Annotated in this window: 38 protein-coding genes and 1 pseudogene; 12 read left to right on the top strand and 27 right to left on the bottom strand. The window is 64.3% G+C overall.

The genetic code is table 11. From position 1 onward, the window contains the following. Positions 1-681 (bottom strand): annotated as a pseudogene (locus C9F12_RS21385) (hypothetical protein); the annotation flags it as partial. 274 nt (positions 682-955) lie between these two features. Between C9F12_RS21385 and C9F12_RS21390 the strand changes: the two are divergent. The 5 genes from C9F12_RS21390 (at position 956) to C9F12_RS21410 (ending at position 5994) form a co-directional block, all read left to right on the top strand. Further along, entirely contained in the window at positions 956-2419 is a 1464-nt protein-coding gene (locus C9F12_RS21390) for an aminotransferase (protein WP_108450148.1), read from the top strand. 124 nt (positions 2420-2543) lie between these two features. Next, positions 2544-3893 carry a Na+/H+ antiporter NhaC family protein gene (locus C9F12_RS21395; RefSeq protein WP_108450149.1) on the top strand — a complete coding sequence of 450 codons (1350 nt, stop codon included), beginning with the start codon at positions 2544-2546 and terminating at the stop codon, positions 3891-3893. A gap of 8 nt (positions 3894-3901) precedes the next feature. Beyond that, positions 3902-5074 (top strand): agmatine deiminase, encoded by a 1173-nt coding sequence (gene aguA / locus C9F12_RS21400; RefSeq protein WP_108450150.1) that lies wholly within the window; start codon positions 3902-3904, stop codon positions 5072-5074. 142 nt (positions 5075-5216) lie between these two features. After that, positions 5217-5465 carry a hypothetical protein gene (locus tag C9F12_RS21405; RefSeq protein WP_045991247.1) on the top strand — a complete coding sequence of 83 codons (249 nt, stop codon included), beginning with the start codon at positions 5217-5219 and terminating at the stop codon, positions 5463-5465. Positions 5466-5751: 286 nt separating this feature from the next. After that, positions 5752-5994: a hypothetical protein gene (locus C9F12_RS21410; RefSeq protein ID WP_045991248.1), complete on the top strand. Its 243-nt coding sequence runs from the start codon at positions 5752-5754 to the stop codon at positions 5992-5994. 63 nt (positions 5995-6057) lie between these two features. On the opposite strand, the gene C9F12_RS21415 is transcribed toward C9F12_RS21410, so the two are convergent. From C9F12_RS21415 to C9F12_RS21430, 4 genes are all read right to left on the bottom strand, one after another. Then, the gene (locus C9F12_RS21415; RefSeq protein ID WP_108450151.1) at positions 6058-6735 is read right to left on the bottom strand and encodes an extensin family protein; all 678 of its coding nucleotides are present in this window, start codon (positions 6733-6735) and stop codon (positions 6058-6060) included. Between the two features lie 96 nt (positions 6736-6831). After that, positions 6832-7011, bottom strand: coding sequence for a hypothetical protein (locus C9F12_RS21420; protein WP_045991250.1), 180 nt, complete (start codon positions 7009-7011; stop codon positions 6832-6834). 147 nt (positions 7012-7158) lie between these two features. Beyond that, positions 7159-8808, bottom strand: coding sequence for a BCCT family transporter (locus C9F12_RS21425; protein ID WP_045991251.1), 1650 nt, complete (start codon positions 8806-8808; stop codon positions 7159-7161). A gap of 297 nt (positions 8809-9105) precedes the next feature. Further along, positions 9106-10773 carry a BCCT family transporter gene (locus tag C9F12_RS21430; protein WP_083970190.1) on the bottom strand — a complete coding sequence of 556 codons (1668 nt, stop codon included), beginning with the start codon at positions 10771-10773 and terminating at the stop codon, positions 9106-9108. Between the two features lie 456 nt (positions 10774-11229). Between C9F12_RS21430 and C9F12_RS21435 the strand changes: the two genes are divergently transcribed. Further along, positions 11230-12225, top strand: a complete 996-nt coding sequence (locus C9F12_RS21435) for an LLM class flavin-dependent oxidoreductase (RefSeq protein ID WP_108450152.1) — start codon at positions 11230-11232, stop codon at positions 12223-12225. A 31-nt stretch (positions 12226-12256) separates the two neighbouring features. Here C9F12_RS21435 and C9F12_RS21440 read toward each other — a convergent pair whose 3' ends face one another. The 10 genes from C9F12_RS21440 to C9F12_RS21485 form a co-directional block, all read right to left on the bottom strand. Continuing rightward, on the bottom strand, positions 12257-13828 hold the full coding sequence (locus C9F12_RS21440) for an amidase (RefSeq protein ID WP_108450153.1): 1572 nt from the start codon (positions 13826-13828) through the stop codon (positions 12257-12259). 77 nt (positions 13829-13905) lie between these two features. Continuing rightward, complete coding sequence (gene xylB / locus C9F12_RS21445; protein ID WP_108450154.1) at positions 13906-15378, bottom strand: xylulokinase; 1473 nt, start codon at positions 15376-15378, stop codon at positions 13906-13908. 61 nt (positions 15379-15439) lie between these two features. Then, positions 15440-16912 carry a mannitol dehydrogenase family protein gene (locus tag C9F12_RS21450; RefSeq protein ID WP_108450155.1) on the bottom strand — a complete coding sequence of 491 codons (1473 nt, stop codon included), beginning with the start codon at positions 16910-16912 and terminating at the stop codon, positions 15440-15442. A 60-nt stretch (positions 16913-16972) separates the two neighbouring features. Continuing rightward, the gene (locus C9F12_RS21455) at positions 16973-17596 is read right to left on the bottom strand and encodes a nucleoside triphosphate hydrolase (RefSeq protein WP_108450156.1); all 624 of its coding nucleotides are present in this window, start codon (positions 17594-17596) and stop codon (positions 16973-16975) included. A gap of 25 nt (positions 17597-17621) precedes the next feature. Continuing rightward, positions 17622-18425 carry an L-iditol 2-dehydrogenase gene (locus tag C9F12_RS21460; RefSeq protein ID WP_108450157.1) on the bottom strand — a complete coding sequence of 268 codons (804 nt, stop codon included), beginning with the start codon at positions 18423-18425 and terminating at the stop codon, positions 17622-17624. Further along, on the bottom strand, positions 18422-19102 hold the full coding sequence (locus C9F12_RS21465; protein ID WP_045991258.1) for an HAD-IA family hydrolase: 681 nt from the start codon (positions 19100-19102) through the stop codon (positions 18422-18424). Before C9F12_RS21465 ends, C9F12_RS21460 begins: the two co-directional genes overlap by 4 nt. Before the next feature lie 9 nt (positions 19103-19111). Beyond that, positions 19112-20254 carry a sn-glycerol-3-phosphate ABC transporter ATP-binding protein UgpC gene (ugpC, locus tag C9F12_RS21470; RefSeq protein ID WP_045991259.1) on the bottom strand — a complete coding sequence of 381 codons (1143 nt, stop codon included), beginning with the start codon at positions 20252-20254 and terminating at the stop codon, positions 19112-19114. 155 nt (positions 20255-20409) lie between these two features. Next, positions 20410-21300 carry a carbohydrate ABC transporter permease gene (locus tag C9F12_RS21475; RefSeq protein WP_045991260.1) on the bottom strand — a complete coding sequence of 297 codons (891 nt, stop codon included), beginning with the start codon at positions 21298-21300 and terminating at the stop codon, positions 20410-20412. 56 nt (positions 21301-21356) lie between these two features. Next, positions 21357-22247 carry a sugar ABC transporter permease gene (locus C9F12_RS21480; protein ID WP_045991261.1) on the bottom strand — a complete coding sequence of 297 codons (891 nt, stop codon included), beginning with the start codon at positions 22245-22247 and terminating at the stop codon, positions 21357-21359. Positions 22248-22336: 89 nt separating this feature from the next. Further along, complete coding sequence (locus C9F12_RS21485; RefSeq protein WP_108450158.1) at positions 22337-23686, bottom strand: sugar ABC transporter substrate-binding protein; 1350 nt, start codon at positions 23684-23686, stop codon at positions 22337-22339. A gap of 752 nt (positions 23687-24438) precedes the next feature. On the opposite strand from C9F12_RS21485, the gene C9F12_RS21490 reads away from it, so the two are divergent. Next, positions 24439-25746 (top strand): MFS transporter, encoded by a 1308-nt coding sequence (locus tag C9F12_RS21490; RefSeq protein WP_108450159.1) that lies wholly within the window; start codon positions 24439-24441, stop codon positions 25744-25746. Between the two features lie 167 nt (positions 25747-25913). Here C9F12_RS21490 and C9F12_RS21495 read toward each other — a convergent pair whose 3' ends face one another. The 4 genes from C9F12_RS21495 to C9F12_RS21510 all read right to left on the bottom strand — a co-directional run bounded on the left by C9F12_RS21495 (position 25914) and on the right by C9F12_RS21510 (position 29409). After that, complete coding sequence (locus tag C9F12_RS21495; RefSeq protein WP_045994626.1) at positions 25914-26873, bottom strand: sugar-binding transcriptional regulator; 960 nt, start codon at positions 26871-26873, stop codon at positions 25914-25916. Positions 26874-26941: 68 nt separating this feature from the next. Further along, complete coding sequence (locus C9F12_RS21500) at positions 26942-28297, bottom strand: HAMP domain-containing sensor histidine kinase (protein ID WP_108450160.1); 1356 nt, start codon at positions 28295-28297, stop codon at positions 26942-26944. After that, a complete protein-coding gene (locus C9F12_RS21505) occupies positions 28294-28971 on the bottom strand; it encodes a response regulator transcription factor (RefSeq protein WP_045994628.1) in 678 nt (225 codons plus the stop codon). Before C9F12_RS21505 ends, C9F12_RS21500 begins: the two co-directional genes overlap by 4 nt. Positions 28972-29019: 48 nt before the next feature. Beyond that, a complete protein-coding gene (locus C9F12_RS21510) occupies positions 29020-29409 on the bottom strand; it encodes a PepSY domain-containing protein (RefSeq protein ID WP_240184325.1) in 390 nt (129 codons plus the stop codon). 167 nt (positions 29410-29576) lie between these two features. Here C9F12_RS21510 and C9F12_RS21515 point away from each other — a divergent pair, with 167 nt between their 5' ends. Both C9F12_RS21515 and C9F12_RS21520 read left to right on the top strand, forming a co-directional pair. After that, complete coding sequence (locus C9F12_RS21515; RefSeq protein WP_162816547.1) at positions 29577-30056, top strand: PepSY domain-containing protein; 480 nt, start codon at positions 29577-29579, stop codon at positions 30054-30056. Beyond that, entirely contained in the window at positions 30046-30399 is a 354-nt protein-coding gene (locus C9F12_RS21520) for a hypothetical protein (RefSeq protein ID WP_108450163.1), read from the top strand. The genes C9F12_RS21515 and C9F12_RS21520 overlap by 11 nt, the downstream gene beginning before the upstream one ends. A gap of 34 nt (positions 30400-30433) precedes the next feature. Here C9F12_RS21520 and C9F12_RS21525 read toward each other — a convergent pair whose 3' ends face one another. Together C9F12_RS21525 and pobA are read right to left on the bottom strand one after the other, a co-directional pair. Further along, a complete protein-coding gene (locus C9F12_RS21525; RefSeq protein WP_240184326.1) occupies positions 30434-31279 on the bottom strand; it encodes an ion transporter in 846 nt (281 codons plus the stop codon). Positions 31280-31500: 221 nt separating this feature from the next. Then, positions 31501-32724, bottom strand: a complete 1224-nt coding sequence (gene pobA, locus C9F12_RS21530; RefSeq protein ID WP_108450165.1) for a 4-hydroxybenzoate 3-monooxygenase — start codon at positions 32722-32724, stop codon at positions 31501-31503. Between the two features lie 172 nt (positions 32725-32896). Between pobA and C9F12_RS21535 the strand changes: the two genes are divergently transcribed. Further along, positions 32897-33829 (top strand): helix-turn-helix domain-containing protein, encoded by a 933-nt coding sequence (locus C9F12_RS21535; RefSeq protein ID WP_108450166.1) that lies wholly within the window; start codon positions 32897-32899, stop codon positions 33827-33829. Positions 33830-33984: 155 nt separating this feature from the next. On the opposite strand, the gene C9F12_RS21540 is transcribed toward C9F12_RS21535, so the two are convergent. From C9F12_RS21540 to C9F12_RS21560, 5 genes are all read right to left on the bottom strand, one after another. Beyond that, on the bottom strand, positions 33985-36024 hold the full coding sequence (locus tag C9F12_RS21540; protein WP_045995305.1) for a CocE/NonD family hydrolase: 2040 nt from the start codon (positions 36022-36024) through the stop codon (positions 33985-33987). A 138-nt stretch (positions 36025-36162) separates the two neighbouring features. Beyond that, positions 36163-37464, bottom strand: a complete 1302-nt coding sequence (locus C9F12_RS21545; protein WP_108450167.1) for an ATP-grasp domain-containing protein — start codon at positions 37462-37464, stop codon at positions 36163-36165. Between the two features lie 193 nt (positions 37465-37657). Further along, a complete protein-coding gene (locus C9F12_RS21550; protein WP_108450168.1) occupies positions 37658-38947 on the bottom strand; it encodes a TRAP transporter large permease in 1290 nt (429 codons plus the stop codon). Next, on the bottom strand, positions 38937-39464 hold the full coding sequence (locus C9F12_RS21555) for a TRAP transporter small permease subunit (protein ID WP_108450169.1): 528 nt from the start codon (positions 39462-39464) through the stop codon (positions 38937-38939). Before C9F12_RS21555 ends, C9F12_RS21550 begins: the two co-directional genes overlap by 11 nt. Before the next feature lie 4 nt (positions 39465-39468). Then, entirely contained in the window at positions 39469-40494 is a 1026-nt protein-coding gene (locus tag C9F12_RS21560) for a TRAP transporter substrate-binding protein (RefSeq protein WP_108450170.1), read from the bottom strand. A 320-nt stretch (positions 40495-40814) separates the two neighbouring features. Here C9F12_RS21560 and C9F12_RS21565 point away from each other — a divergent pair, with 320 nt between their 5' ends. Beyond that, positions 40815-42884: a TonB-dependent receptor gene (locus C9F12_RS21565; protein WP_108450171.1), complete on the top strand. Its 2070-nt coding sequence runs from the start codon at positions 40815-40817 to the stop codon at positions 42882-42884. 169 nt (positions 42885-43053) lie between these two features. Beyond that, positions 43054-43611 (top strand): HutD family protein, encoded by a 558-nt coding sequence (locus C9F12_RS21570; protein ID WP_162816548.1) that lies wholly within the window; start codon positions 43054-43056, stop codon positions 43609-43611. Positions 43612-44059: 448 nt separating this feature from the next. Here the strand turns inward: C9F12_RS21570 and C9F12_RS21575 are convergent. Then, positions 44060-44183: transposase (locus tag C9F12_RS21575; protein WP_146188265.1), on the bottom strand; the 124-nt coding region annotated here is incomplete at its 5' end.

The following is a 44183-nucleotide window of genomic DNA, read 5'->3' on the forward strand; positions in this document are numbered from 1 at the left end:
CGTCCCTATCGGCGGCGTCACCCCGGTGGGTGGCCGGAAGCCTGGCGGCACCGTCCCTATCGGCGGCGTCACCCCGGTGGGTGGCCGGAAGCCTGGCGGCACCGTCCCTATCGGCGGCGTCACCCCGGTGGGTGGCCGGAAGCCTGGCGGCACCGTCCCTATCGGCGGCGTCACCCCGCCAGGGCGGGAAAAATCCGGAAAGATCTTGCCGATGGGAGGGGTAATGCCCGGACGCTCCGGCATCGGGATCTGCCCGGCCGGCGGCAATGTGAAGCCACCCTTCTGGTTCTGGGTATCCAGCAGACAATCCTTGTTGCCCCCCAGATCCAGAAGCTTGTGCACACCACCGTTGCCGTTGGATACCACTGGCGACAGGGTCAGGTGCAGGCCGCCGGCATTGCGCGTCCACTCATCGACGCTCTGCTTTCCCTGCGCCGCCTCCAACCCGAAGTCACCCGGCGAGGTCCCCGACAACCACACCGAGCGCGAACCATCGTTGGTGACACCGACAAAAGCCAGCCCTCCCGAGGCACCACAGTTGGCGGCGATAGCGGGTAACGGGGCCGACATCAGAAAGGCGACAAGGGTGCCCAGGGCACGACGAGTAAAGGGTGGTGCTGGCAACATGGCAAAGTATCCGGACTGACCATTCAGCATCCGCCGCGCCAGAATCTGGGCCACCTCTTCCGGCACCTGCGGATCATTACGGCACAGCCTACACCAACGTCGGAGGATCGCTACGTCTGCCTCAAGTCTCGGTAGTGCCGTTTCGCGCACCCCTCTCTCAATCATGAGGTAGATCAAGGTCATGGCAACCTGAGTCGATCATAGGCTACCCCATCGGTGATACCGGCACTGCCGCCGCCTGACGGCCCGAGGAGACCTACCCTCATAAGGATATGTCATCGACAGGGGCAGTCTGGCGAGACTGGAGACCTTCCCAAGGAGGTTTCCAATGACAACACCCGACACTCGCCTCTCGTCCCGCCCCTCGACTCCCGTCGCCGACACGGCTCCGGTTCCGGCCCCAGTCCCAACAACAGTGGATGCCGAGACCCTGTGGCGCCAGGATCGGGACCACTTCGTCCATCCCTTCACCGACTTCAGCGTCTTCCACGACAAGGGCTGCGAGCTGATCACCGATGCCGAGGGCATCCACGTTCAGGACATTCACGGCAACCGCTTTATCGACGGCATCGCCGGGCTGTGGTGCGTCAACGTTGGCCACGGTCGTGCCGAGATCGGCCAGGCCATGGCCGAACAGGCCACCCGCATGGCCTACTTCTCGACCTTCAACAATCTGTCCAACGCACCGGCTACGCGGCTGGCCGCCAAGCTCGCCGAACTGGCCCCGGCCCACCTCAACCATGTCTTCTACAGCTGCGGAGGCTCCACCGCCAACGACGCCACCATCCGCCTGGTGCACTACTACTTCAACCGCCTGGGCAAGCCGAACAAGAAGCGTATCCTGTCGCGCCGCAACGCCTACCACGGCACCACCTACCTGGCCGCGAGCCTGACCGGCATCGAGAGCAACAACTGGGAATTCGACACCCTCGATGGTCTGGTCACCCATCTAAGCGAGGCCAACCTCTATCGTCGCCCCGAAGGCATGGATGAAGCACAGTACTGTGATCATCTGGTCGCGGAACTCGAGACCACCATCGCCGAGATCGGCGCCGACAATATCGCCGCCTTCATCGCCGAGCCGATCATGGGAGCCGGCGGCGTACTGGTGGCCCCCCGGGGCTATCACGCCCGCATGCAGGAGGTGCTGCGCGCCCACGACATCCTGTATATCGCCGACGAGGTGGTCACCGGCTTCGGTCGCCTCGGCCACATCTTCGCCTCGGAAGCGGTATTCGACACCCAGCCCGACGTCATCAACCTGGCCAAGGGCCTGTCCTCGGGCTATGCCCCGCTCGGCGCGACCCTGATCTCCGACCGCCTCTACGAGGTGCTGGGCACGCCCCAGGGCAAGGGCGGAGTACTCAGCACCGGCTTCACCTACTCCGGACATCCGGTCAGTTGCGCCGCGGCGCTCAAGAATATCGAGATCCTCGAGCGAGAAGAGCTTTGCGCCAACGTCCGCGAGGTCGGCCCCTATCTGGAGCAGGCACTGGCGACGCTGTCACGACATCCCACCGTCGGCGACGTGCGCGGCAGCCACTTCATGATGTGCATCGAGAACGTGGCCGACAAGGACACCAAGGCGCTGTTCCCGGTGGACGCGCGTGTCGGCGATCGGGTGGCCTTCGAGGCCCAGCAGCGCGGACTGATCATTCGTCCGGTGGGGCATCTCAACGTGATCTCGCCACCCCTGATCTGGACCCGCGACACCGTCGACGAGGCCGTCGCCATCCTCGACGAGGCGCTTGCCGCCACCGCCGAGTCCCTGCGTCGCGACGGCTATCTCTAGCCACGAATGCCCCTGCAACACGAGGCCGCACGCTTTCTTGCCGCGCGGCCAGCGCAGGACTCGCCCCTGCGCGATAGCTTCCGTCCAATAACAACCGTCGCCACAGGCGATACAAGGAGCTTGCATGGAAACCTACGGCGTCTGGAGCCTGGTTCCCACCCTGGTGGTGCTGGTCACCGCCATCATCACTCGTCGCACCATCGAATCACTGCTTGCCGGCTGCCTGGTCGGGCTCTTGATGATCGCCCCCAGCGAGGTCGTCACCCGCGGGTCGGACATCCTGCTCACGGTCCTCGGCAATGACACCGTCACCTGGATCATCCTGGTCTGCGGCCTGTTCGGCAGCTTGATCGCCCTGCTGGTCAAGACCGGCGGCGTGCTGAGCTTCGGTGACGCCATGACTCGGCGACTGCACAGTCGTCGCCAGAGCCTGCTGACCACCTGGGTGCTGGGGCTGGTGATCTTCGTCGACGATTACCTCAACGCCCTGACCATCAGCGCCTCGATGAAGAAGATCACCGATCGCTTCGGCGTCTCCCGCGAAAAGCTGGCCTATCTGGTGGATTCCACCGCCGCCCCGGTGTGCATCCTGGTGCCCTTCTCGACCTGGGCGGTGTTCTTCGCCGGCCTGCTCGAGGACAACAACGTCGCCGACAACGGCATGTCGCTGTACATCTCGGCGATCCCGTACATGGCCTACGCCTGGGTGGCGGCGGCCCTGGTGCCCCTGGTCGCGCTGGGCTGGCTGCCTGACATCGGCCCGATGAAGACCGCCGAGGCCCGTGCCAAGGCCGGCCAGCCGGTGCCCGATGGCGGCGAGGAGCACGCGCTGCAGATCGACACCAACTACGATGGCCAGAGCCCGCATCTGCTCAACTTCCTGCTGCCCATCGCCAGCCTGATCGTCGCCACCTGGTACTTCGATATCGACATCCTGCGCGGGGTCATCGTTGCCCTGGCCGTCACCCTGGTGCTGATCGCCGTCCAGCGTCTGCTGAGCTTCAATGACACCTTCGATACCGCCCTGGAAGGCTTCAAGGCGATGATCATGCCGCTGGGCACCCTGGTCGCCGGCTTCTCGCTCAAGGAGGTCAACGACGTCCTGGGCCTCACCGAGGTGGTGATCCAGGCGGTACAGCCGCTGATGACCGCCGGCCTGCTGCCCGCCGTGGTATTCGTCACCATGGCCTTCCTGGCCTTTGCCACCGGCTCCTTCTGGGGGCTGTTCGCGGTGGCCATGCCTATCGTGCTGCCGTTGGCGATCAGCATGGACGCCAATATGCCGCTGGTGGTCGGCGCCTTGATCTCGGCCAGCGCTTTCGGCAGCCACGCCTGCTTCTACGGGGACTCCACGGTGCTGTCGGCCCAGGGTAGCGGCTGCAGCCCCATGGCCCACGCCCTGACCCAGATCCCCTACGTGTTGATCGCCGCGGCCCTGGCCACCGGCGTGTTCCTGCTGATCGGATTCTTGTGAGAGCCTACATGAACCAGACACACCATTCGTCTTCACCGACCCCGGCCCCTATCGCGTCCCCTATCGCGTCGCGTTCCGCTGGCAGCGACGCGCACAGTCCCGCCCGACTTGGCTGGTCCATGCCGGCGGAATTCGCCCCTCACGACGCCTGCTGGATGCTGTGGCCCCAGCGCCCGGATACCTGGCGCCTGGGAGCCAAGCCCGCCCAACAGGCCTTCGTCGCGGTGGCCAGCGCCATCGCCGAGAGCGAGACCGTCTACGTGGGCGTCAACGACGATCAGTACGAAAACGCCCGTTATCAGCTTCCGGAATCGATTCGCGTGGTCGAACTATCCAGCAACGACGCCTGGATGCGGGACGTGGGCCCGACCTTTCTGACCCACCCCGAACATGGCCTGGCGGTGGTGGACTGGGAATTCAACGCCTGGGGCGGACTCAAGGGCGGACTTTACTTTCCCTGGGACAAGGACCGCCGGATCCGCCCCAAGATCGCCGAAATGCTGGGCATCCCCCGCTTCGATGCCGGTATCGTGCTGGAAGGCGGCGCCATTCACGTCGACGGCGAGGGCACCCTGATCACCACCGAGGAGTGCCTGCTCAACCCCAACCGCAACCCGGGTCTGGATCGCGCCGCCATGGAGGCGCGCCTGGGTGAGCAGTTGGGCATCAGCAAGGTCATCTGGCTTCCCCGGGGCTGCTACCTCGATGAAACCGACGGCCACGTCGACAATCTCTGCTGCTTTGTGGGCCCCGCCGAAGTTGCCTTGACCTGGTGCGACGACGCCGCGGACCCGGAGTACCAGATCTGTCGCGACGCCCTGGCGGTGCTGGAAGCCAGTACCGATGCCTGCGGTCGACCGTTTACCGTGCACCGCCTGCCCCAGCCCGGCCCGCTGTTTATCGGCGAAGACGAGGCCAGCGGCATCGACCGGCTCTCGAGCTCGCACCCACGCCAGCCCGGGGACCGCATGGCGGCCTCCTACGTCAACTTCTACATCGGCAATCGAGTGGTGGTCATGCCCCTGCTGGATGAACGCCGCGACAATGAGGCTCGCGACATTCTGGCGAGGCTTTTTCCCGAGCGTCGGGTGATCGGCGTGCCCGCCCGAGAGATCCTGCTCGGCGGCGGCAACGTCCACTGCATTACCCAACAACAGCCGAGGGATCCAAGACGTACCTGACAGGCGGGAGTCGTCGCCGGTGACGACACGGCACCAGAAAATGTCTGCTGAAAGCGACACCACATCGGAAAATCAAGGGGTTGTGCTCGGCTCTCTTGGTCAATAGGCTCGATATGGCACATAACAGCATAGGAGAAACATCATGAGGAAGGGTTCCATCAAGACACTCTCCAGCCTGCTGCTGGCCACTTTCATGACCTTGGGCCTCGCCGCCTGCGGCACCGGCACCGGTGAACGCGCCGCCAGTGGCGCTGGCGTGGGTGCCGCCGTAGGTGCCGGCGCCGCCGCCGCCACCGGGGGTGACGTCGCCGAAGGCGCCGTGATCGGCGGTGGCGTAGGCGCGGCCACCGGCGCCGCCACCGATGAGGACGACGTCGACCTGGACAACTAAGGTCCTGGGCCTGGGGCGAGGCGAGGGTGCCTCGTTCCAAACCTGCTCGACGCACAAGAACACCGCCGGCTTGCCGGCGGTGTTTCTGTATCTGGCCGGTCGGGTATCTCGCCCGGGTCTGTCCGGCCGGGTATCTGACCTGTCGTGTGTCTGACCTGGTTCGGCCAAGCGAGCACAGCTCCCACAATTGGCGCCAATTGGCGACAATTGCTGCATATTTGCTTCACTTGCTCCTTTCTGTGCCGTTGTTACTGTTAGAGTCATCCCCCAGCATGAGGACGACGACATGAAACTTCTGAAGATGACCGGGCTGAGCGCCACTGCCCTGACCATGGCCCTGGCACTGTCGGCCTGCGGTACCGGTACCGGAGAACGGGCGCTGAGTGGCGCGGGGGTCGGTGCAGCGGTAGGTGCCGGCGCGGCGGCCATCACCGGCGGCGACGTGGGCAAGGGCGCGGTCATCGGCGGCGGCGTGGGTGCGGCGACCGGTGCTGCCACCGATTCCCGGGACATCGACCTCAGTCGCTAGGGCCAGGCCCGAGGCGTCCGGGCAGCTTTCGACCCCGCCCCGATCCGAGCCAGGATGCCGCCCTCAGCGGCAGACCCGACCGCCCACGCCGAGATGAAAGTGATCGGCGTGGGCGGCATTGTAGTCAGGCCCCAGCACGGTGCCGAAGACCTTGCAGGCGCGCTGCCCCACTTCCTTCAGGAAACGTCCTTCGGCTCCCTTGCCCCAGTGGCCCGACAAGCTGACGCGACGACCGTCCTCGAGTTCGAAGGCGGCCACATCCAGGGCCTCGGCACTGGCATGCTGGCTGCGACGTCCCTCGGCTCGACCATAGATGTTGCGGCAGGCGAAGCTGCCGAAGTGTTCGATCTGGGCCACGTCCACGCCAAGGTGGGCACGCGCAGCGGCGCTGAGCTCATGACGCTCGAACACCGCCCAGGCCACCGCCAGCGGGCAGCGTGTCATCACGCTCGGCTGCATGCGCGACTGGCCTCCGGCGTAGCGCACCAGATTGGAAAGCTCGCACTGGCCCCGGGTGACGTCATCCAGTGGGGTAAATCGCTGGGGCGGGTCCGCCGCCAGCACCGCACGGCAGGCCTCGGGGTCATCCGCCAGCCGCGCAAGCTTCCAGCCGAGGAAAGGACCAGGCGGCGTCTCGATCGATATCGGAGTCCAGGGCAACCAGCGATCCGGAATTGCGATCATCCCCTTGTCCAGGGCAACGCCCAACACCAGCAGCATGATCAACAGCCACTGCCCCATATAGTTCCTTCCTGTGCCCGACCCTTTCTGTGCCCAACCCTTCCTGCGCCCGACCCTTGGCCACGGTTCATCCCACGACCGGGGCGTCGAGTACGATCAAGGGTCCACCAACAAGGATAGCGCCAGAGCGACGATACCGACCGTCACGGCGGTTACCACCGCCAGGATGACGATACGGTCCAGCCAGCGATCGAAGGTGACCCAGTTGAATGTCAGCCGCCTGCGACGAGACGGAGGCCCGCGGCGGGTCGCGCCGCGGGCAGGGGGTGAAGACATGGCCGAGATCCTTCCGACGATACCCTGAGCTTACGTCCTGGCACTCTTCCTGACTACCAATGCATCGTAGATACTGCATTTTGCGCCAAGTTTCGTTTGACGGTGCTCGCCCGGGGTCACAGATCGCCGGTGCCGGTCGACGTCACCTCAGTGGTTGATGCGCCGGTTGACCACGTTGGGGGCGCGCCGCAGACGCTCCTCCTCGGCCAGATTGCCGGCCTCGAACGGATCCGCGCCCACCGGGGTCTCGCCATGCTGACGGTACAGCTGTGACAGCATGTTGCGGCGATCCGCCTGCAGTTCCTTGACCAGCACGAACATCATCCCGAACAGGATGAACGAGAACGGCAGGGCCGCCAGCACGGCGGCAGACTGCAGTCCCTTGAGCCCACCTGCAACGATCAGCGTCAGACAGATGGCGGCAATCAACAGCCCCCAGCAGATCCGCTTGTACAGCGGCGGCGCGATGGAGCCATGGTCGGTCATCTGGGCGACGATAAAGGAGGCGGAGTCTGCCGAGGTGACCAGAAAGATGAAGATCAGGATCATGGCGAGCACCGACAGCACCGTGGAAAACGGCATCAGGTCGAACATCTCGAACAGTGCCACGGTGATATTGTCCTGGGTGGCGGCGGCCAGGCCGGCATCACCGCCCAGCTCCATATGCAGGGCCGCCCCGCCGAACACCCCGATCCACAGACACGCCAGCAGCGGCGGCACCACCAGCACACCGAGTACGTATTCGCGGATGGTCCGCCCCCGCGAGACCCGAGCCACGAAGGTGCCGACAAAGGGCGACCAGGCGATCACCCACGCCCAGTAGAAGATGGTCCAGCTGGAAGCCCAGGGGTCATCGTTGTAGGGCGACATCTTGAGGCTCATGCCGATGAAGTTCTGCAGGTAGTCGCCGATGCCCAGGGTGATGGTCTCGAGGATCTTGACCGTGGGGCCGGTGAACAGCACGTACAGCATCATCGCGATGCACAGCGCCATATTGAGGTTGGACAATCGCTTGATGCCCTTGTCGAGCCCCGACCAGGTCGAGGCCATGTACGCCACGAACATCACCCCGAGGATGCCTGCCTGCCAAAGGCCGCTTTCCGGCAGTCCGAAGACCGCATTGAGGCCACCATTGACCTGCAGTACCCCGAGTCCCAGCGAGGTCGCCACCCCCATCACCGTGGCGACCACGGCGAAGATGTCGAGCCAGTCGGTGTAGGGGCGCAGCGCCGGGCGCTTGGCGGTCATCGACGACAGCACCGAGGAAACCAGCCCGGCCTGGTCCTTGCGAAACTGGAAGTAGGCGATGATCAGCCCGACCAGCGAGAATGCCGCCCACTGGTGCACCCCCCAGTTGAAGTAGCTCATCTGGATGGCGTAGCGCGCCGCTTCCACGCTTTCGGCGGGGACCGCGCCATAGGGAGGCTCGGCGAAGTGGGTCATGGGCTCGGCCATGCCGTAGAACACCAGACCGACGCCGAAGCCGGCCGCCAGCAACATGCTGATCCAGGAAAAGGTGCCGTAGGTGGGGGTGCTATCCTGGGGCCCCAGGCGCACCTTGCCGTACTTGCTCATCGCCAGCGCCACCAGAAAGATGACGAAGGCGAACACCGCCATCAGGTAGAACCAGCCAAAGTAGTGGGTCACCTGGCTCAGCGCGGTGTTGGCGGCGTCACCGAAGGCGTCGGGGAAACTGGCGCCCACGGCGACCAGGGCGATGATGATAAGGGCAGATAGACGAAAGACGCGATCCTTGCCAGACAGCGGCAGGCGCTCCTGCAGCGCTCGACCGTTCATGGACACTCCTTGCCAGACGGCGGTCATGATGTGAGGGGCGTAGCACCCTAACAAAAGTCGGACTCTCCATCACGGTAGGCGAATATTCGATTCGGCACAAAAAATTGCCAGCACCCTGGGGTACCGGCAATAGCGCCGGAAATAGTGCCGGCAATAGTGTTGTCAGATAACGACATAGCAGAAGGCCCGCCATGGGGCGGGCCTTCTGGTTTCCTGCGGTCAGGTCTGGCTCCGCCTGTCCCTTACCAGCCGGGGCCATCACAGACGGGTGATCGAGGCCCGGCCGCCGCCACGTGGTTACTGCGGTTTCGGTGTGGCCATCGCCTCGCTGGAGCCACCCTCCTCACTGTCATCCATTTTCAGCGCTTCCTCGGGGGGCTCCATGCCTTCGGTCTTGGCCTGGTCACGCGCCTCGAAGGCGTCTGCACCGACCGGCATCTCGCGGTAGTGCTGATAGAGACCGTCGAGCATCAGCTTGCGATCCTTGCGCAGCTCTCTCACCAGTACGATCACCATCATGTAGAGGATGAAGGTGAACGGCAGCGCCGACAGTACCGATGCCGACTGCAGTCCCTTGAGGCCGCCAGCGGCGATCAGCGTCAGGCAGATGGCGGCGATCAGCACACCCCACAGCACCCGCTTGTAGAGGGGAGGATTGATCGAGCCGTTGTCGGTCATCTGGGCAACGATATAGGACGCCGAGTCTGCCGAGGTCACCAGGAAGATGAAGATCAGCATCATCGCCATCACCGACAAGAGTCCCGAGAAGGGCATCAGATCGAACATCTCGAACAGCGCCACGGTGATGTTGTCCTGGGTCGCCTGGGCCAGGCCGAGGCCCTCGTTGGCCAGTTCCATATGGATGGCGGTGCCACCGAACACGCCCAGCCACAGGCAGGCCAGCAGTGGCGGCACGAACAGCACGCCGAACACGTACTCCTTGATGGTGCGCCCCTTGGAGATGCGCGCCACGAAGGTACCGACAAAGGGCGACCAGGCGATGACCCAGGCCCAGTAGAAGATGGTCCAGTTCTGGGCCCAGGGATTATCGTTGTAGGGCGACATGCGCAGGCTCATCACGAAGAAGTTCTGCAGGTAGTCGCCCAGTCCCAGGGTGATGGTCTCCAGCAGCTTGATGGTGGGGCCGGTGGCCAGCACGTAGACCATCATGGCGATACACATGATCATGTTGAGGTTGGACAGTCGCTTGATCCCCTTGTCCAGGCCCGACCAGGTGGATGCCATGTAGGCCAGGAACATGCAGAACAGGATGATGAACTGCCACAGGCCGTTCTCCGGAATGCCGAACACCGCGTGCAGACCGCCGTTGGTCTGCAGCACGCCCAGCCCCAGCGAGGTCGCCACCCCCATCACCGTGGCCACCACGGCAAAGACGTCCAGGGCGCCGTTGAACTTGCGCAGCCCCGGTCGCTTGGCGGTCAGCGGACGCAGCACCACGGACACCAGGCCCGCCTGCTCCTTGCGAAACTGGTAGTAGGCGATGATCAAGCCCACCAGGGCGAAGGCCGCCCACTGATGAATCCCCCAGTTGAAGAAGCTGTACTGAATCGCGTAGCGGGCCGACTCCGCGCTTTCCGGCGTCATGTCGGCGTAGGGTGGTGCAATATAGTGGGTCATGGGCTCGGCCATGCCGTAGAACACCAGGCCAACCCCGAAGCCGGCGGCCAGCAGCATGCTGACCCAGGAAAAGAAGCCGTATTCTGGCTTGCCGTCCTGCGGCCCCAGGCGCACCTTGCCGTACTTGCTCACGGCAAGGCCGAGCAGAAATACCACGATGCCGGTGACCGACAGCAGATAGAACCAGCCAAAATAGTGGGATACGCCTCCCAGGGCGCGACTGGCGACTTCGCCGAAACCTTCAGGGAACATGGCCCCCAGGGCCACCAGGATCAGGATGATGATCGCGGAGACGTAAAAGACCCGCTGTCCTTCATTGCGTTGCATATCGCCTTCCTTTTGTTCGACTGCTTGTTGGAAGGCCTGTGCAGCGCCGCTCCGGCGAAGACCACGCTCGGACGCTCCTTATCGAACGCTTCTGCCCGGGCATTCGCCGAGCAGCCTTTGCAGACCCGTACTTTGATAACAGTTAGGTTGTTATCTATCATCCCCGGGCAGCCCACCGATCCGGCTTGGCACTAAGCTGACACTGGACTGCCACTGGAGAGTCGAAGCACCGATGAGGCACCTCGGTGACATCATAGTGAAGTTCGCCACCAAGACAGCGGAATCCACCGCCCGCCAGTCGGCGCAGCAAAACATCCGCCAAATTCGTCGCCTCAGGTACGAATTTTCCCGGCCAAAAGCCCGGCTACAGGCCCGGCCAGAAACCTGACCAAGAACCCGGCCAGAAACTCGGCCCAAAACTCGGCCCAAAACTCGGCCCAAGAAAAGGAGAGCCCCATGGCCCGTCTCGACACTATGCCCCTTTCGGTCCTGGACCTGGCGCCGATCCGGGATGGAGGCACCGTCGCCGACAGCTTCCACGACAGCGTTGCCCTGGCCCGCCTGAGCGAATCGCTTGGCTTCACCCGCTACTGGCTGGCCGAACATCATGGGCTGGAGGGGATCGCCAGCGCGGCGACCTCGGTACTGATCGGACACCTGGCGGAGAAGACCTCACGCATCCGCGTGGGCAGCGGCGGCATCATGCTGCCGAACCATCCACCGCTGGTGATCGCCGAACAGTTCGGCACCCTGGAGACGCTCTATCCGGGCCGCATTGACCTGGGACTGGGCCGGGCTCCGGGCTCGGACGCGGCCACCATGGCGGCGATGCGCCGCGATCCACACGCTGGCGTCGAGGACTTCCCCCAGCGTCTGGCCGAACTGGAAGGCTTTCTTGGGGAGGCCCGACCGGAGCAGCGGGTCCGGGCGGTGCCCGGCCAGGGCACCCGAGTACCGATCTGGCTGTTGGGCTCGAGCCTGTACAGCGCCCAGCTGGCCGCCCACAAGGGGCTGCCCTTTGCCTTCGCCGCCCAGTTCGCCCCGGCCCAGCTCGACGAAGCGCTGGCCATCTATCGCCGCGACTTCCGCCCCTCCGAGGTGCTCGCGGCGCCCTACGCCATGGTCGGTCTGCCGGTGCTGGCCGCCGCCACGGACGAGCGCGCCGACTACCTCGCCAGCACCGCAAGACAGAAGTTTCTGGGCCTGATTCGCGGCCAGCGCGGACGCGCCCGGCCACCGGTGGCGACGCTGGACTGGACCCCCATGGAGCGCGCCCAGGTGGAAGGGTTTCTTGGCGCCGCGGTGATCGGCAGCCCGGCGACGGTGCGCGACGGTCTGGAGCGCCTGCTCGAACGCACCCAGGCCGATGAGCTGATGATCAACACCGACACCTATGCCCTGGAGGATCGCCTCGAGAGCTACCGCCTGGTCGCTGAGGTATGGCAAGGCTGAGCCCCGCCAGGCAACGTGGCGCGACGGGGCCTCAACGCGGAGGCTGAGCCTTGGGCGTACGCCATTCGGGCTCGCGCTCGAGCCAGTCGGGTGCGGCCTGCTCGAAGGCATGAGCCCAGCGCAGCAGGTCGCGATCACGGCGATGGGGAGCGATGAGCTGGACGCCCATGGCCTGGCCGTGCGGGTTGAAGCCTGCGGGCAGATTGATCACCGGGCACCCCGACAGGGAGCCGGCGATCACCACCTCCATCCAGCGATGGTAGGTGTCCATCGTTCGCCCGGCGATCTGCCCGGGCCAGGGTGTGTCGACGTCGAAGGCAAATACCTGGGCGCTGGGCAGGGCCAGCGCATCGAAGCGCTCGAACAGTCCGAGCAGACAGGCGTACCAGGCACTGCGCTCGACGTTGGCGCGGTGCACATCCAGCGCCGTTCGGCCCATGCCCTGCTCGACCTCCCAGCAGGCCTCGGGCTTGAGCTGGCAACGACGGCTATCGTCGGCCCAGACCTCTGACAGACTGCCCGCCACCGCCCACTGGCGCAGCACCAGCCAGCTTTGCCACAGCCGCTCGGGTGACATCTCCGGCACCACCGGCTCGACCCGGGCACCGAGGCGCTCGAACACCGACAGCGCCCCCTGGCAGACGTCCAGCACACCCTCTTCCATCGCCAGGTAGCCCTGCCAGTCGCCGAGCCAGCCGATACGCAGGCCCGACGCCGCGTCAGCGTCATCGAACGGATCGGCGAGACGCTCGGGATCATCGGCGAGTGACAGGGGAGCGCGGGGGTGGGCCCCGGCCTGGGTCGCCAGCAGCCTGGCAAGGTCGCCGACGCTGCGCGCCATGGGACCTTCGGTGGCCAGCTGATGGCCGAAGATATCAGGGCCTGGACCATGGGGAACGCGACCGAAGGAAGGCCTCATCCCGAACAGGTTGTGGTAGGCGGCGGGGTTTCGCAAAGACCCCATCATGTCGCTGCCATCGGCCACCGGCAGCATGCGCATGGCCAGGGCGGCAGCGGCCCCGCCGCTGGAGCCACCGGCGCACAGGGCGGGATCGAAGGCGTTGCGGGTCGCGCCGAAGACGCGGTTGTAGGTCTGGGAACCGAGGCCAAACTCCGGCGTGTTGGTCTTGCCGACAAAGATGGCGCCGGCCTCGCGCATCCGCCTGACCATGATGCCGTCCTGCTGTGGCACCTGACCCTTGAACAAGGGCGAGCCCATCGAGGTCGGCAGGTCACGCGTGGCCGAAAGGTCCTTGATCGCCTGGGGAATGCCGTGGAGCCAGCCGCGAGAGCGCCCCGCCGCCAGTTCGCGGTCGCACTCCCCGGCCTCTTCCATCAGCACCTCGTGGTCTCGGTGAGAGACGATGGCGTTGACCACCGGGTTGGCCGCGTCGATCTGCGCCAGGTAAGCGTCCATCACCTCGCGGCAACTGAGCTCCCGTGCATGGATCGCCCGAGACAGCGAAAGCGCCCCCAGGGCCAGGATTTCACGCTGGGCAGGGCTGGTGGCGCCCTCGCCCACGGACAGAGCAGAGGATGAAGCGCCGGGCGGTGAGGTGGGCGAATCAGACGGTGAAGGTGACGATGGCGGTGGAATAGGCATGGCGTCCTCGCTGCACGGCATTGAGACGAGCGGGCTGGCCCGACATGTTCCAACGCTAGCGGGCGGAGCCTCAGCTGTCATCCATGCAAACGGTCGAGGGCGACCAGCCAGCCCAGGTAGACCTCACCATAGCGCTTGACTCGGCCTGCGTCGGGCTCGGCCCGGGAACCTTCATCCAGCTGCACCAGCGTCTGACACAGCTCGTCCAGCTCGCCCTCCCTGGCACACCAGGCCGCCTGGATGGCGCCGCCAAGCGCGGCGGCATCGGTCACCCGGGGGCACACCACCTCGGTGGCGGTAATGTCCGCCACCATCTGGCGCCAGGCGGCGCTGTGGGCGCCGCCGCCGATCAGCCGAATCTGGCGTGCCTGGTCAGCCAGCGGCCCCATCAGGTCAAGGCCGTAGCGCAGACAGAAGGTGGCGCCCTCCACCACCGCGCGACACAGATGGGCGGGGCTGGTGTTGCGGCTGGTCAGGCCGAGAAAGGAGGCGCTGGCCTCGGGCAGGCTCGGTACCCGTTCGCCGTTGAAGAACGGCAAGACCGTCACGCCATCGGCGCCGACAGGCGCCTGGGCCAGGGCCTGGTTGAAGCCCGCCAGGTCGAGACCGAACAGCTCACGCACGCGATTGGTGGCCGAGGTGGTATTCATGGTGCAGACCAGCGGCAGCCAGCCCGCGTGGCTGGCGCAGAAGTTGGCGACCATGGCCGAATCGGCCAGCACCGGGTGATCGGAGTGGGCGCAGACGGTGCCCGAGGTGCCAAGGCTCATGGTTACCTTGCCCGGCACGATGTTGCCGGTGCCGATGGCGCCGAGCATATTGTCTCCGCCGCCGCTGGCGACCGCGACGCCAGGGGAAAGCCCCAGCTCCCGGGCCAGCACCGGCCGGACCTGCCCTGCCGTGTCGCGGGAATCGATCAGTCTTGGCAGCACCCGGGCCGGGTCCAGCTCAGGGGCGATCCACTGCCACACCTCAGGACTCCAGCGCCGTGAGCGACTATCGAAATAGCCGGTACCCGAGGCGTCTCCCGCCTCGCTGACACGCTCGCCGGTCAACCACAGATTGAGGTAGTCGTGGGGTAACAGCACGCCATCCACGCGATCATAGATGTCGCGATGGTGCTCGCGCAGCCAGGCCACCTTGGAGGCGGTGTAGCCGGTCTGAGGCACCAGGCCGAGCCGCGCCAGGCAGCCCTCTTCCCCGCCCAGAGCGCCGATCAGGGCCTGGTTGTGGGCATGGGTCTCGGTATCGCACCACAGCTTGGCCGGGTACAGCACCTGGTCCCTGGCATCCAGCGCCACCATGCCATGCTGCTGGCCGGAGACACCGATGCCGCGGATATCACCGGCGCTGACACCGGCCGACGCGATCGCCGCGTGGAAGGCGCCGATAAAGGCCTCGATCCACTGTGCCGGGTCCTGCTCGCGCCGTCCTCTGGCGCCCTCGATCATGCGGTGGGGTCGACTGGCCTCGCCGATGGTGGCGCCACGCGCCAGATCCACCACCACCACCTTGGTGCTCTGGGTGCCACAATCCACACCGAGATACATGAAAAGATTCCTCGTTGGCGCATCGACACGGTGCGTCGAAGCCGACGCGCTCAGCGGTGGGTCAGGACGCCAGCGCCTCCAGGGTCGCCCTGGCGCCCTTGTCCTGCAACAGCTTCAGCGCCTCGACGTAGGCCACCACGAAGCGCGGCGAGTCGGCGAGATCCCCGAACAGCTCACGGTTCTCGATAAAGGCGGTGGGGTGCTCGCGCTGGGAACCGGCGAGCTCGGTCAGCCGATCCTTCCAGCGATCGACGATCACGATGGGCTGGCCCTGCTCGTCCACGCCTTCGGCGTAGCGCGCCCAGCTTGCCACCACCGCGGCAGAACGCTTGAGTTCGCCGCCGTGTTCGAGCTGGTGACGAATGACCGGCAACAGCCACTTCGGGATTCGGTCCGAGCTTTCAGCACAAAGCCGCGATAGCGTGTCTCTCACCTCGGGATTGGCGAAGCGCTCGATCAGGGTGTGCCGGTACTGATCGAGATCGACGCCAGGGACCGGAGGCAGTGTCGGGCTGCCCTCCTCGGCCATGTAGCCAAGCAGGAAGTCGATGAACAGCGGGTCCTGACAGACCTCATGGGCGTAACGATAGCCGGCCAGATAGCCGACATAGCAAAGCGCCTGGTGGCCTGCGTTGAGCAACCTGAGCTTCATCAGCTCGTAGGGCTCGACGTCCTCGACCAGCTGCACGCCGACCTCATCAAACGCCGGTCGGTCACTGGCAAAATGATCCTCCAGCACCCATTGGGTGAAGGGTTCGCAGATCACCGGCCAGGCGTCTTCCAGTCCGAAGCGCTCGGAAAGCTCCTCGATGTCGCCCGGCGTGGTCATCGGCGTGATGCGATCGACCATTGAACTGGGGAAAGGCACTTCCGCCTCGACGTACTGCCCGAGCGCGCGATCACGAGCGTAGGCAAAGGCCGTGAACATGCGCCTCGCTACCTCGCCGTTGCCCGGGATGTTGTCGCAGGACATCACCGTGAAGGGCGGGATGCCGCGCTCGCGCCGGCGCTCGATCGCCGCGACGATCAGGCCAAAACTGGTACGCGGACGCTCGGGGTTGCACAGGTCATACACCACCTCGGCGGCATCGAGATCGAACTCGCCGGTGACCGGGTGGACGTTGTAGCCACCCTCGGTCACCGTCAACGAGACGATCCGGATGGTCGGGTCCGACAGTGTCTCTATCACCGCCTCGGGGTCGTCCGGCGCGAAGCGGTAATCGATGATCGAACCGATGACGCGGGGTTCCAGCGCGCCATCGGGATGCTTGACCACCAGGGTATAGAGGTGGTCCTGGCTGGCCAGCGCCTCCTGCATGCGCTTGTCGCCTGGCATCACGCCGATGCCGACGATACCCCAGTCATGGGCCTGCCCGGCTTCCATCAGACGATCCAGGTACATGGCCTGATGGGCCCGATGAAAACCGCCGACGCCGAAATGGGCGATGCCCGGTGTCAGCGCCCGACGATCGTAGCTGGGCACCGAGATATGCGGAGCGAGGCCAGCCAGTTCCGCGTTGCAAAGTCGTGTCATGAAGGCTCTCCGCCAGATGAACAATGAGAAAGCAGAGCCGCTTTCCAAAAATGGGATTGGCTAGTGCCAGTGGAGATCGGCGGTGATCGAGCGGGTCTTGATCAGGCGCGCGTTGAGCATGTCCTTGTCCCGGGTCTTGGCGATGGCCCCGGCCTGGTCCTGGCCCATGCCGAGCCAGCGCTCGATCAATCGCTGCTCGAGCACCGTATCGGCGACCTCGAGAAACAGGCTGAAGTCGAAGTAGTCCGCCAGCGCCGGCCAGGGCCCGTGATCCAGCAGCAGGTAGTTGCCCTCGACGATCAGCACCCGATGACCGGGCGTGATCACCCGGGCGCCCGCACGCGCCAGGTCCAGCGGTCGGTCGAATACCGGTACGGCCACGTCCCGGTCGGCTCGCTTCAGCCGCGCCAGGTCATGGCGCAGGCCATCCACATCGAAGGTTTCCGGCGCGCCCTTGATGGGCAGCAGCCCCTGCGATTCCAGCACGCCGTTGTCGAAGTGATAGCCATCCATGGGCACCACCTCGGCGACGCCGGGTTGCCGCTCGTTGAGCTGACGCGCCAGCCAGGCGGAGCGAAAGGACTTGCCGGCCCCCGGCGGGCCGGCCATAGCAACGATATAGCGCGCCCTGCCCTCGCTGCGCGTCAGCAGTTCGTCAGCGATCGCTTCCATGGTGGGGGTCATCTGTCACCTCGCTCGTGCCCGTGGCTCAACTCATCCAATTGCCGCCATCGACGTTCAGGGTCTGGGCGATGACATAGTCGCTGTCGGCGCTGGCCAGAAACACCGCAGCGCCGGCGTAATCGTCCGGTCGCCCCATGCGGCCAAAGGGCACCGCCTCGCCGACCAGTCGCTTCTTCTCGCCCAAGGGGCGTCCCTCGTAGCGGGCGAACAGGGCGTCGACCTCGTCCCACATGGGGGTATCGACCACCCCCGGGGCGATAGCGTTGACACGGATACCGTGGCGAATCAGGTCCAGCGCGCAGGACTGGGTCAGACTGATCACCGCTGCCTTGGTGGCGCAGTAGGTGCTGACCAGAGGCTCGCCACGCCGCCCGGCCTGGGAGGCCATGTTGATGACGACACCGCCACGTTTCGCCTCGACCATGGCCCTGGCCACCGCCTGCAGGGTGAAGAACAGTCCCTTGACGTTGACCGCGAACTGGCGCTCGAAGTCGGCCTCATCCACCTCGAGCACCGGCGCCATGCCAAATACCGCCGCATTATTGACCAGCACGTCGATAGCGCCAAAACGTTTCTCTACCTTTCGAACCATAGCAGTGATGGCGGCGTTGTCGCGGACATCCAGCGCAGTACCCATCGCACGCTCGCGGTCGAAACCTTCCAGCGCCTCGTCGATGGCCTCGCTGTCGAGATCGGCGATCACCACGCGCGCGCCCTCCTCGGCGTAACGCCGGGCGATGGCGAGCCCGATCCCGCGTGCACCACCGGTGATCACGGCGGTCTTGTCCTGGAGCTTGCCCGCCACCGGGCCAACAGAGCCGTCTTTCATGCGCTGGCCTGCTGACGCTGCTGCCAGTTGGACACCAGGGCGGGCAATTGCGCCATATGGGTCATCACCTGCCACACACCGAGTTGGCTCAGCCGTTCGGCGTGATCGGCGGGCAGATGGCTTGCCCCGACGAAGCCGATGACCGTCATGCCGGCGGCCAGCGCGGCGCTGGCACCGGCGATGGAGTCCTCGACCACCAGGCAGGCACCAGGGCTGACCCCCAGGGTCTCGGCGGCCAGCAGGTAGACGCCGGGATCGGGCTTGGGCTTGTCGACCTGCTCGGCACAGAAGATCGGCGCCGTGCCCAGCACCTGATCCAGACCAGTGCGCGACAACGAGGCGACGACCCGCTGACGACGACTGTTGGAGACCACCGCCTTGGCACCGGGAATCGCCGACAGCGCCTGCGCCACGCCATCGATGGCGGTGAGTTCGCGAGCGAGGCGGGCTTCGATCTCGTCGTCGAGCAGGGCCAGCGCGTCCTTGGGCAGCGCGTGGGCGCTCTGGCCGTCGAGAAGTTCGAGAATCGCCGCGGTGGTGCGGCCCAGGGCTTCATTCAGGGCCGCCTCGACGTCGAGGTCGGGTAGCCACTCGGCCAGCCGCTCGGCCAGGGTCGCCTCGGCGATCACCTCACTGTCCACCAGCACGCCATCGCAGTCGAAGATCAGGGTCGTCATGGTCGCTCCTCAGGCTTCCGCGGTACTGGCGGCACGATTGTCCTGGCGGGTCAGAGATGCCAGCGGGTGACGCTCCAGGCTTGCCAGCGCCAGACCCTGCTCACCGAACAGATGTGCCCGGCCCGGCTCGAAGCCGAAGCGGATCTCATCTCCCACCCGGTGGGTCACGTCGCCATCCACCATCAGCGTCAGCAAGTCGCCGTCCATCTCCACGTACAGCGAGGTCTGTCCGCCCAGCCGCTCGATCACGCTGACGCTGGCCTTCAGCGGTCCCTGGTCGTCGAGCATCAGATGCTCGGGACGGATGCCGAGCTCCAGCGCCTGGCCCTGGGCCACCTCGTCACCTTCCACCGGCACCTTGACGGTATCGCCGCCCGGCACACGCACCTCGACCCCCTGGGCGTCGCCGGCAACGGCTTCGACCTTCAGGAAGTTCATCTTGGGCGAGCCGATGAACCCCGCCACGAAACGATTGCGCGGATGGTGATACAGCTCCATCGGCGAGCCGACCTGTTCCACCACGCCGCCCTGGAGCACCACGATCTTGTCGGCCATGGTCATGGCTTCGATCTGGTCGTGGGTCACATAGATCATGGTCGCCTTGAGCTCTTCGTGCAGACGCGCCAGTTCGATGCGCATCTGGACCCGAAGCGCCGCGTCCAGGTTGGACAATGGCTCGTCGAACAGGAAGATGCTGGGGTTGCGCACGATGGCGCGGCCGATCGCCACACGCTGGCGCTGACCGCCGGAAAGCGCCTTGGGCTTGCGCTCGAGCAGGGGCTCCAGCTGCAGGATCTTCGCCGCGTCCAGCACTTTCTGGCGGCGTTCCTGCTGGGACACCCCCGCCAGCTTGAGGCTGAAGCCCATGTTGTCCTCCACCGTCATGTGGGGGTACAGCGCATAGCTCTGGAACACCATGGCCAGCCCCCGCTCCGCCGGCCCCAGGTCATTGACCCGCTGGCCATCGATGACGATATCGCCGTCACTGGTGCTTTCGAGTCCCGCGATCATCCGCAAAAGGGTCGACTTGCCGCAGCCGGACGGGCCGACGAAGACCACGAATTCCTGGTCCTTGACCTCCAGATCAACGCCCTTGATGACGTGGGTGTCGCCGAAGCTCTTGACCACCTGGTTGAGTGTCAGTGTTGCCATCTTGTTGTCCTCGAAGTTCTGTCAGGGGCGCCTCGGCGCCGCCTGGAATATCTGAATGCCGGTGCGTCGTTCACCGCGCCGAAGGTCAGACCACGGACCATTTGTTTCTGGGCTTGTGAAGAGCGCCAGCCGAAGTTTCTCGTCGATCAGTTCGCTCACTTCACCGCGCCGAAGGTCAGGCCACGGACCATTTGCTTTTGAGTCAACCAACCAAAAATCAGGATCGGCGCGATGGCCATGGTCGAGGCCGCCGACAGCTTGGCCCAGAACAGTCCCTCGGGGCTGGAGAAGGAAGCGATGTAGGCGGTCAACGGCGCTGCCTGAGAGGTGGTCAGGTTCAGGCTCCAGAAGGCCTCGTTCCAGCTCAGGATCACCGACAGCAATCCGGTGGAAGCGATCCCCGGCAGGGTCAGCGGCAGCAGCAGGTACCACACCTCCTGGAAGGTACTGGCACCGTCCATGCGGCCCGCTTCCAGAATCTCCCTGGGCAGGTCCTTGAAGAAGGTGTAAAGCATCCACACCACGATCGGCAGGTTCATCAAGGTGTAGACGATGGTCAGGCCGATGCGGGTATCGAGCAGGCCGAAGTCGCGGAACAGCAGATAGATCGGTACCAGCACGCCCACCGAGGGCAGCATCTTGGTGGACAGCATCCACAGCAGGGTGCCCTTGGTGCGCTTGGTCGGCAAAAAAGCCATGGCATAGGCCGAGGGCACTGCGATCAACAGCGCCAGCAGGGTCGAACCAAAGGAAACGACAACACTGTTCCAGGCGAACTTGAGATAGTCGGCCCGCTCCTGTACCTCGACATAGCTTTCCAGCGTCGGGGTGAAGATCAGGCTCGGATCGGCGATGGCCTCGGCTTCGGTCTTGAAGCCGGTGACGATCATCCAGAAGATCGGAAAGAAGATGATCAGGGCCACGCCCCAGCCCAGCAGGGTGATGCCGAACTTGCGCCTGCGCTGGGCGCGCAGGGCCGAGGCACCTCGCCCGGCGTCGGCGACCGGCGCCTTGACGCTGTCGCCGGTGGTAGTGGTGGTGGTCATGTGGTGCACCTCGTCAGCTTGTTGTTGGTCGATGGGTCGTCAGCGGCCGCAAGGCGCTACTGCTCGAGGTTCTTGGCCACCATGCGCACCAGGAAGATGGCGACGATGTTGGCCAGGATGATGGCGATGACGCCGCCGGCGGAGGCGGTGCCCACGTCGAAGTCGAGCAGCGCGCGGATGTAGATCAGGTAGGCCAGGTTGGTGGTGGCCAGCCCCGGTCCGCCCGAGGTGGTGACGAAGATTTCGGCGAAGATCGTCAGCAGGAAGATCATCTCGATCATCACCACCACACTGATGGCACGCTTCAGGTGCGGCAGGGTGATGTAGAAGAAGATCGCCACCGGGCCTGCGCCATCCATGCGCGCCGCCTCGACCTGGTCGTCGTCCAGCGACTGCATCGCGGTCAGCAGGATCAGCAGTGCAAAGGGCAGCCACTGCCAGGACACGATGATGATGATCGAGGTCAGCGGCAGGCTCGAGAACCAGTCCACCGCCGGCAGCCCCAGGCTCTCGGCGAGCCAGGCGAACACGCCGTTGGCCGGGTGCATCATCATGTTCTTCCACACCAGGGCACTGACCGTGGGCATCACGAAGAACGGCGAGATCGCCAGCACTCGGGCGACGCCACGCCCCATGAAGTCCTGCTGGAACAGCACCGCCAGCAGGGTGCCACCGACCACGGTGATGGCCAGTACCCAGCCCACCAGCAGCAGGGTGGTGCCCATCGCCGACCACAGCGCCGGGTCGGTCAGCAGGTATTCGTAGTTCTCGAAACCGGCAAAGCCGGTCATGCTCGGCATCAACAGGTTGTAGCGCTGAAACGAGAACCAGACGGTCATCGCCAGCGGCACGATCATCCACAGCAGCAGCAGAGTAACGGCCGGCGCCTGCAGCGAGAGGGTGCGAAGCCCTCCGACGGTGCGCCCGGAAGTACGGTTCTTGTTCATGGGGGATCACGCTTGGTCAGGCCTGCGGGGTAAGTCCGCAGGCGATCGGAGCCAGGGGCCGACCGTGGAGGCCGGCCCGCGAACGAGCTTCAGTCGGTGTAGCCGGCGCGCTTCATGGTGCGCTCGGTGGCCCGCTGGGCGGCGGACAACGCCTGCTCGACGCTGGTCTCGCCGGTCAGGGCCGAGGCCACCATCTGGCCGACCTGGGTGCCGATGGCCTGGAACTCGGGGATGCCGACGAACTGGACGCCCACGTAGGGGTTCGGCTCGAGGCTCGAGTCGAGCGGGTCGGCCTTGCTGATGGCGTCGACCACGAAGCTGGCGAAGGGCGCGGCCTCGATGTACTCGGCGTTGTCGTAGGTGGACTGGCGGGTGCCGGGGGGCACGCTGGTCCAGCCTTCACGCTCGCCGACCAGGGCCACGTACTCCGGCGAGGTGGCCCAGGTCACGAACTGACGAGCCGCATCCTTGGCATCCGAAGAAGCGGGGATGGCCAGCGCCCAGGCCCACAGCCAGTGAGAGCCCTTGGGGGTCTCGGCCACCGGCGCCGGGGCGAAGCCCAGTTGGTCGGCGACCTGGGACTCATCGGCATCGAACAGCTTGCCCGCCGCCGAGGTGGCGTCTACCCACATGGCACAGTTGCCGCGCGAGAACAGCGCCAGGTTTTCGTTGAAGCCATTGGAGCTGGCACCGGCCGGCCCGTAGTTGTCGAGCAGGTCGACGTAGAAGGCGACCGCCTCCTGCCAGGCCGGACTGTCGATCTGGGCGTTCCAGTCCATGTCGAACCAGCGGCCACCGAAGGTGTTGGTCAGGGTGGAGACGAAGGCCATGTTCTCGCCCCAGCCCGGCTTGCCACGCAGACAGATGCCGGCCACTTCGCCGTCGTCGTCGTGCAGGGCTTCTGCCCAGTCACGCACCTGGCTCCAGGTGGGCTGCTCGGGCATCTCGATACCGGCCTCGGCGAACAGATCCTTGCGGTAGTAGAGCATCGAGCTTTCGGCGTAGAACGGCAGCGCGTAGAGGCTGCCTTCGTGGCTCAGGCCATCGCGCACGGGTCCCAGCAGGTCATCGACCTGATAGCTCTCGGGCAGATCATCCAGCGGCTCGAGCCAGCCTCGCTCGGCCCAGATCGGGGCCTCGTAACTGCCGATGGTCATGACGTCGAACTGGCCACCCTGGGTGGCGATATCCGTGGTCATGCGCTGACGCAGCACGTTCTCTTCCAGTACCACCCAGTCGAGGGTGATGTCCGGATGCGCCTTCTCGAACGCTTCGGTCAGGCTCTGCATGATCACCATGTCGTTGTTGTTGACGGTGGCCACGGTGATGGTCTCGGCCTGGGCGGCTGACGCGCCCAGCGACAGCACCAGCGCGCTTGCCGGCACCAGCGGCCTGGACAGCGCCGCGCAAAGAGGACGGAGGGTGTAAGACGGCTTCATGGCGCACTCCTGATCGTTACCCGCTTGGCGGGGATATTGTTGTACCGCCGACGCGAATCCTCGGACTCGTCGTGGTGGTCGGGCCTTGCGTGCATCCGAGCAAGCCAACGCTGCGGATACCTCTCCCAGAAAATGATCAATCAAATCTCTTGATGATCAAATGATCGGACACAGCCACACAAAACGCAAAGCCGATAGCTTTAGACTTTAGCGGTACACGGACGCCTTTCAGCCCCTACCCCGGCAACCACTCATCGACGTAAATCAGCCAAACGTCTGGCCTTCACCGAGCTCGCACAAAACAGCAAATATTAGATATTCAGCCTCTTCATTACCTTGTTGTTTAAAGGCTTTTCATCCTCCCATCGTATTTTCCCGTTCCTGGCTTCAGCCTGGCCCCTTACCTCGAAAAGCCGTTGTAGCAGTCAGTACTTTCTTTAAAATCAATCAACTACCCCAAGCTCCTCCTTATTTTCCATATATAGAAACCTTATTCCCTATATGGAATAAAATTGACGCTCTCAGACCCGCCTCCTAGGCTTCGATCGATCGCTGATCCGGCAGTTCGATGCGTCCTTTGCGGCACTTCTGCAGATCCACCGCGCGACCTGTCATTTATTTCCCCGCCTTCTCGTCCGGTGCCCCGGGGCCCTTGCGTGAAGCGCCGGCCAGGGCCTCGCCGAGCATGCCTGCAGGCCCCACGCCACCACGCATGCCAAGCCAATCGATCCTGGATCGAGGGAGCCACAACAATGACAGACCACGCTGCTCTGCCTCCGGCCATCGCCAACAAGTCCAATCGCAAGCGCTACTTTCAGTTCAGTCTGATGCTGCTGGCGGCAGGGTCCATCTATCCCCTGCTCTACCTGCGCCAGAACTTCGAAACACCGATCCTCGAGGTCTTCAACATCACCTCGAGTGAACTCGGTAACTTCTATTCCATGCTGGGTGTCGTGTTCTTCCTGTGCTACCTGCCCAGCGGCTGGCTCGCCGACAAGTTCTCGCCCCGCCTGCTGGTGACGGTCTCCATGGCCGGCACCGGGCTGCTCGGATTACTGTTCGCGACCATCCCTTCCGGCGTCATGCTGACGATGGTCTTTCTCGGCTGGGGACTGACCTCGGGACTGACCTTCTGGTCGGCGATGCTGAAGGGGGTGAAGATGCTGGCCAAGAAAGACGAGCAGGGCCGCTTCTTCGGTATCCTCGATGGCGGGCGCGGACTGATCGAGGCGATCCTGGCGACCATTGCGATCAGCCTGTTCGCGTACTACCTCAACGACCAGCAGGACAACACCACCGAGGCGCTCAAGGTGGTGGTCTACATGTATTCGTTCACCTGTCTGGTGATCGCCGCCTTGACCTTCATCTTCTTCACTCGCCATGACGGCTCCGAGATACGCGCCAAGAAGTTCAAGACCAACGGCAATGTACTCGCCGACCTCAAGCATCTGGCGTCGATTCCGGCGCTGTGGCTGGTTGCGCTTATCATCCTGTGCGGCTACCAGCTGTTCTGGGCGACCTATTCCTTCTCGGCCTATGTCCAGGAGGGATATGGCGTCACCGCCGTCGCCGCCGGCGCCATCACCGTGGCCAAGCTGTGGATGCGCCCTATCGGCGGCATCACCGCCGGCTTTCTCGGTGACCGCTTCGGCAAGACCAATGTGCTGGCACTGCTGTTTTTAGGCGCCACCGCCTTTCTGGCCACCTTGATCCTGATGCCGACCTCGGTGGGCACGGTGGCCTTGCTGGCGGTGGTGCTGATGATCGGTGTGCTCACCTATGCGTTGCGCGGACTGTACTGGGCGATACTCGACGACTGCGATATTTCCATGGAGGTGGCGGGACTGGCCATCGGCGTAATCTCGCTGCTCGCCTACACCCCGGACATCTTCCTGCCGCAGATATACGGCTTCCTGTCGGCACGCTTCGAGGCGGTCACCGCCTACCAGCTGTACTTCGGCTACATCGCCTGCATGGGCATCGTCGGGATGCTGGCATCGCTCAAGCTCAAGGCGATCACCACGCGCAAGGAGCAGCAGTTGCAGCACCAGCAGGCGTGAAGGCATGAAGGCAAGCAGGCCAGATCCACACGAAGTGACGAAGCAGCGCATCAGACAACACCCTTGCGCCCCTGCGAGCCGCCGGGGCGCGAGGGTGCCAGGAAGGGCGCGAGGGTGTCAGGAAGGGGACCAGGCAAAGGCGCTCGACGATACAGCAGCCGTGCTGCCTAGATTTGCGAGGAAAGGCGCTCGACGATATAGCGCGCCGCCTGATCATCGGTGATCAGACTGGTCAACCAGCCGCCGCGCAGCGCGGCCAGGATGGCCGGCCCCTTGTCGCGGCCTCCGGCCACCGCCACCATTGCCTGACGCTTCAGCGTGGTCAGCGGCAGGCTGGTCACTCGCTGACTGGTGGAACAGTCGATCAACCGGCCATCGGCATCCATCGGCCAGCCCACCAGCTCTCCCACGGCGTCCAGCGCCAGCAGCTCGTCGAGTTCCGACTCGCTGATGAAATGATCCTGAAACAGCGTCGCCTGGCGATCGATCCGCCCTACCCCGACGAAGGCCGCGCTGGCCTGCTCGGCCACCTCGCCGATGGCGCGAAACAGCGGCTGTGCCGCCAGCGCCCGCTTCTCCTCGACCGAACTGGCGACCACCGGCGTCGGCAGCAGGTAGCGCTCGCCACCGGTCTTGTCCGCCGCCACCATGACCCCGTCGTAGCGGTTGGACGAGCCGTCCCTGGCCACGTTACCGACCAGCGAGACGAAGCGATGACGTGGACGGTCGATCCGGCTCAGGGCCTCCACGGTCGCACGAATCGAGCGGCCGGAGCCCAGCGACAGGGTCTGCGGCTCGCTGCGCTCGATGATGCGTGACAGACGCTCGGCGCCGGCCACCGCCAGGTAGGGGGTACTGTCCTCGGCGGTGGCAGACGCTGGCACCACGTCGCAGTAGTCCAGTTCGAAGCGTTCACGGATGGCCTGGGACAGTGCGGTGCAGTGGGCCACGGGGTGGTCGATATGGACCTTGACCAGGCCTTCCTGCCTGGCCAGCGCCAGCAGTCGCTGCACGCCCGGCCGGGAGACCCCAAGCTGTGCGGCGATCTCATCCTGCGTCTGTCCACCCACATAGGAAAGCCAGGCGGCTCGTGCGGCCTGGTCCAGCTTGACCTCGAACTTGTCCACGCATCGTCTCTCTGGCTGATCGTACAGCCTGCATCATCGCAAGCCAGGGACACCGGCACAACGCAGGCTTACTCGGCCGGCGCCTTTTCCAGCAAGCCGCCGGGCAGCGTGACGCTTACCCTCAGTCCACCGAGCGCCGCGGGATCCAGGGTCATCGTGCCGCCGTACAGTGACACCAGTTCCTCGACGATGGAAAGCCCCAGCCCACTGCCGGGGCGGCGCTCATCCAGACGCACGCCGCGCTTGAGTACCGCCTCACGCTCTTGCGCGCTCATGCCCGGACCGTCATCTTCCAGCCGCAGGCGCACGCTGTCGCCTTCGAGCCAGAGATCGAGCTCGACCCGGGTGCGCGCCCAGTCGATGGCGTTCTCCAGCAGGTTGCCGGTCAGCTCCTGCAGATCGTTGGGATCGATGCGCAGCGCCAGCCCATCCGCCACGCGGGTCTCGAGACGGATACCACGACGCCTGGCCAGCCGAGACAGGCCGTCCAGCACCGGCGCCAGCACCCTGGCCAAGCGTACCCTGGCGGCCAGGGCGGCGCTGCCGACGGCGCTGGCACGGGCCAGGTGGTGGCGCACGGCAGCATCGATACGCCCTAGCTCCTGGCGCATCCTGGCTCGCTCGGTCTCGGGAAGGCGTTCCGCCTGGGTCATCAACACGCTGACCGGCGTCTTGAGCGCGTGGGCCAGATTGCCGGCGGTGGCGCGACCGCGCTCGATCAGCCGCCGGTCATGGTCGAGCACCTCGTTCATGGTCATCGCCAGTTCCGCGAGCTCGGTCGGCAGCCGGGTATCGAGGCGCTCCCGCTGGCCGCCCTTGACCGCCGCCAGATCCGCGTGAAGCGACCTCAAGGGCGCCAGCCCCCAGCGGATCTGCAGCGCCAGGCCGGTCAGCAACAGCACGCCGAGCCCAAGCAGCGACAGCCATAGCAGCCATTCGAAGCGTGCCACTTCGGCATCGAGCTCCTGACGGCTGACCGCCAGGCTGACGTGAACGGGGTGGGGATGTCCCGACAGCCTGAGGGAACGCTCGACCAGCCTCAGCCGCTGCCCACGAGGCCCTTCGATGGTGCGCCAGACGGTGTCCGGGGAGGCGGTGATCGGCAGGCGCTGATCCCACAGCGAACGCGAGCCTCGGGAAAGGCGCTCGCCGTCGCTGATCTGCCAGTACCAACCGGAGAACACCTGATCGAAGCGCGCATCGCCGAGACTGTCGTTGACCACCAGGGCACCGCTCTGGGGGTCTCGATCCAGGGCCGCCAGCAGCACCCGGTGCATCGACGACAGGCGTTCGTCGAACGAGGCCGAGGCGGATTCGCGAAAGCTGTAGGACAGCCCACCGCCGACCAGCGGCAGGATCACCAGCACCAGCACCAGCGACGCCAGCAGCAGCCGCCGGGTCAGCGAACCGCGCGGCGGCGTCACGGCGCATCCTCTCCCGCCGGGGTCACCAGGCGATAGCCCTCGCCGCGCCGTGTCTCGATCCGCTCGCTGCCGAGCTTGCGCCGCAGGCGACTGATCTGGACGTCGATGACGTTGGAATCGGGTTCATGGTCACGGTCGTAGACGTGCTCGGCCAGCTCGGCGCGACTGACCACCCGCTCGCGGGCATGCATCAGGTAGGACAACAACCGTGACTCCTGAGCCGTCAGCGCCACCGGCCTGCCGGCCAGCGTCACGGCCCCCGTGTGGGTGTCGAAGCTGAGCGCCCCGGCGCTGAGCACCGGGTGGGCGTGGCCGTGGCTGCGGCGCACCAGGGCCCGCAGCCGAAACATGACTTCGGCGGTCTCGAAGGGTTTGGTGACGTAGTCGTCAGCCCCGGCAGAAAAGCCGGCTGCCTTGTCGGACCAGCGCTCTCGCGCGGTCAGCACCAGCACCGGCAGGTCGATGTCGTCGTCGCGCCACTGGGCCAGCCAGCGCGTGCCATCGCCATCCGGCAGTCCCAGGTCGAGCACGACTGCGTCGTAGCGCTCGGTGCGCAGCAGAAAATCCGCCTCGCCTCCGGTCGCCGCGACCTCCACCAGCAGCCCGCCTTCCTCGAGGGAGGCGGCGAGCGCTTCGCTCAGCGCCTGGTCATCCTCGACCAGCAAAATCTTCATGCCACGCCTCCTCCGGCATCATCCCTGTATTGCGGTGATCCCCGCAGGCTAGTCAGTGTTCTGCGGCGAGGGGCGCTGCATGGCATCGATGCCGACCCCTTCGATGCTCAACAGCTCACCACTGCCCGCGTCGAACTCGAACTCCACGACCTGTCCCTGGGCGCCGACCAGTTCGATCTCGTAGAGGATTCTGCCGTCGTCACGTTCGAGCTCCACTTCGAGCACCTGCCCGTCGTAGCGCTCATCGAGCCAGTCCAGCAGCGTCGGCAACGCCACCAGCCGGCCTTCACGCACCTCCTGGTGCAAGTCACGCCAGTCGTCATCCGCGCGGGCGAAACTGATTCCCAGCGACTCGCTCGCCAGTGCCGCGAGGCTGACGTCGTCACTCGGGCGCGGGGCCTGGGCCAGGCTCGCGGCCATCACGGACGTGCATAGCAAGAAAAGTGTCTTGGAGGTCATGAGGCGAAGTCTGACCCACTGCAGATGAATGAAAGATGAACGATCCCGTCAGGCTGGCGACAGGTCCCCCCTGTCAGGATGGTCCCACTCGCCGAGATCACCAAGCACACGGTGAGCTTACCTCAACAGCGAATGGAGTCCCCAGCATGAACAAGACTGTCACCCTGAGCCTGGCCGCCCTGACCTTGAGCGGCACCCTCGCCACCACCGCCATGGCCGACGATGAAGCCGTCAACCGGGAGGAGATCGACCGCCTGCTGGCCAGCACCGGGGAGTACGGCTTCACCCACTACGATGAGCTGGGTATCGACGACGGCGATCGTTTCGAGGCGGAAGGCTGGCGCGACGACGGCTGGCGCCTGGACGTCGACATGGACCTGCGTGACGGCAGCCTGCTGGGCGAACAGCGGCGCCAGAGCGAAATCCCGACCTGGAGCCTCAGCGGCGACGATGTCGGCAAGGCGCTGGACGCCGCCCAGTCGGCCGGCCTGGAACTGTTCAGCTCGCTGGATGTCGACCGTACAGGTGATATCGAGATCGAAGGCTACGACGCCCAGCACCAGGAGCTCGAGGTCCGCCTCGATCGCCATACCTTTGACGTGACCGGAGTCCAGCATGACGACTGATCATTCCTTCAGCACCGACGACTACCAGCACAACGCCGCCTGGAGGGCGGCGTCCCGCTGGCAGCAACGCGCTCGCCAGACACGCCCCACCCGCCGGATGGGTGGCTTCAAGCTGGTTCTCGCCACCCTGGTCGGCGCCGTCACCCTGGTGCTGGCCACCATGATGGCCCTGGTGCTGAGCCTGGTGGGACTGGCGCTGATGCCGCTGGTGCGTCACCGCATGAAGAAGCGCATGGAGGCCTACCGCGCCGATCATGCCGACGACATCACGCCGGGGGCGACCACCCGAGCCCCCGGCCAGGACGATGCCCGCGTGTGGGAAGGCCAGTATGAGGTCAAGTGAAGCACCCGGCGGGCGATGCAGCGACGAGTGCGTGTCACTCGCGCGGATCGCCTCCCGGCAGCCGTTCGGGACCGGGCTCGGGCACCTGATCAGACCCGCCTGCCCGGTCTTCGCGGGCAACCTGTCCGCTTGACGGGGCGTCGCTGCTGGCATCGAGTGCCCCCCTCAGGGCCACCACCTCGGCCTTGAGTTCTCGCACCTCGCGGTGCAACTCTCGCAGCATGTCTCGATTGACCCGATGCAGCCGTTCGGACTCGTCCTCCTGATCATCGATGAACAGTGAACCGACGTAGGCCGCGAAGCTACCGAACAGACCCACACCAGCCACCATCAACAGCGCCGCCACCACCCGTCCCAGCGACGTCACCGGATAGTAATCGCCGTACCCCACCGTGGTGACGGTGACGAAGGCCCACCACAGCGCCTCCTCGGCGGTATCGATGGCACTTTCCGGATTGGGGCCTTCCACCACCAGGATCACCACCGAGCCGAAGATCAACAGCAGTACCGTGGCCGAGGCCACCGAGGCGAAGATGCCCTTGGCCTTGTTGCGAAACAGCAGGTTCCAGATCAGGTGTACCGACTTGATCGCGCGCAGCATGCGGATGATCTGCACTACGCGCACCAGACGGCCAGCCATCAAGAAGCTCACCGGGATACTCGCCAGCAGATCGATCCAGCCCCAGCGCATAAAGCGCCACTTGCTTTCCGCACGGTGAAAACGGATGCAGAAGTCGGCAAAGAAGAAGCCGCAGACCACCAGGTCCAGCTTGAAAATCAGGTCATCGACCTCCGGCGGCAGGTCATTCAGCTCCTGCACCGCCATGGCACCAAGCACGTAAAAGGAGAGGATCAGAATCAGGATCTGAAATGGGGTCAAGCTCTCTTGTTTCATGGGGTTCGACATCGACCGGGAAGCAGAATCACGACCTTACGCGATGCACCGGAAGCTGCCTAGCGGCAGGACACGCCCCGAGCCCTCACCAGGTCAACGTCGACCCCATTGCACCTTTCCCTGTCGATGCCCCGATGTCGGTATTGCCCCTGACCGAGAGCCGCTTTTCCCTCGCAGGTCCCTCGCCGGCAGATACCTCTATGACGCTACTCCAGGGGTTCGTAGGGCAGCCCCACGTAGTTTTCGGCGATGGTGGTCAGGCCCGCTGTCGAGCCGGTCAGATAATCGAGCTCCGCCAATTGCATGCGCGCCTCGAAGTCTTCCTCGTCGCTGAAACGATGCAGCATCGACGTCATCCACCAGGAGAAGCGCTCGGCCTTCCAGATACGCTTGAGGCACACCTCGGAGTAGCGCGGGATCAGATCGCTGCGCCCTTCGTTAAACACCTTCACCAGCAGGCGATACAGGGTGTTGACGTCACTCGCCGCCAGGTTCAGCCCCTTGGCACCGGTGGGCGGCACGATATGGGCGGCGTCCCCCACCAGAAACAGGCGACCATACTGCATCGGCTCGACCACGAAGCTGCGCAGTGGTGCGATGCTCTTTTCGATCGAAGGTCCCGTCACCAGAGTCTCGGCCACGTCATCCGGCAGGCGCCGTTTCAGTTCGTCCCAGAAACGCTCATCGGACCAGTCCTCGACCTTCTCATCGAGGCCCACCTGCACGTAGTAGCGGCTGCGATTCTCCGACCGCATGCTGCACAGGGCGAAGCCCCGCTCGTGGCGTGCGTAGATCAGCTCATCGGTCACCGGTGGCGTATCGGACAACAGCCCCAACCAGCCAAACGGATAGACCCGCTCGAAGGTCTTCAGACGCTCCTGCGGGATCGATTGGCGTGACACGCCGTGGTATCCATCGCACCCCGCCACATAGGCACAGCGCAGACGGTACCCCTTGCCTTCATGCTGAAAGGTGAGGGAGGGCGACTCGCTCTCCAGATCATGGGGGGTGACGTCGCTGGCCTCGTAGTAGCTGATACCGCCTTCTCGCTCGCGTGCTTCCATCAGGTCCCGGGTGACTTCGGTCTGGCCGTACACCATCACCTGCTTGCCATCGGTGTGCCCCGCAAGGTCGACGCGTACCCGGCGGTTGTCGAAGGCAAGCTCAAAGCCGTCGTGGGGCAGGCCCTCGGCATCCATGCGTTGGCTGACGCCGGCTTCACGCAGCAGGTCGACCATGCCCTGCTCGAGCACCCCGGCACGAATACGTCCCAGCACATAGTCGCCGCTCTTGCGTTCGACGATCACATTGTCGATCCCGGCCCGGCTGAGCAGTTGCCCCAGCAGCAGTCCGGAGGGCCCGGCCCCGATGATGGCGACCTGGGTCGTGAGTTCACTATCGATACGCTCGGGGGAAGATGTTGTCGTCATGGTGGCTACCTCGTCAGCGGAACGTTATGGTTATGCCTTGTATTTTTCGCTGAAACACCACCCCAGATAAGGCATATTCCTCGCCACAAACTGGACTTTTCGCGGAATCTACCCTGACATTTGTCGTAGTCACGCTCAATCACCCCCCCGGCAACCGCCAGGAGCGCAGACCATGAACCCCGAGACCCCGTCCACCACGATATCGTCAGCGGTTCCCACCTTTACCCTTTACGGGGAAACCGGTAGCTGGCCGACCCCCGACCTGCTGCACTGCGAGTCCATCGCCGAACGCAGTCGGCTTCACGATTGGCGCATCCATCCTCACCGCCACGTCGACCTGACTCACCTGCTGCTGCTGTACGCGGGCGAGGTCGAACTGCAACTGGAAGACAGCCGACAACGGCGGGCCGCCCCGCTGCTGATCCTGGTGCCTGCGCTCACCATTCACGGGTTTGCCTTCGCTCCGAACATCCAGGGCCACATCCTGACCCTGGCGGCACCGCTGGTCAGCCACCTCGAGCAGGTACTGCCGGACGCCAGCAGGGTCTGGCGCAGCGCGGGAGTCACTGCACTAGCCGACGCCAGACACCGACTGCAGGCATTGGTGGAACATATCGACGGGGAATACCGACGGCCGGCGCGGGACCGCGACGTGCTGCTCGACGCCTTGATCCAGGCGCTGACGGTGGAAGCGGCTCGCCTGGCGACGCATCCGGCCACCCGGGCCAGGTCTGCCGTGAGCACCGATCCCGGCCACGGCCACCTGGCCCGCTACCAGACACTGATCGAGCGGCGCTTTCGCCAGCAGCCGAGCATCGAGGAAATGGCGCGCGAGCTGGACATCAGCGCGGCCCACCTCAACGCCCTGTGCCGGCGCCTGGCGGACCAAAGCGCCCTGGCGGTGCTGCACCAGCGTCTACTGCTCGAAGCCAAGCGCGAGTTGACCTATACCAACCTGACCATCGCCCAGATCGCCGATGGCCTGGGATTTTCCGAGCCCGCCTATTTCACCCGCTTCTTCAAGCGGCTCAGCGGAGTGGCTCCCCGCGACTTCCGCCGCCGCCAGTTCCATCGTCAAGGCGACGGATCGCCAAGCTCGCCCTAGGCGCTGTCCGAAAAGTCGACGAGCGAAGGTTAGACAAGGCAAAAATCGGTGAGAAAGCGCAGTTTACGGGGTGTAAATGAGTATTTTGACCGGGCTGGCGTACCAGACGATTTTTAACGCCGTATTACCGAGCGCAGGCACTTTTCAGACAAGCCCTAGACCAGATCCCGGGGGAAGACCTCATCCCAGCTTCGCGAGAAGATTCGAGTATCGCCCTGCCAGGCGTCCAGGGTGGCACGCACCCGAAAGCTGTCGGCGTCGCTGGTCAGCCGAGTGCGGGTCAGGGTGTGGATCTCCCAGTCCCCCCGGCGGAAGGTACGTTGCCACTCGGTCCAGCCGGTAACACTGTCGTAGTTGCCGTAGGAATAGCTGTAGCGCTCGGTCACCGAGCCGGAGATGTCCAGCGCGATATCGTCCAGCCGGTAGCTGCCCTCGTCGTGGAACACCTCCAGTGTGGTCTGGTCATTGGCCAGATCTCGGATCACCTTCCAGCTTTCCTGGGAAGGCTGCAGCAGCGTCTTGGCCAGCGGTGGCGCCCCTTCCGGCTCCTCGAAGGGGCGCAGAGCCGCTTCTTCCGCCGGCCTGGGGACCCTGGTCGGCAGCACCAGGCGACAGGCACCAGGCCACAGTGTCAGGCGTACCGGCCTTGGCGCAGGCCATACCAGCGGCCAGTAGCTGGTCGAGATCGCCAGCCGGATGGCGTGCCCCGCCGGAAACTGCTGGGCAATATGCTTGAGACACACCGTCACGCGGTAGCGGCGCCCCGGCACCAGAGGCTCCGGGTGTTCGTCGCTGTCACGATGGGTCAGGTTGAGCACCCCATAGGACACCCGTGTCGCCTTGTCGTCTTCGGCGATATCGACAAGACGCAGCGCCACCATCGCCACCGGCTGGTCGGCGGACAGTTCCAGCTGCACCGATGGGGCACCACAGATTTCCAGATCCTGCTCGAGCCGGGGCGTCTGGAAAATCAGGGCGCCGCCGTCCTCGTCACGCTGGTCGTGAGGCAGATCCGGCGGTGCGTTGTAGGAACACCACTTGCCGGCATACAGGCCCACCGACAGCGGCGAGCGGATATCCAGGCTCTCGTCGTCATCGCCGTCCTTCGCGTCGGTGCCGTCCTCGCCACGCAGGTCATGTCCGCTGGTCAGCCGCCAGCTCCGGGACATGATGTGGGGAGAGGGCCAGCTCGGCTCGGCGACCCAGCGACCGGGACGAGCGCTGTAGCGCGCCGATGGCGGCATCGATTGCTGCATCCAGACCCTCAGCATCGGTTCGTCCATGATCCCGGTATCCTGGTCCTTCAGCCAGTGGTCCCACCACCGTAGCCCTTCCTGCAGGAAGCCGATGGCCGGCCCCGGTACCCCGAGGTGGGGGTACTTGTGAGCCCAGGGGCCCACCAGCCCCTTGCGTGGCGAGGTCAAACCGGCCAGCAGCCGGAAGACGGCGTTGCAGTAACCATCCGCCCAGCCGCTGATGGCGTACACCGGCACCTGGATACGGCTGTAGTCCTCGCACACCGAGCCATGTTTCCAGTAGTCGTCACGTCGCTGGTGCTGAAGCCAGCGCGAAAGCCAGAGGCCGCTGCCGTCCAGGCGATCGAGCCACATCCTGAACCAGTCGCCACCCACCAGCGCCGGGTCGGGCGGGATGGCATTGCCATCGAACATGGTCGACGCCCAGGAAAGATTGTCGGCCAGCAGGCAGCCACCCATATGGTGGATATCATCGGCGTAGCGGTCATCGGTAAAACAGATGGTGATGACCGCCTTGAGCTGCGGTGGGCGCATGGCGGCGATCTGCAGGCCGTTGAAGCCCCCCCAGGAAATACCGACCATGCCGACACTTCCCGTACACCAGGGCTGGCGTTCCAGCCACTCGAGTACCGCCACCCCGTCGTCCAGTTCCTGCTGCAGGTACTCGTCGGTCAGTACGCCATCGGATTCGCCGGTGCCTCGGATATCGACGCGAACCCCGGCATAGCCATGCCCGGCCCAGTAAGGATGCACCTGAGCGTCTCGCTCCGCGGTCAGGTCACGCTTGCGATAAGGCAGGTACTCGAGGATCGCCGGCACCGGATCATCGTCGGCGTCGACCGGCCGCCAGATACGGGCAGCCAGACGCGTGCCGTCGGCCAGTGGAATCCAGGTTTCCTGCTCCATCACCTTGCGCGGAAAATCGCTGACCACCCGCATCGTCGCTCCTTGCACTGGCTTCAAGCTCACCCTGTCGAGATCGCCCTGTCCATACCGCGCTGCCGAGATCGCCCTACCCCTGCAACCTGGCCACTCCTGCGCTCTCGGTGACGCTCGGTACAGCGGCGGCGCGCCGACTCAACTATCGATATCGCCGAATGCGAAGGTCAGTCGGGCCGCCAGTTGCTGATAGCGACGAAGCAGCGTCTGATAGTCGTCGCCCCCCATCCAAATATAGGCCAATGCAAAGCTGTAGCTATCCTGTTCTGGCAGGCTCGACAGACGCTGCCCCTCCTCCACCTGCAGACTGATCACCGTGCCGGGGTAGTCCTGTTCGAGTTGTGCGAGGGTCTGCGCCGACGGAACCCGTTCGACGGTGGCGTCATGGAAGAACACGCGGTAGAAGAACTTGGCCGCGACCGCGTAGGCGCCCTCCCGGTGGGGCAGTCTCGGACGCTGCCCCAGCGCCAGGTCCACCGTCACCTGCTGATGGCTGATCCCGTCGACCTTCTCGAACAGGTCGCAATGTGACTGGGAAATGCGTGTGTTGATCTCGAGCAGCCAGATGCGATCCTGGAGTTCGTCCCAGAAAAACTCGACGTTGAACGCGGATTGATCGAAGCCGGTGCGGGTCATGACCAGGCGGGTGGCGTCGATCATCTGCTGCTGAACCCTTTGTGGCAGGGCCGAGGGGTACAGATAGTGGAAGAAGCTCAACACCCCTGGGTAGCGAATCGAGTCGACCACACCATAGACCACGACCTCGCCATCGTGGACGTAGCCTTCCAGCGTGCATTGCCAGCCGCCGATGATTTCCTCGGCCATGCAGTAATGGCCATCGATCGCCGCGATCTCCGGAGGCAGGTTGGCCTGATCCAGCACGCTGTTGAACGGCTCGGCGATGGAACCGATCTCCGCCTTCAGACGGTCAATGGCAAGCGCAAAGTCTTCCGGCGTCTCGATGCGAAAACCGAGCCGTGAGCCCGACGACTTGATCGGCTTGACGAAGAAGGGAAAGGACAGCCCCGCCGCACCGATCTGACCCAACGCCGCATCGTCGAAGGGGTCGAAGGCGGTGAACCCGGGGATGTACTGCGGCACCACCTCGCGCTGAACGCAACGGCTCCAGTACTTGTGCTCACATTTCAGCAAGCTTTCCAGCGACGTCGATCGGGTACCGAATCGCTTGCACAGGATCGGCAGCATGGTGGATACCGGAAAATCCATATAGCCGATGATCGCGTCTATCGGCCTGCCGAATCGGTCCAGGGTCTGGCCGGCTTCCTCGAGCATCGCGGGAATATCGAATTCCTCGGTGTCATAGACCGCCTCCGGCGCAATAATTCGGTGAAAGCGCCATTCTTCGGCACCCTTCAAGCGCAGCAGACGCTCATGATTGTCATCGTTCAGCCCCACCACAAAAATATTGCGCGCACTCACGTCAAGCCCTCGCGTCATTACGATGGTGTCACGCTGCAAGCTTAGTGAAACGCGCCTCCCACAAAGGCTCATATTGGACTAGAGCGCCATATCAGAAACCTCATCCAACCGACATTAAATGCATCAAAAAAGCCCGCCGTATGGCGGGCTTGGGGTGAGCTGAGCGTAATACTGGCCGCCGCTTGGATGCCGACTACAGCAAAAAGAGGGTGCTCAAGGTCGGGAACAACAGCAACAGAGCCAGGCGCACAAAGTCAGACACGATAAAGGGAGAGACGCCTCGGAAGATCTCTCCCAGTCCCACATGGGGCGCCATGGCCTTGATCACGAAGACGTTCATCCCCACCGGGGGCGTGATCAGCCCCAACTCGACCGTCAGCACCGTGACGATGCCAAACCACACCGGGTCGATACCCAGGCTCTGAATGATCGGGAACACCACCGGCACCGTGATCACCAGCATGGCGATCGAGTCCATGAACATGCCGAGCAGGAAGTACATGGCCAGGATGCACAGCACGACAACGAAGGGCGTCAGCTCCATGGCAAACAGACTGTCGCTGATGGAGAACGAGATGCGTGAGAGCGAAATGAAGTAGCCCAGCGCCTCGGCACCGACCAGCATGAAGAACACCACCGCCGACAGCGCCAGGGTCTCCTGGACCGCAGACCACAGCTCCTGTGCACGCAGCCCCTTGACCAGGGCGTAGATCAGGGTGGCAAAGGCACCGACGCTGGCCCCCTCGGTGGGAGTGAAGATGCCCAGGTAGATGCCCAGGATCATGACCAGGAAGACCGCGAAGAAGGGCACCAGCCCGCCGAGCGAGGCAAGCTTCTCGCCCCAGCCCGTCGCTTCCCCTGCCACCGCCAGATCCGGCTTTACCCGCATGACCACGCTGACGGTCAGGGCGTACAGCACCAGCCCCAGGAGCCCGGGCACCAGACCCGCCATGAACATGTCACCCACCGACTGCTCGGTCAGGATGGCATAGATCAGCAGGGCGATACTGGGCGGAATCATGATGCCGAGGGTGCCGCCCGCGGCCAGCGCCCCGGTGGCCAGGCCACGATGGTAGCCATATCGCTCCATCTCCGGCAGGGCCACCCGGGTCATGGTGCTGGCGGTGGCCAGAGAAGATCCGGAAATCGCCGAAAAGACGCCACAGGAGCCGACGGCGGCGATCGCCAGGCCGCCCTTCCAGCCACCGCAGATCACCCGAGCCGACTGGAAAAGCTTGCCGGCCATGCCAGAATGCGCCGCCAGCACGCCCATCAGGATGAACATCGGAATCGCGCTGAAGCTGTAGTTGGACAACACCTCCACCGGCACCGACTTCAACATCGATACCGCCGCGCCTAGATCGATGATCGTGGCAAAACCACCGACACCGACCAGCAGCATCGCCAGAGCTACTGGCACCCGCAGGATCATCAACACCAGCAACAGCAGCAGCCCGAACCCGCCGATCGTCTCAGTCGCCATGGGACACCTCCGCACTCTGGCCGAACAGCGCCCCCAGGAGCGCGTGCAGCAGGCTGCGCAACGCCAGCAGAGCACTGAGCACTGCAGCGACAAGATAGATCGGCCCGAGCGAGATCCTCAGGTCCTGGGTGACCTCGCCGTACTCGACAGCGGCGTGGGCCGCACCCACCAGGCCCGTCGCCAGCACCCCGCCAAGCACCGCAAAGCCCAGCAAATAGACGCCATGCAGGCGCGCTGCGATGGACGCAGGAAGACGGTGGGAAAAGGCCTCGACCACCACCTGGCTCTTCTCCACGCTGGCCGACATGGCCGCCAGCAAGGCAAACAGCATCAGGTAGCTGATCAGTTCGACGCTACCGAAGACCTGAAAGGAGATGGCGCCATCGGTCAGACGCTGCAGGTAGCGTGTCACCACGTCGGCGATGGTCACCGCCAGCATCAGTATCAGACAGCCGCCCGCCACCCAGCGACAGACCAGGGCCAGCCAACGGCTGGCCCCTTCCAGAAAGGGTTGCATGGCGTCACTCCGTCCCGGCGCAGCTTTCACGTGCCGCCAGCGCCGCCTGATAGACGTCATGCGCCTGGCTCAAGCCGCGCTCCTCGAGTCCGCTCAGGTAATCCTCGATGCCCTGCTTGAGCGGCGGTGCCCAGTCGGCGTTGTCGAGGGGCGCATCGACCACCCGAATGGTGTGACCGGCATCCACCGCTTCCTGGCGCCCCACCTCGTCGATGGCGTGGAACACCTCCCCCGCATTGAGTGCCCACTGCATGCCGGAGTTGGCATCGATGACCGCCTGCTGCTCCGGCGTCAGCCGATCGTAGGCACGCTGGCTCATGGTCGCCACAAAGATCAGCGAATAGAACGGCACTTGGGTGTGGTATTCGACCAGTTCGTTGATACGAAATCCCTTCATGCCTTCCCAGGGAAAGCTCAAGCCATCGAGCACGCCCCGCTGCATGGAGGTATAGATATCCGGGGCGGGCATGCCTACCGGGCTTGCCCCCATGTTTTCGAGGATATCGCCTGCCACCGCGGTCGGGCGACGGATTCGCAGCCCTTCCAGATCAGCCGGTACCTGGACGTCGGTATCCACGGTATGGATGTAACCGGGACCGGTGGTGAACATGAACAACACGCGAGTGTCGTCGTACTCTCCTCCCAGGCCGCCATCGTCGTGCAGGGTCTGCAGAATGCATGAACCCTGTATCGCAGAATCGGCCACCCCGGGGAGCTCGACGATCTGCGACAGCGGGAAGCGCCCGGCGGTATAGCCCTGAGCGGTGGCACCGATATCGGCGATGCCGTTTACGGTCGCCTCATAGATGTCGTCAGCCTTGGCCAGGGTACCGGAGGGAAAGACCTGAACACGCAGATCACCGCCGGAGTCTTCCTCCACCGCCTTGGCCCACTGCTCGAAGATCTCGGTATTGATACCAGAGGCACCAGGCCAGAAGTGGGCCATGCGCAGCGTGGTCGCCGCTTGAACCGAGGCACAGGAAAGGGCCGTCAGGGATGCGGCCATCAGGCACGCGAGGGGGGTCTTCATGGGGATCCTCCGGACTTTATCGTTATCGGCGACGCGCGCTCATTATTGGTCTCTCGCTCGACACCGTTTCCGGCAACTCGACCAGCGGCGCTCGTTCGCATAGTGAACTTCTGTTCGTTTTTTCAGTTCAAAAGATAAACTACCTGGCCACACAACGAAAAGCGACTTTGGTCTAGCGGAAGGCCTCCACCGACGGGAACCAGGCTCTCTTCACCAGAGTGGTGCCAAGGATGCGACTTCTCTAGAATTGTGCTTAAACGATAAAGATGCTCTTTCGAGCCACCACTCCCTTCTCGCCTCGCCGTTCAAGGATGAACCTGATGACCTCTCGCCCGGCCGCCGCCCTGCTGCTGCTCCCGCTGGCAACGCCTGTCACCGCACAGACTGCCGCAACCGACGACCGCGCCGTCGAGTTGCAGCACCCCGTGTTGACGGTGTCGGCGCCGCGCCTGGAGCGCGAGCTACTCACCACCCCGATGGCTGTCTCGGTGGTCGATGAAGACGACATCCATCAAGGTCAGCAGCGGGTCCGTCTCGATGAATCCCTGGTTCGAGTGCCCGGGGTCTTCATCCAGAATCGCGACAACTTCGCCCAGGGTGCTCGTGTCTCCATCAGGGGCTTTGGTGCCCGCGCTCCCTTCGGCGTGCGCGGCATCACCATATTGGTGGACGGTATTCCCTACACCCTCCCCGATGGCCAGGCCCAGCTCGATGCCATCGACCTGGACAACGCAGAACAGATCGAGGTCATCAGGGGACCGGCGTCGGTTCAGTACGGCAATGCCGCCGGTGGCGTCATTTCGGTCACGACGGCGGACGGGCGTGACGAAGGTGACGACTCGACGACGATACGTGCCGGTATCGGTAGCGACGGCTACAACAAGCAATCCCTTTCCACCGGCGGCGAGCACGACGGCTGGGCCTACCACCTGGGTGCCTCGCGACTGGAACTAGCCGGCTATCGGGATCACAGCCGCACCGAGAAGCGCTTGCTGAACGCCAGCCTGTCACGGGATATGGGCGATCAACGCCGTCTCACCGCCATCATCAACCTGCTCGACAACCCCCGTTCCGAAGATCCTGGTGGCCTGACCCAGGACCAGGTCGATGAAGATCGCCGACAGGCGGGCCGCTTCACCGAGGACTACGACACCGGCCAGGAGGTGGACCAGCAGGTCGTGGGATTACAGTACGAGGATCTTGGCTTCGGCCCCGGGGAGCTCTACCTCAAGGGATTTACCACCTGGCGAGACTTCGAACAGCAATTGCCCTATCCGGGCGACAGCTTGATCGACTACCGACGTCACCACTTCGGTGGCAGCGCCGAATATCACCAACGCTTCAACCTAGCCGGCATGACGCTGGACAGCATGGTGGGTATCGACGGCGCTCGCCAGGAAGACGACCGCCATCGCCGCGATGTAGCCTTCGATGGCAGCGTGACGGGAGAAGTGGCCGACGAGACCCAGACGGCGACCAGCCTGGGTATCTTCGCCCAGGGCGACCTTGCCCTGAATGAGCACTGGACACTGTCGGCCGGCGGACGCTTCGATCGCATCGACATGGAAATCGATGACGACTACGACAACGATGGCGACCAGAGCGGTGAACGCACCTTCCACGAAACCAATGGAAGCCTGGGAATCAGCTACCGCTTCCATCCCTTGCACCAGGTCTACGCCAACACCTCCACCGCCTTCGAGACACCGACCTTCTCGGAGTTTGCCAATCCCGCAGGTGGTGGCTTTAACCCCGACGTCGAGCCCCAGGAGAGCTGGAGCCGTGAGCTCGGGGTGCGCGGCACCCTGCCCACCGGACTGGATTACGACGTCACCCTATTCTCGATCGACGTCGACGATGAACTGGTCCCCTACGAGATCGATGGTAGCGATCGCACCTTCTACGAAAACCTTGGCGACACCAGCCGCGACGGGCTCGAAGTCGCGCTAGGATGGCAGCCCTCGGCGCGTCTGGAGCTCAATACCGCCCTGACCCTGGCACGCTACGAGTTCGACCAGGTTTCCGGTAGTGACCTGGACGGCAACCGTCTGCCCGGGCTTCCGGAGACAACCTGGGTCAACCAGCTCACCTGGTACGGGACAGGCAGCCAGGACACACGTTACTTTGCCACCCTGGAAACCCAGTATGTGGGCGACATGGTCGCGGACAATGCCAACCGGGTAGACGTCGACAGCTACTGGCTGGTCAACCTTCGTGCGGGTGACGGCTGGCGACTGGGCGGCAACCAGATACTGTCGACCTACCTCGGCATCCGCAATCTGTTTGACGAAGACCACTATGCCAATGTCCGCATCAATGCCAGCAACGACCGCTATTTCGAACCGGCGCCAGACCGTTCCTTCTATGCGGGCGTAGAACTATCATTTTGATGTAAGCACAATTTTTTCGCCGTACTGTTGCGATTCGGGAGTCAGCGCCGAGCGAGAGTCGCTCTACCCCAGCATCTCTTGAGCCAGATCAAGCACGTCGACTTAAACCCTTGAGACGATGAAACGATCCTTGGCAAAAGGAGACGCAGCACTCGCTGGCCAACCTCCCATGATCATTCGACGCTCATCCGAGACTCCCGCGCGCCTCTGGTCCGGAGGCACGACGCGGGAGCTGTTTATCGCTCCCGTTGACAGTGACTATGCCGACCGGACCTTTCAGGTCCGCCTGAGCACCGCCACGGTAGAGTCCGAAGAGTGCCTGTTCACCCCTCTGGCAGGCTACGAACGACACCTCATGGTATTGGAAGGCGAGGCCCACCTTGAGCATCAAGGGCACCGCTCCAGGGACCTCAGGCGCTTCGAAGTCGACACCTTTGACGGCGCCTGGCAAACCCTGAGCCAGGGGCTCTATCGCGACTTCAACCTGATGGTGAGATACGGCAGTCGCGGCTACCTCACACACCAGTTGCTCCGCGAACAGGAAACCCTGCACCTGTCACCGGAACCCGCACTACTTCGAGCCTGGTACCTGATCAGTGGTCGTGTGGAACTCGTCTCCGGCGAGGTACTCGCGGCCGGTGATCTTCTGGTCATCGAACCCGGCGACCGCCTGGGCCTGCGTTCGCTGCAAGCGAGCCAACTGGTCGTCTCCACCATCGCGTTCTAGGCACAGAGCCGCGACAGCCGTCTTGCTGAAACTTGCCTGAAACCAAAGAAGCCCGCCTCCTCTCGGAAGCGGGCTTCTTCGTGATACATGCCTGATCTGTTCCCGACAGGGTAGTCGCATGGGGGTGAGTCACCTCGCCTTATTCGGCTGAACTTGTAGAGAGCCATGCATGCGCTCTTTACAAAAAGAAGGCCCAACTCCTCTCGGAATTGGGCTTCTTCTGAATAAATGCCTGACGATGACGCTTAGACAGCAAGGTCGCTCGCATGGGGGTGAGTCACCCCAGGGTTTTGCGGCAACGCCGCAAGGGGGGACGAACGACGCGAGCCTGCCCTTGAGAAGAGCCAGGCCGAACCGCGCCGAGGGGGGTTATCGGCGCGGCCCCACATATAAAGAGAGGGGCTGAACTTGTAGAGAGCCATGCATGCGCTCTTTACAAAAAGAAGGTTCATCGCACTTTGCCGGGAAATGCGGCACGGATCTTCAGGAAGAAGTACGCAGTGTCGCGGTATCCATAGGCCATCCGCTTGATAACTTTGATTCGGTTGTTCATGCCCTCCAGCACACTGGTG

This window comes from Halomonas sp. BN3-1, assembly GCF_003056325.1.
GTDB lineage: Bacteria > Pseudomonadota > Gammaproteobacteria > Pseudomonadales > Halomonadaceae > Halomonas > Halomonas litopenaei.

What these genes read in the sequence shown, in the direction of transcription:
- C9F12_RS21560 (WP_108450170.1), bottom strand. Translation starts at nt 40,494, where the DNA reads ATGAAGACCCCCCTCGCGTGCCTGATGGCCGCATCCCTGACGGCCCTT.
- C9F12_RS21505 (WP_045994628.1), bottom strand. Translation starts at nt 28,971, where the DNA reads ATGAAGATTTTGCTGGTCGAGGATGACCAGGCGCTGAGCGAAGCGCTC.
- C9F12_RS21490 (WP_108450159.1), top strand. Translation starts at nt 24,439, where the DNA reads ATGACAGACCACGCTGCTCTGCCTCCGGCCATCGCCAACAAGTCCAAT.
- aguA (WP_108450150.1), top strand. Translation starts at nt 3,902, where the DNA reads ATGAACCAGACACACCATTCGTCTTCACCGACCCCGGCCCCTATCGCG.
- ugpC (WP_045991259.1), bottom strand. Translation starts at nt 20,254, where the DNA reads ATGGCAACACTGACACTCAACCAGGTGGTCAAGAGCTTCGGCGACACC.
- C9F12_RS21395 (WP_108450149.1), top strand. Translation starts at nt 2,544, where the DNA reads ATGGAAACCTACGGCGTCTGGAGCCTGGTTCCCACCCTGGTGGTGCTG.
- C9F12_RS21520 (WP_108450163.1), top strand. Translation starts at nt 30,046, where the DNA reads ATGACGACTGATCATTCCTTCAGCACCGACGACTACCAGCACAACGCC.
- C9F12_RS21475 (WP_045991260.1), bottom strand. Translation starts at nt 21,300, where the DNA reads ATGACCACCACCACTACCACCGGCGACAGCGTCAAGGCGCCGGTCGCC.
- C9F12_RS21410 (WP_045991248.1), top strand. Translation starts at nt 5,752, where the DNA reads ATGAAACTTCTGAAGATGACCGGGCTGAGCGCCACTGCCCTGACCATG.
- C9F12_RS21515 (WP_162816547.1), top strand. Translation starts at nt 29,577, where the DNA reads ATGAACAAGACTGTCACCCTGAGCCTGGCCGCCCTGACCTTGAGCGGC.
- C9F12_RS21550 (WP_108450168.1), bottom strand. Translation starts at nt 38,947, where the DNA reads ATGGCGACTGAGACGATCGGCGGGTTCGGGCTGCTGCTGTTGCTGGTG.
- C9F12_RS21435 (WP_108450152.1), top strand. Translation starts at nt 11,230, where the DNA reads ATGGCCCGTCTCGACACTATGCCCCTTTCGGTCCTGGACCTGGCGCCG.
- C9F12_RS21455 (WP_108450156.1), bottom strand. Translation starts at nt 17,596, where the DNA reads ATGACCCCCACCATGGAAGCGATCGCTGACGAACTGCTGACGCGCAGC.
- C9F12_RS21450 (WP_108450155.1), bottom strand. Translation starts at nt 16,912, where the DNA reads ATGACACGACTTTGCAACGCGGAACTGGCTGGCCTCGCTCCGCATATC.
- C9F12_RS21460 (WP_108450157.1), bottom strand. Translation starts at nt 18,425, where the DNA reads ATGAAAGACGGCTCTGTTGGCCCGGTGGCGGGCAAGCTCCAGGACAAG.
- C9F12_RS21480 (WP_045991261.1), bottom strand. Translation starts at nt 22,247, where the DNA reads ATGAACAAGAACCGTACTTCCGGGCGCACCGTCGGAGGGCTTCGCACC.
- C9F12_RS21390 (WP_108450148.1), top strand. Translation starts at nt 956, where the DNA reads ATGACAACACCCGACACTCGCCTCTCGTCCCGCCCCTCGACTCCCGTC.
- C9F12_RS21555 (WP_108450169.1), bottom strand. Translation starts at nt 39,464, where the DNA reads ATGCAACCCTTTCTGGAAGGGGCCAGCCGTTGGCTGGCCCTGGTCTGT.
- C9F12_RS21415 (WP_108450151.1), bottom strand. Translation starts at nt 6,735, where the DNA reads ATGGGGCAGTGGCTGTTGATCATGCTGCTGGTGTTGGGCGTTGCCCTG.
- C9F12_RS21405 (WP_045991247.1), top strand. Translation starts at nt 5,217, where the DNA reads ATGAGGAAGGGTTCCATCAAGACACTCTCCAGCCTGCTGCTGGCCACT.
- C9F12_RS21420 (WP_045991250.1), bottom strand. Translation starts at nt 7,011, where the DNA reads ATGTCTTCACCCCCTGCCCGCGGCGCGACCCGCCGCGGGCCTCCGTCT.
- C9F12_RS21430 (WP_083970190.1), bottom strand. Translation starts at nt 10,773, where the DNA reads ATGCAACGCAATGAAGGACAGCGGGTCTTTTACGTCTCCGCGATCATC.
- C9F12_RS21540 (WP_045995305.1), bottom strand. Translation starts at nt 36,024, where the DNA reads ATGCGGGTGGTCAGCGATTTTCCGCGCAAGGTGATGGAGCAGGAAACC.
- C9F12_RS21570 (WP_162816548.1), top strand. Translation starts at nt 43,054, where the DNA reads ATGATCATTCGACGCTCATCCGAGACTCCCGCGCGCCTCTGGTCCGGA.
- xylB (WP_108450154.1), bottom strand. Translation starts at nt 15,378, where the DNA reads ATGTATCTCGGTGTGGATTGTGGCACCCAGAGCACCAAGGTGGTGGTG.
- pobA (WP_108450165.1), bottom strand. Translation starts at nt 32,724, where the DNA reads ATGACGACAACATCTTCCCCCGAGCGTATCGATAGTGAACTCACGACC.
- C9F12_RS21425 (WP_045991251.1), bottom strand. Translation starts at nt 8,808, where the DNA reads ATGAACGGTCGAGCGCTGCAGGAGCGCCTGCCGCTGTCTGGCAAGGAT.
- C9F12_RS21465 (WP_045991258.1), bottom strand. Translation starts at nt 19,102, where the DNA reads ATGACGACCCTGATCTTCGACTGCGATGGCGTGCTGGTGGACAGTGAG.
- C9F12_RS21565 (WP_108450171.1), top strand. Translation starts at nt 40,815, where the DNA reads ATGACCTCTCGCCCGGCCGCCGCCCTGCTGCTGCTCCCGCTGGCAACG.
- C9F12_RS21535 (WP_108450166.1), top strand. Translation starts at nt 32,897, where the DNA reads ATGAACCCCGAGACCCCGTCCACCACGATATCGTCAGCGGTTCCCACC.
- C9F12_RS21440 (WP_108450153.1), bottom strand. Translation starts at nt 13,828, where the DNA reads ATGCCTATTCCACCGCCATCGTCACCTTCACCGTCTGATTCGCCCACC.
- C9F12_RS21485 (WP_108450158.1), bottom strand. Translation starts at nt 23,686, where the DNA reads ATGAAGCCGTCTTACACCCTCCGTCCTCTTTGCGCGGCGCTGTCCAGG.